This is a genomic window from Thermococcus sp. (assembly GCF_026988555.1).
GTDB lineage: Archaea > Methanobacteriota_B > Thermococci > Thermococcales > Thermococcaceae > Thermococcus.
Genome location: NZ_JALSLB010000030.1, coordinates 1 through 50,106 on the forward strand (window position 1 = coordinate 1; position 50,106 = coordinate 50,106).

The 50,106-nt window shown below is 53.7% G+C and carries 75 protein-coding genes and 4 tRNA genes (1 of these 79 only partly in view); 65 read left to right on the top strand and 14 right to left on the bottom strand.

The annotated features are described in order from the left end of the window. Together MVK60_RS04020 and MVK60_RS04025 are read right to left on the bottom strand one after the other, a co-directional pair. A partial coding sequence (locus MVK60_RS04020; RefSeq protein WP_297436725.1) for a minichromosome maintenance protein MCM occupies positions 1-1,430 on the bottom strand: 1,430 nt, incomplete at its 3' end. Continuing rightward, complete coding sequence (locus MVK60_RS04025; protein ID WP_297436727.1) at positions 1,430-1,924, bottom strand: hypothetical protein; 495 nt, start codon at positions 1,922-1,924, stop codon at positions 1,430-1,432. The genes MVK60_RS04020 and MVK60_RS04025, both read right to left, overlap by 1 nt. 115 nt (positions 1,925-2,039) lie before the next feature. Here MVK60_RS04025 and MVK60_RS04030 point away from each other — a divergent pair, with 115 nt between their 5' ends. Continuing rightward, a complete protein-coding gene (locus MVK60_RS04030) occupies positions 2,040-2,552 on the top strand; it encodes a metallophosphoesterase (protein ID WP_297436729.1) in 513 nt (170 codons plus the stop codon). Positions 2,553-2,599: 47 nt separating this feature from the next. Further along, positions 2,600-3,418, top strand: a complete 819-nt coding sequence (locus MVK60_RS04035) for a hypothetical protein (RefSeq protein WP_297436731.1) — start codon at positions 2,600-2,602, stop codon at positions 3,416-3,418. On the opposite strand, the gene MVK60_RS04040 is transcribed toward MVK60_RS04035, so the two are convergent. Next, positions 3,415-4,035: a hypothetical protein gene (locus tag MVK60_RS04040; protein WP_297436733.1), complete on the bottom strand. Its 621-nt coding sequence runs from the start codon at positions 4,033-4,035 to the stop codon at positions 3,415-3,417. The genes MVK60_RS04035 and MVK60_RS04040 overlap by 4 nt on opposite strands. Before the next feature lie 103 nt (positions 4,036-4,138). Here MVK60_RS04040 and rtcA point away from each other — a divergent pair, with 103 nt between their 5' ends. Then, complete coding sequence (gene rtcA, locus MVK60_RS04045; protein WP_297436860.1) at positions 4,139-5,167, top strand: RNA 3'-terminal phosphate cyclase; 1,029 nt, start codon at positions 4,139-4,141, stop codon at positions 5,165-5,167. Here rtcA and MVK60_RS04050 read toward each other — a convergent pair. The 6 genes from MVK60_RS04050 to MVK60_RS04075 form a co-directional block, all read right to left on the bottom strand. Further along, positions 5,164-6,012, bottom strand: coding sequence for a TatD family hydrolase (locus tag MVK60_RS04050; protein ID WP_297436735.1), 849 nt, complete (start codon positions 6,010-6,012; stop codon positions 5,164-5,166). The two genes, rtcA and MVK60_RS04050, sit on opposite strands and share 4 nt — an antisense overlap. Further along, positions 6,009-6,692 (bottom strand): DUF257 family protein, encoded by a 684-nt coding sequence (locus MVK60_RS04055; RefSeq protein ID WP_297436862.1) that lies wholly within the window; start codon positions 6,690-6,692, stop codon positions 6,009-6,011. Before MVK60_RS04055 ends, MVK60_RS04050 begins: the two co-directional genes overlap by 4 nt. 109 nt (positions 6,693-6,801) lie before the next feature. Further along, positions 6,802-8,049 (bottom strand): NAD(P)-dependent hydrogenase/sulfhydrogenase 2 subunit alpha, encoded by a 1,248-nt coding sequence (gene shyA, locus MVK60_RS04060; RefSeq protein WP_297436737.1) that lies wholly within the window; start codon positions 8,047-8,049, stop codon positions 6,802-6,804. Further along, positions 8,046-8,786 carry a hydrogenase gene (locus MVK60_RS04065; protein ID WP_297436739.1) on the bottom strand — a complete coding sequence of 247 codons (741 nt, stop codon included), beginning with the start codon at positions 8,784-8,786 and terminating at the stop codon, positions 8,046-8,048. The genes shyA and MVK60_RS04065 overlap by 4 nt, the downstream gene beginning before the upstream one ends. Then, positions 8,783-9,655: a hydrogenase subunit gamma gene (locus MVK60_RS04070; protein WP_297436864.1), complete on the bottom strand. Its 873-nt coding sequence runs from the start codon at positions 9,653-9,655 to the stop codon at positions 8,783-8,785. The genes MVK60_RS04065 and MVK60_RS04070 overlap by 4 nt, the downstream gene beginning before the upstream one ends. Continuing rightward, a complete protein-coding gene (locus MVK60_RS04075) occupies positions 9,655-10,659 on the bottom strand; it encodes a 4Fe-4S dicluster domain-containing protein (protein WP_297436866.1) in 1,005 nt (334 codons plus the stop codon). Before MVK60_RS04075 ends, MVK60_RS04070 begins: the two co-directional genes overlap by 1 nt. A gap of 146 nt (positions 10,660-10,805) precedes the next feature. Between MVK60_RS04075 and MVK60_RS04080 the strand changes: the two genes are divergently transcribed. Further along, positions 10,806-11,642, top strand: a complete 837-nt coding sequence (locus MVK60_RS04080; protein WP_297436868.1) for a sulfide/dihydroorotate dehydrogenase-like FAD/NAD-binding protein — start codon at positions 10,806-10,808, stop codon at positions 11,640-11,642. Then, positions 11,643-13,067, top strand: a complete 1,425-nt coding sequence (gene gltA / locus MVK60_RS04085) for an NADPH-dependent glutamate synthase (RefSeq protein WP_297436741.1) — start codon at positions 11,643-11,645, stop codon at positions 13,065-13,067. 15 nt (positions 13,068-13,082) lie between these two features. Here gltA and MVK60_RS04090 read toward each other — a convergent pair whose 3' ends face one another. Then, complete coding sequence (locus MVK60_RS04090) at positions 13,083-13,385, bottom strand: translation factor (protein WP_297436743.1); 303 nt, start codon at positions 13,383-13,385, stop codon at positions 13,083-13,085. 103 nt (positions 13,386-13,488) lie between these two features. On the opposite strand from MVK60_RS04090, the gene MVK60_RS04095 reads away from it, so the two are divergent. Next, positions 13,489-14,070, top strand: coding sequence for an ATPase (locus MVK60_RS04095; protein ID WP_297436745.1), 582 nt, complete (start codon positions 13,489-13,491; stop codon positions 14,068-14,070). Here MVK60_RS04095 and MVK60_RS04100 read toward each other — a convergent pair. Continuing rightward, positions 14,063-14,845 carry a hypothetical protein gene (locus MVK60_RS04100; RefSeq protein WP_297436747.1) on the bottom strand — a complete coding sequence of 261 codons (783 nt, stop codon included), beginning with the start codon at positions 14,843-14,845 and terminating at the stop codon, positions 14,063-14,065. The genes MVK60_RS04095 and MVK60_RS04100 overlap by 8 nt on opposite strands. Before the next feature lie 26 nt (positions 14,846-14,871). Continuing rightward, entirely contained in the window at positions 14,872-16,026 is a 1,155-nt protein-coding gene (locus MVK60_RS04105; protein ID WP_297436870.1) for an alanine--glyoxylate aminotransferase family protein, read from the bottom strand. Between the two features lie 163 nt (positions 16,027-16,189). On the opposite strand from MVK60_RS04105, the gene MVK60_RS04110 reads away from it, so the two are divergent. From MVK60_RS04110 to MVK60_RS04120, 3 genes are all read left to right on the top strand, one after another. After that, positions 16,190-17,353 carry an MFS transporter gene (locus tag MVK60_RS04110; protein ID WP_297436749.1) on the top strand — a complete coding sequence of 388 codons (1,164 nt, stop codon included), beginning with the start codon at positions 16,190-16,192 and terminating at the stop codon, positions 17,351-17,353. 107 nt (positions 17,354-17,460) lie between these two features. Beyond that, entirely contained in the window at positions 17,461-18,009 is a 549-nt protein-coding gene (locus MVK60_RS04115) for a 50S ribosomal protein L16 (protein ID WP_297436751.1), read from the top strand. Positions 18,010-18,300: 291 nt separating this feature from the next. After that, complete coding sequence (locus MVK60_RS04120) at positions 18,301-19,443, top strand: RNA ligase (RefSeq protein ID WP_297436753.1); 1,143 nt, start codon at positions 18,301-18,303, stop codon at positions 19,441-19,443. A 100-nt stretch (positions 19,444-19,543) separates the two neighbouring features. Here the strand turns inward: MVK60_RS04120 and MVK60_RS04125 are convergent, their stop codons facing one another. Then, positions 19,544-20,626 carry an ATP-binding protein gene (locus tag MVK60_RS04125; RefSeq protein ID WP_297436755.1) on the bottom strand — a complete coding sequence of 361 codons (1,083 nt, stop codon included), beginning with the start codon at positions 20,624-20,626 and terminating at the stop codon, positions 19,544-19,546. 793 nt (positions 20,627-21,419) lie between these two features. Here MVK60_RS04125 and MVK60_RS04130 point away from each other — a divergent pair. The 54 genes from MVK60_RS04130 to MVK60_RS04395 all read left to right on the top strand — a co-directional run bounded on the left by MVK60_RS04130 (position 21,420) and on the right by MVK60_RS04395 (position 48,503). Further along, on the top strand, positions 21,420-22,190 hold the full coding sequence (locus tag MVK60_RS04130) for a putative RNA uridine N3 methyltransferase (protein WP_297436872.1): 771 nt from the start codon (positions 21,420-21,422) through the stop codon (positions 22,188-22,190). Between the two features lies 1 nt (position 22,191). Next, positions 22,192-23,232, top strand: a complete 1,041-nt coding sequence (locus MVK60_RS04135; protein ID WP_297436757.1) for a 50S ribosomal protein L3 — start codon at positions 22,192-22,194, stop codon at positions 23,230-23,232. Between the two features lie 10 nt (positions 23,233-23,242). Further along, entirely contained in the window at positions 23,243-24,010 is a 768-nt protein-coding gene (gene rpl4p / locus MVK60_RS04140; protein WP_297436759.1) for a 50S ribosomal protein L4, read from the top strand. A gap of 6 nt (positions 24,011-24,016) precedes the next feature. Next, positions 24,017-24,277, top strand: a complete 261-nt coding sequence (locus tag MVK60_RS04145) for a 50S ribosomal protein L23 (protein WP_297436761.1) — start codon at positions 24,017-24,019, stop codon at positions 24,275-24,277. Positions 24,278-24,290: 13 nt separating this feature from the next. Continuing rightward, positions 24,291-25,010 carry a 50S ribosomal protein L2 gene (locus MVK60_RS04150; RefSeq protein ID WP_297436763.1) on the top strand — a complete coding sequence of 240 codons (720 nt, stop codon included), beginning with the start codon at positions 24,291-24,293 and terminating at the stop codon, positions 25,008-25,010. Positions 25,011-25,012: 2 nt separating this feature from the next. After that, positions 25,013-25,414, top strand: a complete 402-nt coding sequence (locus MVK60_RS04155) for a 30S ribosomal protein S19 (protein WP_297436765.1) — start codon at positions 25,013-25,015, stop codon at positions 25,412-25,414. 10 nt (positions 25,415-25,424) lie between these two features. Continuing rightward, the gene (gene rplV / locus MVK60_RS04160) at positions 25,425-25,895 is read left to right on the top strand and encodes a 50S ribosomal protein L22 (RefSeq protein ID WP_297436767.1); all 471 of its coding nucleotides are present in this window, start codon (positions 25,425-25,427) and stop codon (positions 25,893-25,895) included. A 5-nt stretch (positions 25,896-25,900) separates the two neighbouring features. Next, entirely contained in the window at positions 25,901-26,524 is a 624-nt protein-coding gene (locus tag MVK60_RS04165) for a 30S ribosomal protein S3 (RefSeq protein WP_297436769.1), read from the top strand. Beyond that, positions 26,521-26,721: a 50S ribosomal protein L29 gene (rpmC, locus tag MVK60_RS04170; protein WP_297436771.1), complete on the top strand. Its 201-nt coding sequence runs from the start codon at positions 26,521-26,523 to the stop codon at positions 26,719-26,721. The genes MVK60_RS04165 and rpmC overlap by 4 nt, the downstream gene beginning before the upstream one ends. 36 nt (positions 26,722-26,757) lie before the next feature. Next, positions 26,758-27,024, top strand: a complete 267-nt coding sequence (gene yciH, locus MVK60_RS04175) for a stress response translation initiation inhibitor YciH (protein ID WP_297067778.1) — start codon at positions 26,758-26,760, stop codon at positions 27,022-27,024. Next, positions 26,910-27,287, top strand: a complete 378-nt coding sequence (locus tag MVK60_RS04180) for a ribonuclease P protein component 1 (RefSeq protein ID WP_297436773.1) — start codon at positions 26,910-26,912, stop codon at positions 27,285-27,287. The genes yciH and MVK60_RS04180 overlap by 115 nt, the downstream gene beginning before the upstream one ends. Further along, the gene (locus tag MVK60_RS04185) at positions 27,284-27,619 is read left to right on the top strand and encodes a 30S ribosomal protein S17 (protein ID WP_297436775.1); all 336 of its coding nucleotides are present in this window, start codon (positions 27,284-27,286) and stop codon (positions 27,617-27,619) included. Before MVK60_RS04180 ends, MVK60_RS04185 begins: the two co-directional genes overlap by 4 nt. Positions 27,620-27,622: 3 nt before the next feature. Continuing rightward, on the top strand, positions 27,623-28,048 hold the full coding sequence (locus MVK60_RS04190) for a 50S ribosomal protein L14 (protein ID WP_297436777.1): 426 nt from the start codon (positions 27,623-27,625) through the stop codon (positions 28,046-28,048). A 10-nt stretch (positions 28,049-28,058) separates the two neighbouring features. Beyond that, the gene (rplX, locus tag MVK60_RS04195; RefSeq protein WP_297436779.1) at positions 28,059-28,421 is read left to right on the top strand and encodes a 50S ribosomal protein L24; all 363 of its coding nucleotides are present in this window, start codon (positions 28,059-28,061) and stop codon (positions 28,419-28,421) included. Between the two features lie 2 nt (positions 28,422-28,423). After that, positions 28,424-29,155, top strand: coding sequence for a 30S ribosomal protein S4e (locus tag MVK60_RS04200; RefSeq protein ID WP_297436781.1), 732 nt, complete (start codon positions 28,424-28,426; stop codon positions 29,153-29,155). 15 nt (positions 29,156-29,170) lie between these two features. Continuing rightward, positions 29,171-29,722: a 50S ribosomal protein L5 gene (locus MVK60_RS04205; protein WP_297436782.1), complete on the top strand. Its 552-nt coding sequence runs from the start codon at positions 29,171-29,173 to the stop codon at positions 29,720-29,722. Position 29,723: 1 nt separating this feature from the next. Then, a complete protein-coding gene (locus MVK60_RS04210; protein ID WP_167910185.1) occupies positions 29,724-29,894 on the top strand; it encodes a 30S ribosomal protein S14 in 171 nt (56 codons plus the stop codon). An 11-nt stretch (positions 29,895-29,905) separates the two neighbouring features. Next, positions 29,906-30,298 (top strand): 30S ribosomal protein S8, encoded by a 393-nt coding sequence (locus tag MVK60_RS04215; RefSeq protein ID WP_297436786.1) that lies wholly within the window; start codon positions 29,906-29,908, stop codon positions 30,296-30,298. 10 nt (positions 30,299-30,308) lie between these two features. Further along, positions 30,309-30,863, top strand: a complete 555-nt coding sequence (locus MVK60_RS04220; RefSeq protein WP_297436788.1) for a 50S ribosomal protein L6 — start codon at positions 30,309-30,311, stop codon at positions 30,861-30,863. Positions 30,864-30,873: 10 nt separating this feature from the next. Next, positions 30,874-31,254: a 50S ribosomal protein L32e gene (locus MVK60_RS04225; protein WP_297436790.1), complete on the top strand. Its 381-nt coding sequence runs from the start codon at positions 30,874-30,876 to the stop codon at positions 31,252-31,254. Positions 31,255-31,263: 9 nt separating this feature from the next. Then, positions 31,264-31,710 (top strand): 50S ribosomal protein L19e, encoded by a 447-nt coding sequence (locus tag MVK60_RS04230; protein ID WP_297436792.1) that lies wholly within the window; start codon positions 31,264-31,266, stop codon positions 31,708-31,710. A 10-nt stretch (positions 31,711-31,720) separates the two neighbouring features. Then, the gene (locus tag MVK60_RS04235; protein ID WP_297436794.1) at positions 31,721-32,326 is read left to right on the top strand and encodes a 50S ribosomal protein L18; all 606 of its coding nucleotides are present in this window, start codon (positions 31,721-31,723) and stop codon (positions 32,324-32,326) included. Then, positions 32,323-33,030: a 30S ribosomal protein S5 gene (rpsE, locus tag MVK60_RS04240; RefSeq protein ID WP_297436796.1), complete on the top strand. Its 708-nt coding sequence runs from the start codon at positions 32,323-32,325 to the stop codon at positions 33,028-33,030. The genes MVK60_RS04235 and rpsE overlap by 4 nt, the downstream gene beginning before the upstream one ends. A gap of 11 nt (positions 33,031-33,041) precedes the next feature. Beyond that, positions 33,042-33,509, top strand: coding sequence for a 50S ribosomal protein L30 (locus tag MVK60_RS04245; protein WP_297436798.1), 468 nt, complete (start codon positions 33,042-33,044; stop codon positions 33,507-33,509). Between the two features lie 11 nt (positions 33,510-33,520). Beyond that, positions 33,521-33,967 carry an uL15m family ribosomal protein gene (locus MVK60_RS04250; RefSeq protein ID WP_297436800.1) on the top strand — a complete coding sequence of 149 codons (447 nt, stop codon included), beginning with the start codon at positions 33,521-33,523 and terminating at the stop codon, positions 33,965-33,967. A gap of 37 nt (positions 33,968-34,004) precedes the next feature. Next, positions 34,005-35,453, top strand: coding sequence for a preprotein translocase subunit SecY (secY, locus tag MVK60_RS04255; protein WP_297436802.1), 1,449 nt, complete (start codon positions 34,005-34,007; stop codon positions 35,451-35,453). 72 nt (positions 35,454-35,525) lie between these two features. Further along, the gene (locus tag MVK60_RS04260; RefSeq protein ID WP_297436804.1) at positions 35,526-36,116 is read left to right on the top strand and encodes an adenylate kinase; all 591 of its coding nucleotides are present in this window, start codon (positions 35,526-35,528) and stop codon (positions 36,114-36,116) included. Further along, the gene (locus MVK60_RS04265; protein ID WP_297436806.1) at positions 36,109-36,636 is read left to right on the top strand and encodes a DUF106 domain-containing protein; all 528 of its coding nucleotides are present in this window, start codon (positions 36,109-36,111) and stop codon (positions 36,634-36,636) included. Before MVK60_RS04260 ends, MVK60_RS04265 begins: the two co-directional genes overlap by 8 nt. Positions 36,637-36,679: 43 nt before the next feature. Further along, positions 36,680-36,952: a 50S ribosomal protein L34e gene (locus tag MVK60_RS04270; RefSeq protein WP_297436808.1), complete on the top strand. Its 273-nt coding sequence runs from the start codon at positions 36,680-36,682 to the stop codon at positions 36,950-36,952. A gap of 22 nt (positions 36,953-36,974) precedes the next feature. After that, positions 36,975-37,556 (top strand): (d)CMP kinase, encoded by a 582-nt coding sequence (cmk, locus tag MVK60_RS04275; protein ID WP_297436810.1) that lies wholly within the window; start codon positions 36,975-36,977, stop codon positions 37,554-37,556. 13 nt (positions 37,557-37,569) lie between these two features. Next, positions 37,570-37,821 carry a 50S ribosomal protein L14e gene (locus MVK60_RS04280; protein ID WP_014012532.1) on the top strand — a complete coding sequence of 84 codons (252 nt, stop codon included), beginning with the start codon at positions 37,570-37,572 and terminating at the stop codon, positions 37,819-37,821. Between the two features lie 77 nt (positions 37,822-37,898). After that, positions 37,899-38,609: an SDR family oxidoreductase gene (locus tag MVK60_RS04285; RefSeq protein WP_297436813.1), complete on the top strand. Its 711-nt coding sequence runs from the start codon at positions 37,899-37,901 to the stop codon at positions 38,607-38,609. A 60-nt stretch (positions 38,610-38,669) separates the two neighbouring features. Continuing rightward, positions 38,670-39,674: an RNA-guided pseudouridylation complex pseudouridine synthase subunit Cbf5 gene (locus MVK60_RS04290; protein WP_297436874.1), complete on the top strand. Its 1,005-nt coding sequence runs from the start codon at positions 38,670-38,672 to the stop codon at positions 39,672-39,674. A 393-nt stretch (positions 39,675-40,067) separates the two neighbouring features. Then, positions 40,068-40,292 carry a hypothetical protein gene (locus tag MVK60_RS04295; protein ID WP_297436815.1) on the top strand — a complete coding sequence of 75 codons (225 nt, stop codon included), beginning with the start codon at positions 40,068-40,070 and terminating at the stop codon, positions 40,290-40,292. Further along, positions 40,273-40,395 carry a hypothetical protein gene (locus MVK60_RS04300; protein ID WP_297436817.1) on the top strand — a complete coding sequence of 41 codons (123 nt, stop codon included), beginning with the start codon at positions 40,273-40,275 and terminating at the stop codon, positions 40,393-40,395. Before MVK60_RS04295 ends, MVK60_RS04300 begins: the two co-directional genes overlap by 20 nt. 340 nt (positions 40,396-40,735) lie before the next feature. Continuing rightward, complete coding sequence (locus MVK60_RS04305; RefSeq protein ID WP_297436819.1) at positions 40,736-40,963, top strand: hypothetical protein; 228 nt, start codon at positions 40,736-40,738, stop codon at positions 40,961-40,963. Positions 40,964-40,973: 10 nt separating this feature from the next. Then, positions 40,974-41,642: a hypothetical protein gene (locus tag MVK60_RS04310; protein WP_297436820.1), complete on the top strand. Its 669-nt coding sequence runs from the start codon at positions 40,974-40,976 to the stop codon at positions 41,640-41,642. A 40-nt stretch (positions 41,643-41,682) separates the two neighbouring features. Continuing rightward, a complete protein-coding gene (locus tag MVK60_RS04315; RefSeq protein ID WP_297436822.1) occupies positions 41,683-42,270 on the top strand; it encodes a class I SAM-dependent methyltransferase in 588 nt (195 codons plus the stop codon). Further along, a tRNA-Ser gene (locus MVK60_RS04320) sits at positions 42,256-42,342 on the top strand. The genes MVK60_RS04315 and MVK60_RS04320 overlap by 15 nt, the downstream gene beginning before the upstream one ends. Positions 42,343-42,381: 39 nt before the next feature. Further along, a complete protein-coding gene (locus tag MVK60_RS04325) occupies positions 42,382-42,831 on the top strand; it encodes a 30S ribosomal protein S13 (RefSeq protein ID WP_297436825.1) in 450 nt (149 codons plus the stop codon). Between the two features lie 10 nt (positions 42,832-42,841). Next, positions 42,842-43,384 carry a 30S ribosomal protein S4 gene (locus MVK60_RS04330; protein WP_297436827.1) on the top strand — a complete coding sequence of 181 codons (543 nt, stop codon included), beginning with the start codon at positions 42,842-42,844 and terminating at the stop codon, positions 43,382-43,384. Then, a complete protein-coding gene (locus MVK60_RS04335; protein WP_297436829.1) occupies positions 43,381-43,800 on the top strand; it encodes a 30S ribosomal protein S11 in 420 nt (139 codons plus the stop codon). Before MVK60_RS04330 ends, MVK60_RS04335 begins: the two co-directional genes overlap by 4 nt. A gap of 28 nt (positions 43,801-43,828) precedes the next feature. Further along, on the top strand, positions 43,829-44,611 hold the full coding sequence (locus MVK60_RS04340) for a DNA-directed RNA polymerase subunit D (RefSeq protein ID WP_297436876.1): 783 nt from the start codon (positions 43,829-43,831) through the stop codon (positions 44,609-44,611). 1 nt (position 44,612) lies between these two features. Further along, positions 44,613-44,700: transfer RNA gene (locus MVK60_RS04345), tRNA-Leu, on the top strand. Between the two features lie 51 nt (positions 44,701-44,751). Then, positions 44,752-45,117 (top strand): 50S ribosomal protein L18e, encoded by a 366-nt coding sequence (locus tag MVK60_RS04350; RefSeq protein WP_297436877.1) that lies wholly within the window; start codon positions 44,752-44,754, stop codon positions 45,115-45,117. A 6-nt stretch (positions 45,118-45,123) separates the two neighbouring features. Then, entirely contained in the window at positions 45,124-45,552 is a 429-nt protein-coding gene (gene rplM / locus MVK60_RS04355) for a 50S ribosomal protein L13 (RefSeq protein WP_297436830.1), read from the top strand. Positions 45,553-45,563: 11 nt separating this feature from the next. Next, complete coding sequence (locus tag MVK60_RS04360; protein ID WP_297436832.1) at positions 45,564-45,971, top strand: 30S ribosomal protein S9; 408 nt, start codon at positions 45,564-45,566, stop codon at positions 45,969-45,971. Between the two features lie 38 nt (positions 45,972-46,009). Next, positions 46,010-46,207 (top strand): DNA-directed RNA polymerase subunit N, encoded by a 198-nt coding sequence (locus tag MVK60_RS04365; protein WP_167894589.1) that lies wholly within the window; start codon positions 46,010-46,012, stop codon positions 46,205-46,207. 16 nt (positions 46,208-46,223) lie between these two features. Continuing rightward, positions 46,224-46,301, top strand: a tRNA-Pro gene (locus MVK60_RS04370). Between the two features lie 22 nt (positions 46,302-46,323). Beyond that, positions 46,324-46,497 carry a DNA-directed RNA polymerase subunit K gene (locus tag MVK60_RS04375; protein ID WP_297436835.1) on the top strand — a complete coding sequence of 58 codons (174 nt, stop codon included), beginning with the start codon at positions 46,324-46,326 and terminating at the stop codon, positions 46,495-46,497. 6 nt (positions 46,498-46,503) lie between these two features. Continuing rightward, positions 46,504-47,529 carry a hypothetical protein gene (locus tag MVK60_RS04380; protein ID WP_297436837.1) on the top strand — a complete coding sequence of 342 codons (1,026 nt, stop codon included), beginning with the start codon at positions 46,504-46,506 and terminating at the stop codon, positions 47,527-47,529. 18 nt (positions 47,530-47,547) lie between these two features. Then, positions 47,548-48,153, top strand: a complete 606-nt coding sequence (gene rpsB, locus MVK60_RS04385; RefSeq protein ID WP_297436839.1) for a 30S ribosomal protein S2 — start codon at positions 47,548-47,550, stop codon at positions 48,151-48,153. Between the two features lie 44 nt (positions 48,154-48,197). Then, positions 48,198-48,285, top strand: a tRNA-Leu gene (locus MVK60_RS04390). A 59-nt stretch (positions 48,286-48,344) separates the two neighbouring features. Beyond that, a complete protein-coding gene (locus MVK60_RS04395; protein ID WP_297436841.1) occupies positions 48,345-48,503 on the top strand; it encodes a 50S ribosomal protein L40e in 159 nt (52 codons plus the stop codon). 45 nt (positions 48,504-48,548) lie between these two features. Here the strand turns inward: MVK60_RS04395 and MVK60_RS04400 are convergent, their stop codons facing one another. Then, positions 48,549-48,875: a PadR family transcriptional regulator gene (locus tag MVK60_RS04400; protein ID WP_297436879.1), complete on the bottom strand. Its 327-nt coding sequence runs from the start codon at positions 48,873-48,875 to the stop codon at positions 48,549-48,551. 109 nt (positions 48,876-48,984) lie between these two features. Between MVK60_RS04400 and MVK60_RS04405 the strand changes: the two genes are divergently transcribed. Beyond that, positions 48,985-49,284 carry an FUN14 domain-containing protein gene (locus tag MVK60_RS04405; protein ID WP_297436843.1) on the top strand — a complete coding sequence of 100 codons (300 nt, stop codon included), beginning with the start codon at positions 48,985-48,987 and terminating at the stop codon, positions 49,282-49,284. A 25-nt stretch (positions 49,285-49,309) separates the two neighbouring features. Further along, positions 49,310-50,106, top strand: partial view of a lipopolysaccharide biosynthesis protein gene (locus MVK60_RS04410; RefSeq protein WP_297436845.1) — the 5' portion only. It continues 526 nt past the right edge of the window; the window shows 797 of its 1,323 coding nt (coding positions 1-797); the start codon lies at positions 49,310-49,312; the stop codon falls past the right edge of the window.

Below are 50,106 nucleotides of genomic sequence, written 5' to 3' on the forward strand. Positions count from 1 at the left end.
GCCCTGACCCTGACGACCTTTCTCTCCTTGATGTCGTAAGCGAGAAGTTCTACATCTTCAACCGGCAGTATCTCTGTGTCTTTGCTCCGTATGACCCTTTCACGGTTCCTCTCGATGAGTGAATCAACCAGATCGCCTATCTTGACCTTCCCCCCGTCCGCCAGGAGGAGTTCGAAGTCGTGATGGTAGCTCTGCTGCTCTAGGGCCTCGTGTATGGCGCTTCTATCGCGGTCGCTCATCTTGTCGAACTCGTCGATCATGGCAAACCCTCCATCTGCCAGAACCAAAACGCCAGCCTCTAGAACCCAGGACCCCGTTAATTCGTCCCTAACAGCCGCTGCGGTGAGGCCGGCGGCGCTTGAGCTCTTCCCACTCGTGTAGATTGCCCTTGGTGCCAGGTTGGCAACGTAGCGGAGAATTTGGCTCTTCGCCACTCCGGGGTCCCCAACCAACAAAACGTGGCTCTCCCCTCTGAGCTTGGTTCCATCGGGCAGGGTGCGTTGAACCCCCCCAAAGAGTGCGAGCGCTATACCTTTCTTGACGTTCTTCATTCCCCATATGGCGGGGGCTATCGAGTCCACTATGGCGTCAACGACGTCCTTTCTTCTGGCCAGTTCCCTTATCTTCTGCTCGTCTTCGGGGGATATCTCAAGCTCCTCTATCTCCTTGCTGAGCTGTTCGATGTGGTTAACCTCAAGAACCTTCTTGAAAACCGGCCGTTTGTCCTTCTGTTCAAGTATCACACGGAGTATTCCTGTAACGAGGATCCTGTCGCCGGGCAGAGCCGTGTCAACGAGGTCATCCAGCAGGATCGCATCAATGAATCGGGGCATCTGACCACCCTTGAGGCTCTCCGGCCGGTCCTGGAGACGAAAGCTTTGGAAGTTTATAAAGCGGCTCTTCTCAACGTCTAAGTTGATGTTCCTGCTTCCACAGGCGTCGCACTTGGCCGGTTTCACGAGGTTGTCGTAGGGCCTCTGAAGGCGGACCATCTCGTTGCCACAGTCCTTGCACACGAACACCGCTTTCTCCACGAATGGTTTAACCTCGCTCACGCGCGTGATTATGCCCTCAACTTGGATCAGTCTGTTTATGTGCTCGCTTCCCAGTTCCTTCACGAGGAGGCTGTGGGGTAGGTTGTAGAAGCGGGCGTGGACCTTGAACTCCTCCCCCTTGAGCAACGGCGGCTCACGGAGAACTATCTGTACTGCATCCTCCGCTGCCAGTATGGCCTCTTCTGGATTGACAAGGAGCTCATCCGCCAGCTCTGGGTCGTAGGAGTTCAAATGGGACCAGTCTATGGGGAGGGAGCGCCTGGGGATTACTGTTAGGAGGTCTTTGAGTTTGTTGAGATAAACGGGGCTACCCTCATCATCGACGTACTCGCGAAGGAACCTCGCAAAACGTTCGATCATCTCTTCCCTATCCATCATCCATCACCAAGCCACTCGTCTCTTACCTTTGACAGCTGAAGGTACACACGTCTTTCCTCCGGGGAAAGGCGGGACAGTATTTCCAGGCTGTTTGGCCGGAGCATAACCGAGTTCAGAATCTTCTTAAAACGGATCACCTTGAGATACTCCATCTTTTTCTTGAGGTTGGCCAGCTTTGTGAGCTTGACGTTGATGGTCTCTATGCCATCCCCTGCGTTCAGACGGACGTAGTTCTCGAGGTAGTATATGTAAAACGCGGCTCTCTCATACAGTCCTGAGGGGAGGGGGGTAAGGGGCTCGCTGTTTCTCTCCTCGGCTATCATCCTGTCTATCTCCCCTATCACCTTGTCCGCCTCGTCAACGACTTCAACCACTCCGTTCTCCCACAGCTCCTTCGCCTTCCAGTCCTCGATAAGCACGATGTCTCCGACGCTCCAATCGCCGAAGGGCCTCAGTATCTTCACGGCTATGAGTGCTCTCCCTGTGAACATGCCACCACCCTCTCGAATAACTCACTCGGCTTATGGACTTAAAGACCTTTGGGCACCCGGATGCTGGATGGGTTAAGCCTATAAGCCCTTGCGCCCCATCCAGTGTGGTGGGAACATGAGGATAGGGATAATGAGCGATACCCATGATAACCTCCCCGCGATAAGGAAAGCGGTTGAGTTCCTGAACTCAAGGAACGTGGATCTGGTCATCCATGCGGGGGATTACGTCGCCCCCTTCGTTGCAAACGAACTCAGGAACCTAAACGCCCCGCTCAAAGGGGTGTTCGGCAACAACGACGGCGAGAGAAAGGGACTTTACGAGGCCCTCGGTATCTACGATGAGATCCTTGAGGTGGAGGCCGATGGGATGAGGATAGCCGTAACGCACGGAACTGACGAGCGTATAGTTAGGGCCCTCGCACGGAGTAGGCTCTACGATGTGGTGGTCGTGGGACACACGCACCGCTATGAGATAAGGGAGGAGGGCAGGACGATACTCATCAACCCTGGAGAGGTGTGCGGTTACGTGACGGGCGTCAAGAGCGTTGCACTCCTGGACAGCAGGCGGAGGGAGGTTCAGATATTCAACATCGATACTGGGGAGCTCCTTGGGGCCATGAGTCTCTAAAGAGCGCCTAGCGGGTCGTGGATGTCTCCAGGTTGAGGGCGGTGTGTATGGAGGACGTGCTTGCGCCCCGAGAACGGCACGATGCGGTTGTTTTCATAGGTGTTGACAGAAGGGAAAACGTAGAGTTCATTAAAGTCTACGCCATGGATGAGGTGCTGGCCGCCAAGACCCTTCAGGAATTCTTTGAAGCTAAGGGGATATTCCCTTCGGATTTCATCGTGGTTGAGAGAGGTTTTGAAAGTGTGGGGGACAAAGGAGCCATAACCACGCGGAGTGAGGGTGAACTCTCTGCGAAACTCTCCCGGCTGGGGCTGAAACTCCTTTCCAACGGCGTTCTCTTCACCTCGGGTGTTGAGGAGGTTTACTCAATGACCCTTGTCAGCCGGAGGCTCTTAGGGGAGTTCTCGGATGAATCCGGTCGTAGGTCGGGGGAAACCGCAAAATTGAAGCTTTTAGGGCTGGGTGAAAGCACTCTGGTTGAGAACCGCAGAGGCATTGACCTGGGTCCCTACCTTCACGGAAATGCCCTTCTGGTGAGGGAGCCTTCGGTTGAGAGGGCTGCAGAGCTCCTGGAATCCGGCAGACCGCTCGTCGTGGAGACGGCTGATGCCTCAAAATACTCCTCTCTGGAGTTCTCCGTTGTGATAAAGCTGTCCCCCCTATCCCCAAGGGAGTTTTCGGAGGAAGTTTCCCGGGAACTTGGATTTGAGGTGCCATACGAGATTTTCACGACTCTTCCCCCCGAGAAAAGAGGCGTTAGGAACGCCCGAACTGTGGCGAGGTTGGCTAGGAAACTCAGGGAAAAAACTGGAAAGGAGTGGGAGGAGGCTCTGGCTCTAGCCATTCGTCTCCATCTGGGCATTTAGGATGATAACCCCTGGAAGTACCTCACAACCTCCTCGTGGAACCTTTCGTTGTGCTTTCCGAGTGACGCCAGCAGGAACTCCTCCAGCTCTCCGTTTTCGCGAACCAGATACGCCAGCAGAAGCGCGTTTTCGACGTTGAGATTCTTCAAAACGTTGGCGGTTGCTCTCATAAACGCGTTTTTCCTTTCGCTTTTATCTGCTTTACTTCCCTCGGTTTTTCTGTACGACTCCAGGATGGTCTCATACCCCTCCGATACCCTGGACACCCTCTTCCCATACTCCACCCAGTCCACTGCCAGTCCCATCTCCACCTCTATGAAATCCCAGGGATTCTCCAGGACTTTTCGCGATTTTTCAGATAGTCTCAAGGGTGGAAACCTCTCCTTCCATTCCTCGATGTTTTCGATGTCCTCGGCGAGCCGTTCCTTCTCCTCCTCTGGAAGAGCCTCGTAGAGTCCGCGTGCGACCAGGTAACAGCGCGCCAGGAACTGAAACTCGGGAACCTGTAGGGTCTCGCTCACGACGAGTTTCTGTCCTCCCACCTTCACTGGAAGCTTCTCCAGGATTAGTCCGAGTGGATAGCTGAGGCTTTTAATACAGAACTCAATGGGATCCATGCCCTCACCTCCCATCTAGTTACATTCATCACCGGATAAAAGGCTTTGGTTCCAAGTGGAAATCCTTTTAGGGTTTTGGGTGAACGTTACGGGGGTGAGGAGCTTGATAACCTTGGACGGTTCCTACGGCGAGGGCGGGGGGCAGATACTGAGGACCGCCATAGCCCTCTCAGTCATCACCAAAAAGTCCGTTAAAATCGTCAAAATTCGCGCCAACAGACCAAACCCAGGTTTAAGGCCCCAGCACCTCCACGGGATTCTGGCTCTGAAAGAGCTAGGCAACGCGAGGGTTAGGGGTACGCAGGTTGGCTCGACTGTTCTTGAGTTCATACCCGGAAAGGCCGAGCCAAAGCACGTCCGCGTTCCCATAAAGACGGCCGGGAGCGTCACGCTGGTCCTTCAGGCTCTAATTCCGGCGATGGCCTTCACCGGCGGAAGCTTTGAGATAACCGGCGGAACCGACGTCCCCTGGAGCCCGCCTGTTGATTACCTGAAGAACGTAACGCTCCATGCCCTCGGGAAGATGGGGATTGAGGCCGAGCTCGAAATCAGGCGGAGGGGCCACTATCCCAAGGGAGGCGGGCTGGTAGTTGGAAGGGTCAAGCCCTGGGAGGAAATGAAGCCCCTGAAGGCCATCGGATGGAGTCGCATAGAACGCTTCGCCGGGATAAGCCACACCACCAACCTACCTGCCCCCGTCGCTGAGAGGCAGGCAAGGGCCGCTAAAGAGAGGCTTGAGGAGCTTTACAGCATCCCCGTGGAGATAGAGACCGAGGTATCGCGCTCCCTCGGGCCCGGGAGCGGCATCGTCGTCTGGGCCGAGACGGACTCGCTCAGGCTCGCTGGAGATGCACTCGGAAAGCGCGGAAAGCCGGCAGAGGTTGTCGGCAGGGAAGCGGCAGACGAGCTCCTCGACCAGCTGGAGCTTAAGGGGGCGGTTGACAGGTTCCTCGGCGACCAGCTGATACCTTTCTTGGCCTTTGCAGGCGGCGAGATAGGCGTTGTTGAGATCACCAGCCATCTCCTCACCAACGTCTGGGTCGTGGAGCAGTTCTTGGGCAGAATCTTTGAAGTCGAGGGAGAGGTTGGGGAGCCTGGAAGGGTGGGGGTTGTAAAGAGAGCGGAGGTTTAATCCTCCTCAATCTCCACCCCATAGACCTTCTCCGGATTTTCCACGTGGATTTTATAGATGTCCTCCTCTGTGAACAGGCCGTTCTGGAGGAAGGCCTTAGTTCTCTTAGGCACGGTCTTTGGGCCTAAGACGGCACCCGGCCTTTTCCTGTCGTCTATGTAGTCCGTCTCCATCATGAACCTGTTTCCCTGCTCTATTGCCTCTTTGATGTTCTTCTTGCTCGCGATGATGCTCGGGAAGACTCCGACCTCCTCGGCCACCTTCACGAGTGGCGGCGAGAAGTGCTTAACAACGCGATAGGGCTTTATACCGACCTCCCTGACGTACTCCCCAAGTTTGCGGAACTTCTCCTCGTCAAAGCTCTCCGTATGCAGTTGCACGGCGCAGTCGGCTTCCTTGGCAAGGGCCATGCCGTACTTCATCAGCTCTATGCTGGCGTTCCAGATTTCCTCGCTTACCTCGTAGTGGGGCCTGCCGATTTCTCCTATGGCAACGGCTTTCCCCTCGAGGCAGAGCTTTTGGGCATGCTCGAGGGCCTTCATCACCTCGTTCTTAGCGTATTCAAGGCCTTTTTGCTCCGCCAGGTAGACGAACTCTGCCGGATGCACACCGACGACGGCGTATGCTTTTACAGGTGTTTCTTTGTTGATTCTCTCGACCAGCCCGATGTGGAAGTCCATGGCTTTGACGAAGTCCTCCGCCTTCAGCCCGGGGAAGCCGTAGTCGTGGGCCGTCTTGTAGACCACCATCAGGTGCGTCCCGCCGGCACGGTGGAATTCCTTCACCGCTTCAAGAAAGAGCCCCCTGTACGGGTCAACATGGAAGTGGTCGTCGAGGATTATCATGATGTCCCCTCTTTCTGTATCACATCGTTAAGGGAGAACGAAAACCGCTCCTCTATGATGTCGACGTCGGGGGCCTTCAAGACCAGGACGTTGATTTTGTCGAGTTCGGGCTCCGCGTCTATGACGGTGGTGGCTATTCTCTCGAGTTCTGGCAGTGGGTTGATGGGAAGCTTCTCCGCTACGTCAATGTCCATAAAGTAGAACGCCTTCCGTTTGGTGTTGCCAAGGAAACCCTGGGCTCCCAGGATCATGATGTAAAAATCCCGCAGGTTGTTTATGAAGGCAAAGATCCTCTCAAGTCCCAGAACCACGTTCACCGACTTACCGGCTTGGGAGAACACCCCCTCCGTGGCATGGCTGTATTTGGGTAGGTACACCGAGGGCTCTCCCTCAACGTTTATTCTGCTCGCAACCCGCCCGACCTTTTGAAGGCCACCGGTCTTTACCACGATAGCGTCGTCAAAGGCTCCGCTTACCCCAAATGCCTTCAGATGCTCGTTTATCACGTGGAGTATGTCCAGGTTATCATCCACTATGAACATGTAACCTCTCTCCTCGGCGTATCTCTTGAGGAGTAATGAAAGCAGATCTGGTACGTAACTTGAGGATCGGTGCTCTATCAGGGCTATCTCACCGAATTTTACCCTGTCGAATAAGTTGAACATCTCTGCCACAGACATGTGTACCACCAGTTAATAACTAGGTGCTATTCAATAAATACGTTTCGTCATGGATGCCGTGCGCCGTTTGGCTGTGCCCGCTTCCTTTTGGTGGGGTAATTAACGGTACTCAATGTCTGACAACGTGCACGGAGCAGGAGATGCACGGGTCGAAGGCCCTAACCGTCTCCTCAAGTCTCTGCACCACCTTCCTTTCATCGGCCTTGTCGTAGAGTTTCTTGGCCTCCCCCAGCAGGCTTGCCTCAATCATTGCGTGGTTCATGGCCGTTGGGGTGATTACGTTTGAGTACTCAACCTTTCCCCCACGGTCTATCCTGTAGTGATGTACGAGGACCCCCCGCGGTGCCTCCACGTATCCTATGCCCTCCCCTCCTCCGTTTACCTCTACCGGGACGTTCTCTCCCTTAATCCCGCGATCCAGCAAGGTCCCAGTTATCTCACGCACCCGCTCCAGGCAGTAAACCAGCTCTATGGCCTGTGCCAGGTTGTTGTAGCTTACGTATCCCGTCTCAAGCTTTTCCCTGTACCGTTCAAAGAACCCTTTGGCTCCAGGTGTCAGCATGTCCGCTTTTAGGAGGAGCCTTGACAGTGCCCCGACCAGGAAAGGCTCTCCGTGGTGGAGACTCCGCTTTGCAAAACTGTAAACGAGCGAGCGCTCCTCTATCCCGTCAAAGTACTGGAACTCCTCCTCCCTCGAGATAAGGGAATCTCCCTGTAGATACTCGCTGGTTGCAAGGAAATGGCTCGCCACACACCCGTAGGGTTTAACCCCTGCGAAGAGTTCTATGGCCCGTTTTGCGCTCTTGAGGAGGACGTCACTTTCCCTTCCTATTGCCTCCAGTTCCCCGGCATCGGGATACCTACCGAACCCGCCGGGTTTGATGTTTATGCCGTGTATCTCCCTGCCCCCGATGAGTTCCCTTATCCTGTTGCCGAACGCTTTAATGGTTATTCCTTCCCTGACTATCTCCCCGTGTTTGGACACCATCCTGATGGCATCTGAATAACCGAAGAGGTCGGGAGCGACGAGGAGGTACAGGTGGAGGGCGTGGCTCTCCAGAAGTTCGCCGAGGAGCGCTAGCTCCCTGAGCAGGGATATTTCTTCTGGAACCTCAACCTCCAGGGCCCTCTCTATCGCCAGGACGGAGGCAACGCTGTGCGAAGAGTAGCATATCGCGCATATCCTCGCCTCAATGTCCGGGACATCGTAATAGTACCTCCCGCGCGTAAGGAGTTCAAAGAAGCGCGGTCCTTCGAGTATCTTAAGCCTTACTTCCTTAACCTCCCCATTTTCGATTACAACCTCCGCGGCCCCACTTCCTTCAACCCTGGTGAACTCCTTCAGTTTGATTATCATCGTCCCCACCTCGCGAAGGTTTTGAACTTCTTCCTGATGTACTCATCATTGTACCCCCTTTCCCGGAGGATGTCGTACTCGCTTGCGGGGTTTACGTCCCCCGGCAGAGGCCCTCTGCACCCTATGCAACCCAGATTGGAGCGTACGCAGGCCGCGTTGCAGCCCCCGAGTGTTATCGGTCCTAAACATGGGAGGCCCCTCTTTACCAGGACGCATTCGTACTCGTTTAGCTTGCACTCCACACAAACTGGATAGTCCGGCCTCACGGGGTTGATGCCCTTTGCAACATCTATAAGTGCCTGATACAGCTCCTCCCTGTTATACGGGCAGCCGGGCATCGCGAGGTCCACGGCCACGTACTCCACAACGGCCCTTGAGTCCAGAGCTCTCATGGGGTTGCCGTCATAGCCGTAGACCTCTTTCAGCTTCTCTTTGAGGGTCTCACTGAGCCCCCCCTGCACCCCACCATGGGTTGCGCAGGTTCCGAGCGCTATAAGGTAGTCCGAGCGGTTTCTTGCCTCCCTTAAAAGTTCCAGATCCGAATGGGTTGAGACGCTTCCCGAGACCAGCCCTACATCGTAGTGAGGCTCCCCTCTGTTGCTCGAGGCCATGCGGAACTCCCCGAGTTCGTAGAGCTCAAGCAGGTCGAAGAGCCTCTCGTAAAGAAAGAGGATGTTCAAGGAGCAGCCCCCGCATCCCGTAAGTTCAAAAACGCCGAGTTTAAGTTTCTCCATCATATCAACCCCCTCGTGGAGAGAGCGTCCCAGTACGTGAACACGGGCCCGTCCCTGCAGACGTACTTCATTGACGTGCTTGTCCCGACCACGCAGTGCCCGCACTTGCCCACACCGCAGCGCATCCTCCTCTCCAGCGTTATGTATATCCTTCCGGGAGAGAGTTTTCTGTTGAGAAGCTCCCTTATGACAAACCTGTACATGATAGGCGGGCCGCAGACCAGGGCATAGGTATCCTCCACGTCGAATTCTTCCCCCTTGAAGAGGTCCGTAACGACGCCCCTGCACACTTGAGTCGAGAAGCCCCTCTCAAGATACACACAGGAGGGTGTTTCGACCTCGTAGGCCAGTTTGACAGTGCAGTTCATTGAGGGTCCATGTTTGAGAAGGTGGAGCACTTCATCACGGAAGAGTATGTCTTCGTAGCTTTTCGTGCCATAGAAGAGCCACATGTGCTTGTAATTCCCAGTGTCGATGGCGTACCAGAGGACGGAGCGTAGGGGGGCCATCCCGAGACCTCCCGCGACGAGCACAAGGTTTGAACCCTCCATACCCCCCATGGGAAAGCCGTTGCCGTAGGGTCCCCTTATACCCACCACATCCCCCTCATTCATCCCGTGGATGAACTTCGTCACCCTTCCGACCCGGCGGATGCACAGCTGGAAGTAGCCCTTCCTCGTTGGCGGCGAACATAGGCTCACCGGGAACTCCCCAAAGCCCTTCAGGTTCACTATAACGAACTGGCCAGGTTTAAACTCAAAGTTACCCATCTCTCGGTCTGTGAATCGAAGCGTGTACAGTTTCTCCCTTGGGGTTAGTTCCTTGACCTCCAGTATCCTGGCGTTGTGGCTTCTGTACGGGTTTTCTCCCATCATCTCAGTGACCCCCTTATCTCCTCGAGTACCCGGACGTGCTCTATGCCTGCCGGGCAGAACTCATCGCACCTGCCGCACCCGACGCAGTTGAAGCCAGCCTCCGGATCAAAGTAGTTCTTGCAGTAGTACCTGTGTCTGAACCTGTCAAGTCGGGTCGGTCTGAAGTTATGACCACCGGCCACTAGCCCGTGACTCTCCATGAAACAGGAATCGTAGCGTCTCTCCCGAACTGCATCATAGGAGCTGGCCCAGCGGTCGCACACCTCATAGCACCTGCACGTCGGGCACACCAGTGTACAGTTTCCGCAGGCCAGGCACCTCTCCGCGTACTTACTCCAGAGGGGGTTGTCGTATGCCAAGTCAAGAATGTCTGCCAGGCCCTCCCTGTTGAGCTCCCGTTTGAAGGCCCTGGCCCTTTCCTCCTCAAAAGCCTTGAAGCTGGCGAGATCCTCCTCTGATACCTCGTCAAATAGTCCCTCGTTTATCCAGATTATCTCGTGTCCCCTGACGCTCCCGACCCTTACAAGCCATCCGTCGGGGAGTTCATGGAGGAAGAGATCGAAGCCGCTCATGGCGAAGTCGGTTCCGAGGCTCCTGCAGAAACAGTACTCGTCAGGGATGCAGCTCATACCTATGATGATGGACCGCTCTCGTCTGGCCTTGTAGTACGGATCGGCGGGCTCACTCAGGTATACCCTGTCGAGTATCTGGAGTCCGTGGATGTCACAGGAATGGAGACCGAACAGGATTAAGGTCCTTTCCTCAACCTCCCCGATCCACTTGCCCCCCTTGGGCCTGAAGAGCTCCTCCTTCGGTTTTATAAAGAACTTCTTGGGGGGGAGCATTGTTCTGGTGTAGTTGAAATCGGCCTCTCTGGAATTCAATACCCTCTGGAACGAGTGTACTCTGCCTTTTTTAACCGGTGCGTACACATCGCCAAGCCCAGTGAGGTAATTAAAAAGGTCATCAAAGTTCTCCGAATGCAGTTTCACATACTTCAATGTCATCACCATTCCTTTAATGTACTCACATGGTTACTTGGCTTAAGGGAATTTAAGGATTCTCAGAACCTTTGGTTGAAAACTAAGGGTTTAGAAAGTGCTAAAGGTTTTATACTCCCTTGACAAAACTTGGTTAGGTGGTACATGTGTTTATGATTCTGAAAAAGGAAAAGCTCGCTCCGGGGATAAACCTCTTTGAGATAAAGGCACCTAGGATAGCCGTGCATGCGAGACCGGGCCAATTTGTCGTGATAAGGCTCCACGAGTGTGGTGAAAGAATCCCGCTAACTATAGCGGACAAGGATGAAAAATCAGGCACGATAACCTTGGTCGTTCAAGAGGTTGGCAAGACGACCCATGAGCTCGGCACCTATGGAGAGGGTGACGCGATCCTCGATGTTCTCGGCCCCCTGGGTGAGCCTGCTCACATTGACCTCTTTGGCACCGTTGTGATGGTCGGTGGAGGCGTCGGTGTGGCGGAGATATACCCCGTTGCGCGGGCCATGAAAGATGCGGGCAACGAGGTTATCTCCATCATCGGTTTTCGGACGGTGGAGCTCGTTTTCTGGGAGGAAAGGCTGGCGGAGGTTAGTGATGAAGTCATCGTGACGACCAACGACGGGAGTTATGGGATGAGGGGCTTCACCACCAACGCACTCCAAAGGCTCCTTGACACCGGAAGAAGGATTGACTTGGTACATGCGGTTGGGCCTGCCGTAATGATGAAGGCCATAGCGGAGCTAACGAGCCCCTACAGGATAAGAACGGTGGCAAGCCTGAACCCCATAATGGTGGACGGAAGTGGTATGTGTGGTGCCTGCAGGGTCACGGTAGGGAAAAAGATGCTCTTCGCATGTGTTGATGGACCGGAATTTGATGCACATCTAGTTGACTGGGACGAGCTGCTGAGCAGGCTCACATACTACAAGGATGTTGAAAGGATCAGTTTTGAGAGATGGAAGCGCGAGAGGGGGATGGTTTGAATGCCGAGGCTTATCAGGGAGAGGGTCCCTACGCGGGAAAGGGCACCCGAAGAGCGTGCGAAGGACTTCAACGAGGTTAATCTTGGGTACACGTTCGAGTTGGCCAAACAGGAGGCGGAGAGATGTCTCCAGTGCCCGCCCGAGTACGCGCCGTGCATAAAAGGCTGCCCCGTGCGTATAAATATCCCCGGCTTCATACGGGAGCTCAGAGAGCACAAGGATAACCCTGATAAAGCGGTTAAAAATGCGTTGACTGTCATCTGGGCATGCAACTCTCTGCCGGCACTAACGGGGCGCGTTTGTCCGCAGGAGGATCAGTGTGAGGGTGTTTGTGTTGTTGGTAAGGTTGGGACCGCGGTTAACATTGGAAAACTCGAACGCTTCGTGGCCGACTACGCCCGCGAAAAAGGCATAGAGATAGAACTGTTACGGGAAACCTCCAGAGCCATCGGAAGGAGGGGGAAAAGGGTTGCAGTGGTGGGGAGCGGTCCTGCAGGTTTGACGTGTGCGGCAGAACTCGCTAAGATGGGTTACGATGTCACGGTTTTTGAGGCCCTGCACAAGCCCGGAGGAGTACTCATCTACGGAATCCCCGAATTCAGACTCCCCAAAGAGGTCGTCAGGAGGGAGATCCAGAACGTTGAGGAGCTGGGGGTGAGGATAGAGACCGACGTCGTGGTGGGCAGAACCGTAACCTTCGGGGAACTGCTTGAGGAGTACGATGCGGTCTTCATCGGAACCGGGGCCGGGACTCCGCGCATCTACCCCTGGCCCGGCGTGAACCTCAACGGTATTTACTCGGCTAACGAGTTCCTGACGAGGGTCAACCTCATGAAGGCTTACAAGTTCCCAGAATACGACACACCAGTCAAAGTCGGGAAAAAGGTGGCCATAATAGGTGGTGGTAACGTCGCTATGGACGCCGCGCGCTCAGCCCTCAGGCTGGGAGCTGAGGTGTGGGTGCTCTATCGCAGAACCCGTGGAGAGATGACGGCTAGGGAGGAAGAGATATGCCACGCGGAGGAGGAGGGCGTTAATTTCATGTTTCTCGTCTCACCAAAACGCTTCGTTGGGGATGAGAGCGGCAACCTCAAGGCCATAGAGCTTGAGAAGATGGAACTTGGGGCGCCGGATGAAAGCGGGAGGAGAAGACCGGTTCCAACTGGGGAGACCTTCGTGATGGAGTTCGACAACGTGGTGATAGCCATTGGTCAGACTCCCAACAGAATATTCTACCGGAGTGTCGAGGGACTCAACGTCGATAGGAAGGGCAGGATATTGGTTGATGGGAATCTGATGACGAGTATTCCGGGTGTTTTCGCCGGCGGAGACGCGATAAGGGGTGAGGCTACCGTTATCCTAGCCATGGGCGACGGGAGGAGGGCCGCAAAATCCATTCACAATTATTTAAGCGGGGCACAGTGACCTCTTCATTTACACCTAAACGATGTACACCTTCAGGGTGTCTCCGGCTTTCGCATCGAGCTCTCCGTCCAATATCACGTCCACGATGTCACCCTCAACAGCGAAGTCCACCTCCCGGCCCTTCATCATGAGCCGTCTTATTGGCATCCTCCCTTTCTTTGAAACCCGGTACCCTGGGTACACAAGTCCATCAAGAACCCTGACCCTGAGATGGTTTTTTCCGCCTTCACACTGTTCCAGAACCTCGATTTGTCCTGTGGGCCTGCCCGGTTCCAGACCTCCCCTTTTCCCTCCGAAGATTCGTCTCAGCAAGCCCATGGTTATCCTCCGGATTTTATTGTGGGGTACTTGGTTATAGTCTTTATCCCGGTCTGCGATATAATTATAACCTTTCCTGAGAACCCTGGTGGGGTGATAAAACATGGGTGTCTACATATTCACACCGGAGGACCTTCTACGGTACGGAACCGTTACGGAGGCGGAGCTTGACGTACTGAGGAACGCCGTCCTGGATGGGAAGGATATTCTCGTCGTTGGTTCCAGCCGCTCTGGGAAGACGAAGCTGGTTGAGGCATTGGTGCACTTCATACTCGACGACAGGAAAGTGACCGTAGTTACGGCTTACGGGGAGTTTAAGCCCTTCAGACCCAATATAGTAGTCATCGACACCCAGTTCGACAACCGACCCCTAGAAAAGCGCACCTCTGAGGTGATCTCCAGGATACGGGAGATAGACCCTGACTATATCGTCATCGACACCATCCACACGGTTGATGTTTCAAGAATCTTCCGTGAGCTCATAGACGACTACGCGTTCATAGTGACCTCCCTTGCCCTCACGAACGACATAAAGGACGAGGTCAGACACTGGCTCAGGATAAGCGGGGAGACCTTCAACAAGTTCGACATCGTCGTGGAGCTCAGGAGGGACTGGAGGACGGGAATGAAGAAGATAAACCGCATTTATGAGGTAAAGGACGGAGAGCTGAGGGCCGTCATTTAGACCCTCTCACCTTTTCCTTCAGCTTTCTCCATCCACCCATTATCGCGTCTCTGACCTTTCTCTGTTCTTCCCTCGTGAGGTAGCCCTTCCGCCACGCGACGTACATGAGGCCGTTGAACGCGAGCGTGGCTACCATCGCCAGGAGCAGGGAGTTGACGGCGACGCCTGCTATCGTTTTCTGCGTCCTCCTGAACATTCCGAGGGCAACGTAGTCGTTGGGCGTCATGTGCCTCATAGGTAGAACCGCCCTCTCCGTCCCGTTCTGTGGGAGCAGTGAGAGCATGTGGTTCCAGGTTACGGTATAAACGTTGATGTGCGTTCCGTTGACGGTGCAGTTTGGTATTACCCTGTTCTCCTCTTCCCAGAGGCAGCTTCCATTACTGAGGAACCTCCCGTGGACGTTGGTGTGGTCATAGGTCTGGAAATAGAAGGTGCCGTTGTCCGGGCTCACCTTAACGACCTCTATGTCCTGAGTCGCCCCACCGTAGACGAGACCCCGGAAGAGGCGGTAGAGTTCGTCTATCAGGGAGTTGCTGAAGTACTCGTCCTCCCAGACGATGTAGTAGTAGAGGTTCCCGCCATAGTCTACCATGTAGAGGATTCCAATGGGCCTGTCATCCGGAGCTGTGTGGACTATGGGTGTATACTGGTAGACCTTCTCGCTCTCTCCGGGCATGTATCCCTCAAGGGAGTACCCGCTTGAGGTGAGACCGACGAGCCAGAATATGAAAAAGTTGAGAAGGAGCCATACGGCGAGCCACTTCTTTGGTACCATAACTCCACGGGATAAAGGGGAAGAATTCAAGCCTTAAGTTTTTCTATGACCTCGCGGAGGTTGGCGAGCATGTCCTCGATGTCCTCGAAGGTCATGTAACCCATGTTGCCTATGCGGAAGGTCTTCTCTGCCACGCTTCCGTAGCCCTTGGCCAGCTCGAAGCCGCGCTCGCGCATTGCGTTGTAGACGTCGACGCCCTTCATTCCCTCAGGGACGACGACTGCTGTGATGGTCGGGCTCTCGTAGCCCTCCTCAGCCAGAATTCCAAGGCCCATCTCCTTGACGCCTTCGCGGATGGTCTCGCTCCTCTTCCTGTACATGTCGAGCCATTCCTTCTTTCCGCCAATCTTCTCGATTATTCTAAGAACAACGTTGAGGCCGAATATCTGCGGGAGCGGTGGGGTTGAGGGCGTTCCCTTCTTCTTTTCGTTGAACCTTTTGTAGAGCGGCAGGTCAAAGTACCAGCCGCGCTCCGGCATCTTTTCGGCTATCTCAAAGACACGCTCGCTGACCGCCGCAACTGCCAGCCCAGGCGGGACGCCGAAGGCTTTCTGACTGCTCGCGAAGACTATGTCAATCCCCCACTTGTCAAATTTGATGTCGGCACCACCCATGGCCGAGACAGCATCGACGAAGAGGAGCTTGTCGTGTTCGTGGACGACCTTCGCCAGCTCCGGGAGCGGGTTGAGAACGCCGGTCGAGGTCTCGTTGTAGGTTATCGTAACCGCAGCGACGTCGGGGTTCTTTCTCAGGGCCTCGTCGAGTTCCTCCGGCTTGATTGCGTATCCAGGCTCCTTACTCAAGATGACGGCTTCTCTGCCGTTGGCCTCGACAACCTCGGCGAAGCGCTTTCCAAATGCTCCAATGACGGTGACCAGAACCTTTTCTCCCCTCGGCGCGGTGTTTCTAACCGCAGCCTCCATGAAGCCGGTTCCGGAGCTCGGGAAGAGGATTATTTCCCCGTTGTCAGCCTCAAGAAAAGCCTTGAGCCTGTTAAGGGTGTCAACGTGAACTTCCTTCGCTTCGGCCGAGCGGTGGCTGAACATCTGCACCGACATTATAGCTAGAACCTCCGGGAAACAGGCGACCGGACCGGCAGTGAAGAGCCTGTACTTCGGCTTGACGAGCTCGTAAACCTCCCTGTATGCCTCTTCATGCGTCATGTTGAACTTTAATTCCATCGCAACCACCTCGACGGGAGTTCAGGGAAAATCTATAAAAGGCTTCTCCTGGGGCCATCCGACGTTTTCTGAAACTTTTTTCTAGTTTTTATGGATTTCACGAAAAGCTTTCAACACCACCAAGACTTTTAAAGCATGGGGTTAACGTTAAGAGGGTGGTCTGATGGAATTCAAACGCCTCGCTGGAATCCTGCTCCTGATCCTCTCTGCCTTCACCGGAACGATGGCCTTCCGCCTCGCCACACCCGCGGTGGCATTCTACACGCGTGACATCCTGAAGGCGTCGATGTTCTCGGTCTCGATAGTTTCCACCTCATTCGTCCTTGCCAGGGCGTTCTCATCTGTCTCCGGGGGCTTGATGCTTGAGCGAGGAAAGCGGCTTCTCTACCTGGGGGCGCTGGCCATGATGTTCAACGCCCTCGCCGTTCAGCTTTATCCCCTAACATCAAACTGGCTTCAGGTTGCCGGAATAAAACTCCTCAACGGCTTTCTGAACGGTCTTAGCTGGCCGATGGCACAGTTTGTCATAGCGGTTACGACGCCGAAGGGAATCAGAGCCAGGGTCACTGCGGTTTACTTCTTCTTTGGAAGCGTTGCAGCCCTGCTGGGCAACTACGTCTACGCATACACGGTGAACCTTGGCCTATCCGGTCAGATGTGGATCTCCTCAGCGTTCTTCATGCTCACAGGTTTGATAATGCTGGCCGCCTACTACCTGCTTCGTGCCTGGGTAACACCGAGGAGGAAAAAGGACTCGGACACTGAGAAACTGGTCCTTGATCCCAAGGGCGTTCTGCTCATAGCTGCCCTCATGGCGGTCATCGTTGCATTCACCTCCGGAGAGATAACCTACGTCTACGTATCCGAGGCTCTGGGGATTGGTAGGGCCGCCACCGCAAGGCTCATAGGTTGGGCGGGATTTTTGGCCTCTCTGATGAGCTACGGTGTCTCTTGGCTGGCTGACGTTGGCAGTGAGAGACGGACAGTTATGCTCACGTCAATTCTTGCGGCGATTTCTCCCCTTCTGGCCGCGGTTAAAAGTGCTCCCACGGTTTTTCTTGGCATATTCCTTGCCCTCTTCGCCTTCCAGAGCTTCCGCCCGATTTCTAGGAAGATCCTGGCCGGCTACCACCGCTCTTCCCTTGCCATAGGGGGGGTAAACGGGGTTCAGAACATTTCAACCTTCTTTGGAGGTATTCTCTTTGGCCTCTCTTATTCCCTTGGGGAGGTTCATTGGCTGTTTACCGTCAATTTGGCTTTTCTGACCTTCATGCCGGTCTCCATCATCCTCCTGTGGAAGGGTATTGGACTTAGAATGCGTGGTTAGCGGTCCATCTGAATCATCGAGTTTCGGACGCCACTTTCCAAAACTTTTATAAGTCGCTCCACTCGCCTAAGTTTAGGTTTAGCTTATGCTCATTTGGAGGTGAGAGGATGGGACTTAGACCAGCCAAGATCGATAGGGACGTTGATAAACCCGCTTACACGAGAAGGAAATATATAAGGGGTGCCCCTGGCCCGAAGATAACCATATTCGACATGGGGAACCTTTCAGCCGAGTTTGAGTATGAGGTCAGCCTTCATGCCGAGCAGGCAATGCAGATAAGGCAGAACGCGCTTGAGGCTGTTCGTGTACAGGTTAACAGGTACCTCCAGAAGAACGTTGGAAGGAGCAACTACCACTACAAGATAAGGGTTTACCCCTTCCAGGTTCTCCGTGAGAATCCAATGGCCACTGGGAGAAAGGCTGATCGTTACGGAAACGGTATGAGGAGGCCCTTTGGAAAGCCGATAGGTCTCGCCGCCCGCGTCAAGAAGGACCAGAAGATACTCACGGTGTGGGTCAACGAACCGCACCTCAAGTTTGCCATCGACGCGATGCGCAGGGCGGGCATGAAGTTCTCGTACTCCAGCTACTACCGCATCTACGATAAGGACGGCAACGACGTAACCAGTAAGATTCTCTCCACGATGAAGCGCTGAAATGCAACGCTGAGTCACACGCTGTTATGCGGCGGTGGGAGTTCCGTTACCTCTCCTCTTTTCAGCGCTGGATCCTGGACGTACGTTTGTGTTCCTGGTTCGTTGCTGGCTGTGGTGGCATTTCTACCTCAGTAGGGGGTTTCTTTCTGCTTCACGGTGGGGGAGTAACTTATCCCAGCTAGTTACCCCCGTCTACGGTAGTTCAACACTCTCGACGTAATTACGGTCAGCGGTTGATCCAGCATTCATAATAATTATTAAAGATGTCGCCCAACATTGGTCGGTGGGAAGATGGTTGGCTCTCGCTTCAGGTCACTGCTCCTCAAGCTCGGCGTTCCTGAGGACAGGCTGGCCGTTCTTGATGGTAAGGGTGGGATTGTGGAGGGCGAATTCGAAGGTATCAGATACGTTCGCTTTCGAGATTCCGCCAAGGGTTTTCGGCGCGGAACGGTTGTCTTTGAGAACGGCGATGTCGTCCTTGGATTCCCTCACATTAAACGCATAGTCCAGCTTGAGAACGTAATAAGGAGAGTCTTTAAGAACAGGGCATTCTACGTTGAGGAGAAGGTGGACGGCTACAACGTCCGCGTCGTGAGTGTGAGGGACAGGGTTCTTGCCCTCACAAGGGGCGGCTTTATCTGTCCCTTCACGACGGAGAGGATACTGGACTTCATAAACGAGGAGTTCTTCAGGGACTACCCCAACCTCGTCCTGGCGGGGGAGATGGCCGGGCCTGAAAGCCCGTACATCGTTGAAGGGCCGCCCTACGTGAAAGAAGACATAGGGTTCTTCCTCTTTGACATCCAGGAGAAGGGAACGGGAAGGAGCCTCCCTGTGGAGGAGAGGCTTAAGCTTGCCGAGGAGTACGGCATTCGTCACGTTGAAACTTTTGGCCTCTACGACCGCTCGAAGATTGGGGGGCTGCATGAGTTAATCGAAAGGCTGGGCAGGGAGAGGAGAGAGGGCATCGTCATGAAAACGCCAGACATGAGGAGAATCGCGAAATACGTAACGCCCTACGCCAACATCAACGACGTCAGGATAGGCTCGCACGTATTCTTCGACCTGCCCCACGGCTACTTCATGGGGCGGATTAAGCGCCTCGCGTTCTATCTGGCCGAAAAGCACATCAAGGGCAAGGAGTTCGACGAGTACGCGAAGGCCCTCGGAAAGGCCCTCCTCCGGCCGTTCGTTGAGAGCATCCACGAGGTTGCTAACGGCGGCGAGGTCGAGGAGGTATTCACGGTCAGGGTGAAGAGCATAAGCACTGCCCACAGGATGATGACCCACTTCGAGAGGCTCGGCGTGAAGATCCACATCGAGGACATCGAGGATTTGAGAAACGGCTACTGGAGGATAACCTTCAAGAGGGTCTATCCGGACGCCACACGCGAGATGAGAGAGCTTTGGAACGGCAGGGCGTTCGTGGATTGAAGCGGTAGGTTTCATGAAAATTATCCTGCTAATTTGGGTGGATAAGTAAAATAGAGAAGCTCTAACTTGCACACCCACAAGTTACTCGCACCCCTGCAAGTTAAAGCTCCCTGAAGACCTTCGCCAACACGGGGTCGGGGATGTGGTAGCTTCCCTTCTTCTTTTCCACGTAGCCTGCTTTGACGAGGTTCTCAAGCAAAGCTGAAAAGTTCGAGTCGTTTACGGGGCCGAGCTTTAAGGAAAGGTAGTCTCTAATGTCCTTCCAGCGGGAATAGTTCAACGCTATCGCCTTCAGTATGAAGCGGTAGCGGGGACTGTAGTTGAAGAGCTTCGACAGCTCGTTTCCGGCTATGGCTTTAGCCTCCCTGAGAACTTCCTCAATAGCTTTATGATGTCTGAGTTTCCTCGTAACGCGGATGTACCCGTAGAGGGAGAGCCAGCCGGGGATACCGTCGAGCTCTTCAACGGCCCCTTCGATTTCCCGTTCCATAACTTTAAACTCTGTCTCTTCGAAGCCCGTTCTCAGGAATTCTCTGCTCAGCTTCGGATTAAAACGCTCAAGGGATATGTCGTGGTGGTATCTGCCGAAGAGCGGCGCTTCAGGATCGTTAAACTTCAAGAAGTCGAAGAGAAGACCCACCTCTGAGCCGGTGAGAATGAATGTCAGGTTTTTGAGGTTGTCAATGGCGTAAGCCAAAATCCCGTCGTACCTCGTGGCCCCCCCAAAGCGCAGGTACTGAGCCTCGTCGAAGGCAATAATTACTCTTCCGGCTTTTCCGCCGTATTCATTGAGCGCCTCCAAGAGCTCCGTTATCGAGAAGTCCTTTGAGGTTATCTCCAGTCTGAGCCCGGAAACGCTTACCCCCCTGACCCTCTCAAGGAAGAGCTTTGCCTCCTCGACCAGCTTTTTCCTTCCGCTCATTCCTGAGAGGAGCATTTTCCCGATTACGTACCTGTTGACGGATGAGAACTCGGAGTAGGTTTTTCTCACGTCGACTTTTATTGAAGGGTAGGTGAGCTCGTTGAGTGCAACGTTGAGGAGTGAGCTCTTTCCGAGCCTCCTGAGGCCGAGAAGGAGGATTAGCCTTTCTCCTCTCCCCACTGCCTCCTTAAGCTCCCTGAGTTCCCTTTCCCTATCAAAGAGTTCTTCCCTCTTCGTCTTTGGGTACGGTGAAAACAGCATTAACTTGCACCCCCACAAGTTACTTGCACCCCTGCAAGTTAAAAGGCTTTCCCCGAAACTTTTCTAGCGAAAAGTTTCATCAAAGTTTGTGATTCCTTTATGAGTGCTCTTTTGAAGTGTTTGCGTTTCTGAAATTCCTTTTGGAGCTTTAGAATTCTCTAATTGGGGAACGTTTGTTTTTGGGTTTACGTTTTTTTCGCGCTCCGGAGAAGCGCTTTTCGGGGGATAACCCTGTTTTGTGGGCTTTTAGAAGTAAATTTCAACAGGGGAGAGGGTCTTTTACTGTGCAAACGCTCTCAAACAAAATCGCACTTAGGAAAAGAATCACGAGTCTTGGTCAAACTCAACGGGACTATCATCCCGTGCGTTGAAGCTCCACTTCAACGTCGCAAAGGCGAACAAGCTTTTAGAAAAAGCTTGATCAAAAGAGCTCCTTTCTTCTAAATTGACAGGGAATAAAAGTGTGCACTACTAAAGCAGCACCTTTAAACTAGGGTTTAATCCCTAAAACGAGTCATTGAAGAGGTTTCACATCTTTTTTGGCGTCTTTTGGACGCCTTGTAGGGGTGAAACACTGAAAAACTGCCAACTTAAGAGTAAACACTTGAAAAACAAGCAATTTTAGAATTGCACGTGATTTTTCCGCCAGCGCTTTGCGAAGCAAAGGGCTGATTGCAAAAAATTTGTACACCTTCAAACCCAAAAAAGGGTGGAAGGGTTCGAAAGCCTTTTAAATAGTCTCCATAGACCTTCCTCCAGCGTTGGAGTATTCAGAGCGAAGGATGACAGGAAAATGGGCTGGCACATCTTTATTCCGGATTCGCTCCTTGAAGAGAGTGATGATCCGAAAATTCGGACGTACAAGGTTGGTCAGGTAGCAAGAGCAGCGGCGATCTTCGGCGTCGAGCACATCTGGATTTACGGGGCCGGCGGCAGGGACGGCAGGTTCATAAAAACCATCCTCGAATACGCTGAAACACCCCAGTACCTCAGGAAGAGGCTATTTCCGCTGATACCGGAGTTGAGGTACGTTGGCGTCATCCCGCCCTTGAGGACCCCCCACCATAAGCTCAAGCGAAAGCCCAGAGTTGGGGAGATCCGTGAGGGCTTCGCCTTCAGGAAGGGACGAAGGATTTACGCCGACATTGGACTTGATGACCTTGCGATGGTTGAAGGAGTCATTGAAGGGCGTGCAACGTTCGAGATCATCTCAACAAGGCCCCTCAAAGTGATACCGACAAAACCAGAGGAGTACTGGGGGTACCGGGTTCACCTCACCGGTAGCCCTCTAGCAAAAACACTTAAAAAGGCAAGGCTTGACCTGGCAGTTGCAACCTCCAGGAAGGGGCAAGACATTCGGGAGGTGAGGCTTCCCTCACTTAAGAGGGAGGTCGGATTGGTCTTTGGCTCGCCGAGGAGGGGCGTGATGGAGCTCCTCGGTGGGGAGGATTATAACTTTGATCTAATCCTCAACACAGTTCCAAATCAGCGGACAGCCACCGTCCGCACCGAGGAGGCCATCTTGGCCACACTCGCGGTGTTTAATTTCATAGGGAGGGATTGAGATGGGAAAGATACACAGACCAAGGAGAGGTTCACTGGCTTACTCGCCCAGAAAGCGGGCTAGGAGTGTAGTCCCAAGAATCAAAACATGGCCGGAGGAGAGTGAGGTTAGACTGCTTGGCTTCGCAGGATACAAGGCGGGGATGACCCACATCCTCATGATAGACGACAGGCCGGGGCTTACCAGGGGCAAGGAAATCGTTATGCCTGTTACTATCGTGGAAGTCCCGCCGCTCTTCGTCTACGGTATCAGGGCATACAGACAGGGGTACCTTGGACTGGAGACCGTCACTGAGGTATGGGCACTCAACCTCAGCGATGACCTGAAGAGAAGGATAAAAACACTCCCTAAGAACTACAACGAGGAAACGTTCCGTGCAAAGCTTGGGGAGCTTGAGGATCTCGTTAGGAATGGAGAGATCGTTGAGGTCAGGGCCCTCGTCCACACCCAGCCGAGACTCATCAAACTCAAGAAGAAGCCCGAGGTCATGGAATACGCGGTTGGCGGAGACGATGTTGCCGCCAAGTTTGACTACCTCAAGGGGATCGTTGGCAGGGAGGTCCGTGCGGGGGATGTCCTTCACGAGGGCGAGCTCCTCGACGTCATCGCGGTAACCAAGGGCAAGGGAACTCAGGGCCCGGTCAAGAGATGGGGAGTTAAGATACAGTTTCACAAGGCCCAGCGTGCAGGTAAGGCTAGGCATATAGGCAACCTCGGTCCGTGGCATCCGACCAGGGTCATGTGGACGGTTCCGCTTGCGGGACAGATGGGTTTCCACCACAGAACCGAGTTCAACAAGAGACTCATAGCGATAGGCGAGAACGGAACCCTTGAGCTCAACGGCAACAAAGTTGAGGTGACTCCAAAGGGAGGCTTCCCTCACTACGGTCTCATAAGAAGCGACTTCCTGATGATCCAGGGCACGGTCCCGGGTGCTTTTAAGAGAATCGTCCGGGTCAGACCGGCCATCAGGGCTCCGAAGAAGAGACCTCCCCTTGAGAGACCACAGATAACGTACATCAGTAGAGAATCCAAGCAGTGAGGTGAGATAGATGAAAGTTAAGGTATTTTCACTTGAAGGCGAGCCCGTTGAGGAGATAGAGCTTCCAAAGGTCTTTGCCACCCCCTTCAGGCCCGACCTCATCAGGAGGGCTGTCATTGCCTCATGGACGCACAGGATACAGCCGCAGGGCAGGGACCCGCAGGCCGGTAAGAGACGCGTCACCGAGAACATTGGAAAGGGCCATGGGATGGCGAGGGTTGAGAGGATAAAGACCTCTCCGAGGTTCGCTGCGTTCGTCCCCTTTGCGGTTGGTGGAAGAAGGACCCACCCACCAAAGGTCGAGAAGGTTATCTGGGAGGGCATTAACAAGAAGGAGAAGAGACTCGCTGTAATGAGCGCGATAGCCGCCACCGCAAACTATGACCTCGTCAGGGCTAGGGGGCACATGGTCGACAACGTCCCGCAGGTTCCGCTAGTCGTCACCGACGACCTCGAGAAGGTCTTCAAGACCGCCCAAACTAGGGAGATATTCAAGAAGCTCGGCGTCTGGGACGACATTGAGAGGGCCAAAAAGAACACCAAGATAAGGGCAGGTAAGGGCAAGATGCGCGGAAGGCGCTACAAGAAGGCCAAGGGGCCGCTCGTCGTCGTTGCCAAAAACGAGGGAATCGTCCAGGGAGCTAGGAACCACCCGGGCGTTGACGTTATCACAGTGGAGAACCTCGGCGTTGAACTGCTCGCTCCGGGTACCCACCCCGGAAGGCTTACCATATGGACAAAGGGTGCGATAGAAAAGCTTAGGGAGATTTACGGGTGATGAGAGATGGATCCGTACAGGGTTATCGTTAGGCCGCTCGTCACGGAGAAGGCCGTTTCAATGATAGAACGAGAGAACAAGCTCACCTTCATAGTGAACAGGAGGGCCACAAGGGCCGACATCAAGAGGGCCGTGGAAGAGATGTTCGAGGTTAAAGTGGAGAAGGTCAACGTCCTCCTCACCATGAAGGGCGAAAAGAAGGCTTACGTGAAACTCAAGCCGGAATACGACGCTAGTGAGATAGCCGCAAGGATAGGATTGTTCTGATGGGGTGAGTGAGATGGGAAAGAGTCTGATTCAACAGAGGAGAGGTAAGGGAACGAGCACCTTTAGGGCGCCCTCCCACAGGTACAGGGGAGCGGTTAAGTACGTTCCGCTTAACCTGACGAAGGAGCAGACCCTTGTTGGTGAAGTCGTAGAGATACTCCACGACCCCGGAAGGACCGCACCGGTTGCCAGGGTGAAGTTTACGAACGGCATGGAGAAGCTCATCATAGCTCCAGAAGGGCTCCTCGTTGGTGAGGAGATAGCGGCCGGGCCGAACGCTCCGATAAAAATGGGCAACTCCCTTCCGCTCGCAATGATACCTGAGGGAAGCTACGTTTACGACATAGAGGGGAGCCCCGGTGATGGTGGCAAGTACGTCCGTGCGGGTGGAACTTACGCACTCATCGTCAGCAGGGAGAAGGACAAGGTCATAGTCCAGCTTCCGAGTGGTGAGCTCAGGCAGTTCAACCCTGCCTGCAGGGCAACCATAGGTGTGGTCGCTGGCGGTGGAAGACTTGAGAAGCCCATAGTTAAGGCAGGAAAGGCTTACTACATCATGAAGGCGAGGAACAGGTTCTGGCCAAAGCCGAGGGGCGTCAAGATGAACGCAGTTAACCACCCACACGGTGGTAAGGAGCATCACATTGGCAGGCCAAGCACCATCGCCAGAAGGGCCGCCCCAGGTCAGAAGGTTGGTCATATCGCCGCGAGAAGAACCGGTAGGAGGAAGTGAAGATGGCGAGGAAGAAAGAGTTTAAGTACAGGGGTTACAGTTTCAATGAACTGCTTAACATGTCACTTGAGGATTTTGCCAAGCTTCTTCCTGCCAGGCAGAGGAGAAGCCTCAAGCGTGGACTTTCACCTGAGCAGAAGAAACTCCTGAGGAAGATACGGCTTGCTAGAAAAGGGAAGTACAAGAAGCCGATAAAAACCCACAGCAGGGACATGGTTATCCTCCCAGAGATGGTCGGCATGACCATACACGTCCACAACGGGAAGGAGTTCGTCGCTCTGGACATCAAAGAGGAAATGATAGGACACTACCTCGGTGAGTTTGCCCTGACCCGGAAGATAGTGCAGCACGGTTCGCCGGGTGTTGGAGCTACAAGGTCCTCAATGTTCGTGGCTATCAAGTGAGGTGGTCTAGATGTCCAAGGGAAGGTTTTCCTATTCATTCCAGAACTTTGATCCTGAGAGAATGGCGCGCGCCAGTGGAAGGGATCTCAGGATGTCCCCAAAGCACACTGTGGAGCTCCTCAGGGAGATCAGGGGCATGATGGTCAACGATGCACTCCGCTACCTCGACGACGTTATAGCGCTCAAGAGACCGGTTCCAATGAAGCGGTTCAACGACAGCCAGGGGCACAAGCCGGGCAGGGGTTTCGGTCCAGGTCGCTATCCGGTCAAGGTCGCCAAAGCCGTCAAGAGGATCCTCCTCAACGCCAAGAACAACGCCGAACAGAAGGGGCTTGATGTTGACAGGCTTAAGGTGATCCACGCAGCAGCCCAGAGGGGCCCAGTGCTCCGCGGCTACATTCCCAAGGCCTATGGAAGGGCCACACCGTTCAACGAACAGACCACCCACGTGGAGATAGTTGTTGAGGAGATTAGGAGGTGAGCCTTTTGGCGATCGAGAGATACTTCATCAGGGAGAACGTTAAGGAGATGCTCATTGACGAGTACCTCGAAAAGGAGCTCAGAAGGGCTGGCTACGGTGGAATCGACATAAAGAAAACTCCCCTTGGTACAAAGGTGACGATATTCGCGGCCAGTCCCGGATATGTTATCGGCAGGGGTGGAAGGAAGATACGGGAGCTTACCCGGCTACTCGAGAGGAAGTTCAACCTTGAGAACCCACAGATCGAGGTCGAGGAGATCAAAAATCCCTACCTCAACGCCAAGGTTCAGGCTGTCAGGCTTGCCCAGGCCCTTGAGAGGGGTATTCACTTCAGGAGGGCTGCCTACTCGGCCATAAGAGCGATCATGAGGAACGGTGCCAGGGGTGTCGAAATCCGTCTGAGCGGAAAACTCACCGGTGAGAGGGCCAAAAGTGTCCGCTTTTATCAGGGTTACCTCGCTAAGGTCGGCAACCCCGCCGAGACCCTCGTCAGTAAGGGCTACGCACAGGCGCGCCTTAAACTCGGCGTCATTGGTGTTAAGGTCTCAATCATGCCGCCCGATGCTAAACTCCCGGACGAAATTGAGGTCATAGAAAAGCCCGTTGAGGAAGAGGTGAGCGGAGAATGAAGCCAAGTGAGATCCGTGAGATGGGCATGGATGAGATCAACGAGAGGCTCAGGGAGCTCCGCCTTGAGCTCGCCAAGGAGAGGGGTGTGCTCACCATGGGGGCATCGACCGAAAACCCCATGGTCATCCGAAACCTCAGGCGCGATATAGCGCGCCTGCTTACCATACGAAAGGAGAAGCTTAAGGAGAAAAGGTGAGGTTCGGTGCCTAGGATTGTTAACCCTCTGGATGAGATGCTCTTTAAGGAGGTCCTGAAGGAACAGCAGAGGATTAGGGTGTACATAGAGAAAGCCCGCTACGGGAAGCTCAAGACCATAATCGAGGGGATCGATGAGAAGGAGTTCGATCTCGATGAGATCGCAAAGAAACTGAAGGCGAAGTTGGCATGCGGTGGAACCGTGAAAAAAGGAAGAATAGAGCTCCAGGGCGATCACAGGGACAGGGTCAGGAAGTTGCTTGGAGAACTTGGATTTTCAGAGGACTTGGTAGAGGTGGAGTGAACCATAAAAGGCTCATCTGGAGCGAGCTCATTGGACTGAAAGCAAAGATTATAAGGGCATCCCATCCAGAGCTGGTTGGCATCGAGGGCTACGTCCTTGATGAGACGAGGAATACCCTCACCCTCGGCGGTGAGCGGGTCTGGGTAATCCCAAAGGACGTGGTGGAACTTGAGTTTGAAGCTGGCAATAAAAGAATCCGGATTGAAGGGAAGAACCTAATAGGAAGGCCTGAGATGAGATTGAAGAAGAGGTGGAGACGATGAGAGAGATTGGATTGAAGATTCAGCCTCCCGCTGAGAAATGTGATGATCCAAACTGCCCGTGGCATGGATATCTAAAGCTCCACGGCAGATACTTTGAGGGAGTTATCGTCAGCGATAAGGGCAAAAAGACCGTCGTGGTTGAAAGGCAGCACTACCACTATCTCAAGAAGTACGAGAGATATGAACTTAGGAGAAGCAGGATACACGCTCACAACCCCGAATGCATAGATGCTAAGGTCGGTGACAGAGTCCTAATAGCTGAGAGCAGACCGATAAGTAAAACCAAGAGTTTCGTGGTAGTTGCCGTGACCAAAAGGGCTGAGGAGGTGTGAAGGATGGCCAAGAAGGGTGCTGGAGCCACAAGGGGAATTAGTCCAGTCAGGCCGACCCGTGCCCTCCCAATAGGCGCTTATCTCAGGGTCGCAGACAACAGCGGCGCCAAGGTCGTTCAGATCATAGGCGTCGTCGGTTACAAAGGTACCAGGAGGAGGCTGGCCAGCGCGGGTGTTGGGGACATGGTTATCGCGGCTGTCAAGAAGGGGCGGCCGGATATCAGGCATCAGGTGGTCAGAGCCGTCGTTGTGAGGCAGAGAAAGGAATACAGAAGGCTCGACGGCATGCGTGTCAAGTTCGAGGACAACGCGGCAGCGATAGTCACCCCTGAGGGTGTCCCCAGAGGAACCGAGATAAGGGGCGCCATAGCGAGGGAGGCCGCCGAGCGCTGGGTCAGGCTCGGCAGCATAGCGAGCATCGTGTTGTGAGGTGAGAATTATGAAGCTTAATACAAAGCAACCGAGAAAGCAGAGGAAGTTCCTTTACAACGCCCCACTGCATCTTAGGGGCAAGTTCATGAGTGCGGCCCTCAGCAGGGATCTGAGGGAAAGGTACAACGTCAGGAACCTCCCTATTAGGTCGGGGGACAAGGTCAGGATCGTCCGGGGCGACTTCAAGGGCAAGGAAGGCAAGGTCATGGATATTGACCTCAAAAGGTACAGGATACACGTTGAGGGGGTTACCCAGAAGAAGGTTGATGGAACCGAGGTGTTCTACCCGGTTCACCCGTCCAACGTCGTTATAATAGACCTCAACCTTGAGGACGAGAAGAGGGAGAAGATAATTAATAGGAGGGCTTGAAAATGGCGAGAAAGGGTGCAAAGAGACACCTTAAGAGGCTTGCTGCCCCAACCCAGTGGTACCTCTCAAGAAAGACCTACAAATGGGCCATCCGTCCGAGGCCGGGTCCCCACAGTATGAAGACCTCGATTCCGCTGCTCTATATAATCAGGGACTATCTCGGCTACGCCAAGACTGCAAGGGAGGCACGGAGGATACTTAACGAAGGCAGGGTCCTGGTTGATGGTATACCAAGGAAGGACTACAAGTTCCCCGTCGGTATAATGGACGTTGTTTCTATCCCTGAGACCGGCGAGCACTACAGAATCCTACCGAACAGAATTGGGAAGCTGATACTTCATCCTATAGCTGATAAGGAAGCCAACGTGAAGCCACTCAGGATAAACAACAAGCGCATGGTTAAGGGGGCCAAGGTTCAGCTAAACCTCCACGATGGAAGCAATCACTTGGTCACCATGAACGATAAGGATAAGTACAGGACGGCCTATACCGTTCTCATGAGGGTTCCCGACAGAGAGGTCATCGAGGTCATCCCGTTCGAGGTAGGGGTCTACGTCTTCGTTACCCAGGGTAAGAACGTCGCCAGGAGAGGCAAGGTCACTGAGGTTAGGAGGTTCCCGATGGGCTGGCCGGACGTTGTCACAATTGAGGACGAGAACGGCGAACTCTTCGACACACTTAAGGAGTACGCCTTCGTCGTTGGAAAAGAGAAGCCGGAGATTTCCCTTCCGTGAGAGAGGTGAGATGAGATGGAAATCAACAGAGAGGCTATCCTTGCAGACTGGGAAGCTCACCCGATGAGGAAGCCCAGGATTGCAAAGGTCACCATAAACATTGGAGTCGGCGAGAGCGGTGAGAGGCTCACCAAGGCTGAGAAGATGCTTGAGGGACTCGTCGGTCAGAAGCCGATAAGGAGACGTGCTAAGCAGACCAACAAAGACTTCGGAATCCGGCGTGGTGAGCCTATAGCGGTCAAGGTCACACTCAGAAAGGAGAAAGCAGAGAAAATGCTCGATAGGCTCCTTGAGGCTGTTGACAGGAAGCTCAAGGCCGGCAACTTCGACGAGCACGGGAACTTCTGCTTTGGGATACAGGAGCACATAAACATACCCGGCGTCGAATACGATCCGGAAATAGGCATCTTCGGTATGGACGTCTGCGTTACCCTCGAGAGGCCAGGATACCGTGTTGCCAAAAGGAAGCGGGGAAGGAAGAAACTTCCGACCAAGCACAAGCTGACTAAGGAGGAGGGTATCGTCTTCGCTGTGGAAGAGCTGAATGCTAAGGTGGAGGGATTGTGAGATGGCGAAGGCTGACTACAACAAGAAGAAGCCGCGCAAGTTCGGTAAGGGTGCGAGAAGGTGCATGCGTTGCGGCCAGTACGGCCCGGTTATCAGGATACACGGCCTTATGCTCTGCAGGCACTGCTTTAGAGAGATAGCCCCCAAGCTGGGCTTTAAGAAGTACGAGTGAGGTGAGAGAAGATGACTTTACTTGATCCACTGGCTAATGCCCTTTCACACATAACGAACAGCGAGAGGGTCGGAAAGAATGAGGTCTACCTCAAGCCAGCCTCCAAACTCATGGGGGAGGTCCTCAGGGTTATGCAGGAGAACGGCTACATAGGCGAATTCGAGTTCATAGACGATGGAAGAGCCGGAATCTACAGGGTACAGCTCATAGGAAAGATCAATAAGACAGGTGCTATAAAACCGCGCTTCCCGGTCAAGGCTACGGAGTACGAGACCTGGGAAAAGAGGTTCCTCCCGGCATTCGAGTTCGGTATCCTCATAGTCTCGACCTCCCAGGGAGTTATGGCCCACAAAGAAGCCATCGAGAAGGGAATCGGCGGTAGGTTGATAGCGTACGTCTACTGAGGTGAGAGGGATGCCGATAGATGCATGGGTAAGAGAAGAGGTTGAGATTCCTGAGGGTGTTGATGTCACCGTTGAGGGAAACGTTGTTAATATCAAGGGGCCAAAGGGTGAACTTCAGAGGGAGTTCAAGTACCCCGGTGTAAAGGTATTCACAGAGGACGGTAAGGTCGTGGTCTTCAAAGAGTTCCCCAGGAGAAAGGACATAGCCATAGCGAGAACCTTTAAGGCCCATATAGCGAACATGCTCAGGGGCGTCACCGAGGGCTTTACTTACAGGCTCAAGGTAGTCTACAGCCACTTCCCGATGACCGTTAAGGTTCAGGGTGACGAGGTCGTCATCGAGAACTTCCTCGGTGAGAAGAACCCCCGGAGGGCCAAGATCCTCCCTGGAGTTTCGGTTAAGGTAACGGGTAGTGAGGTCATCGTTGAGGGCATCGACAGGGAGGCCGTTGGTCAGACCGCTGCAAACATTGAACAGGCAACTAGGATAACCAAATGGGACAGGCGCGTCTTTCAGGATGGTATTTACATCGTTGACAAGGCGGGTAAACCTATAAAGTTCTGAGGTGTGAGAAATGAACGAGAAAGCGAGACTCCTTAGGATAAGGGCCAGGATCAAGAGGAAGAAACCGCGCTTCCTCAGGCAGGAGTGGTGGAGGTTCCCGAAGTTCAAGAACAATCCCAAGTGGCGCAGGCCGAAGGGAATTGACAGCAAACTCAGGCTTAAGAAGAAAGGCAAAGCTCGCTCCCCCAGCATTGGATGGAGATCTCCAAGGGCCGTTCGTGGACTACATCCGAGCGGGTATGAAGAGATCCTCGTCCACAACGTTAGGGAGCTTGAGGCCATAGACTCGACCAAGCAGGCCGCCAGGATAGCCGGAACCGTTGGAGCCAGGAGGAGGGAGACCATACTCGCCAGGGCAAAAGAGCTTGGCGTTAAGGTACTCAACCCGTGAGGTGAGATTATGCTCAAGATGCAGAGGAGAATTGCCGCTGATTTGTTGAAGTGCGGTGAGAACAGGGTATGGATCGATCCTGAGAAGATGGAGGATGTCGCTGCCGCAATAACCCGTGAGGATATAAAGAGACTCATCCATGATGGCGTAATCAAGAAGAAGCCTGTTAGAGGACAGAGTACATACAGAGCTAAACTCCGGGCAGAGGCCAGGAAGAAGGGCCGTCACAGGGGGCCGGGAAGCAGGAAAGGCAAGAAGACAGCCAGGATGGGCAAGAAGGAACGCTGGATGATGACCATCAGGGCCCTCAGGAGGGAGCTTAGGAAACTCAAGGCGGATGGCAAGCTCGACGAGCACGCATACAGAAGACTCTACATCAGAGCCAAGGGCGGCCAGTTCAAGAACAAGCGACAGCTCTACCTGTTCATGCAGGAGCACGATATACTGAAGGAGTGAGGTGAGAGAGATGGCACACGGACCAAGGTATAGGGTTCCATTCAGAAGGAGGAGAGGGGGTAAGACTAACTATCACAAGAGGCTCGCCCTCCTCAAGTCCGGAAAGCCCAGGCTTGTTGTGAGGAAGACCCTCAACCACCACGTAGCCCAGATAGTGGTTTACGACCCGAAGGGGGACAGAACGATAGTCTCAGCACACACCAAGGAGCTCATGAGGGACTTCGGCTGGAAGAGCCACGGAGGCAACACACCTTCAGCCTACCTGCTCGGTCTCCTCATAGGCTACAAGGCCAAGAAGGCCGGAATCGAGGAGGCCATCCTTGACATAGGCCTCCACCCTCCGACCAGGGGTTCGAGCATCTTCGCCGTGCTGAAGGGCGCCGTTGACGCTGGACTCAACATCCCGCACAGCGAGGAGATATACCCCGAGGACTACAGGATAACCGGTGAACATGTTGCCAACTACGCCAGGGCCCTTAAGGAGAAGGATGAAAGCCTCTACCAGAAACAGTTCTCAGGTTATCTCACCAGAGGATTAGAGCCTGAGAAGCTCCCTGAGCACTTTGAGGATGTTAAAGGTAGGATAATCGAGAAGTTTGAGGGGGCGAGAGAATGAGCGACCCGAGAGAGATGACCCAGCGCGTTCTTGAGGAGTGGCAGCCGAGGACCAAGCTCGGCAGGCTCGTCAAGGAGGGCCAGATAACTGACATTCACGAGATATTCCGTAAGGGCTACCAGATCAAGGAGCCTGAGATAGTGGATGTCCTCCTCCCGGAGGTCAACCTCAGGGAGAACCAGGAGGTTCTCGACATAGCTCTCACCGTCAGGATGACCGACAGCGGCAGGCGCATAAGGTTCCGTGTTCTCGCCGCTGTGGGCAACAGGGACGGTTACGTCGGCCTCGGAATCGGCCATGGGAAGGAGGTTGGAATAGCCATCAGGAAGGCCATCAACTACGCCAAAATGAACATCATCGAGATCAAGCGCGGCTGTGGAAGCTGGGAGTGCAGGTGCAGGAGGCCGCACTCGATTCCCTTCGCCGTCGAGGGCAAGGAAGGCAGCGTCCGCGTCAAGCTCATGCCGGGACCGCGTGGACTTGGACTGGTCATCGGTGACGTCGGCAAGAAGATACTCAGCCTCGCCGGCGTCCAGGACGTCTGGTCCCAGACTCTCGGTGAGACGAGAACCACCGTGAACTTCGCCAAGGCGGTCTTCACCGCGCTCTACAACACCAATAGCGTTGCCATTAAGCCGGAGGACATCGAGCGCTATGGCATAATCGTCGGAAGAGAGATGTCAGCAAACTTCCAGATTGAGTGAGGTGAGAGAAGATGGCAAAGTTCGCACTCATCAGGCTTAGGAGCGGGATAAGGGCGAAGGGTGAGGTCAGGGACACCCTCGCCATGCTCCGTCTCCACAGGATAAACCACCTCGTCCTCGTCGACGACAACCCGAGCTACAATGGAATGGTCCAGAAGGTCAAGGACTACATCACCTGGGGTGAGATTGACAAGGAAACCCTCGCCGCCCTCATCAGGAAGAGGGGCAGGCTCATCGGCAACAAGCCGGTTACCGATGAGTACGTCAAGGAGAAGCTTGGTATGAGCATAGATGAGTTCGCCCAAAAGATCGTGGACGGTGAGATGAAGCTTGGGGACCTCCCCAGTGTGAAACCGGTCTTCAGGCTTCACCCACCAAGGGGCGGCCTAAAAGGAAGCAAGAAGCGCTCGTTCAAGGAGGGCGGGGCACTTGGTTATCGCGGCGAGAAGATAAACGAGCTCATTGAGAGAATGCTCTGAGGTGGCGAGAGATGATAAGGAGAAAGAAGAAGGTTAGGAAGTTCCGCGGGAGTCACACTCATGGATGGGGATGCAAGAAGAAGCACCGCGGCGGTGGCAGCAAGGGCGGCAAAGGAATGGCAGGAACCGGAAAAAGGAAAGACCAGAAATGGACCTGGGTTATCAAATACGCCCCCGACAGGTTGGGCAAAAGGGGATTCCACCGGCCAAAGGCCGTTCAGTACCTCCCCCAAGTAATGAATCTCAACGACATAGAAGAGAACCTTCAGCTCTTCCTCGACAGCGGCATTGCGTACGAGGAGGAGGGAAAACTCATTGTGGACACCACTCAGATGGGGATCGACAAGGTCCTTGGAAGCGGAAGGATCAGCAGGCCCCTTGTGGTGAAGGCTTACTACGTAACTCCCAAAGCTGAGGAGAAGATTAAGGCCGCTGGTGGCGAGGTTCTCCTCGCCTGATTCCCTTTAATTTTCAAAAAAATCTCGGGTGTTGCCAATGGGAAGACTAAGGGACCTGACGTTTGCTTTAGAACGGTATTTCCCTGAAGTTGAGCGGCCAAAACGGCGCGTTCCGCTTAAGGAGAAGTTTATGTGGACGGGCATTGTCCTGCTGTTGTACTTCATACTGGCTGAAATGCCCCTGTATGGGATGCCCAAGAACATCCAGGACTATTTCGCAACGCTTCGTTTTGTTCTCGCAGGTAGAAGTGGATCCCTGCTGACGTTGGGTATCGGTCCAATAGTCACCGCGAGTATTATAATGCAACTTCTCGTGGGCTCTGAGATAGTCCACCTCGACTTGTCGAATCATGAGGACAGGAGGTTTTACCAGGCCGCCCAGAAGCTGTTTGCCGTGTTTATGAGCTTCTTCGAGGCCGGAGTTTACGTCTTCGCCGGTGCGTTCGGGAGGGTGGATAGCAACCTCAGTGCGTTCCAGACGGTAACCACCCCACAGGGGGCTGCGTTCATAGGTCTAGGACTGGCGATACTGTTGTTGTTACAACTTGGATTTGCATCAACGATGCTGATTCTCCTCGATGAACTCGTCAGCAAGTGGGGCATCGGAAGTGGTATCAGCCTCTTCATCGCTGCTGGGGTCTCTCAGCAGGTTATAGTTAAATCACTCAGCCCTATGACGACATCAAGCTACATCGACCCAGTTACGGGGGGACCTGCCATAATCGGCGCCATTCCAGCGTTCATCCAGCACCTTATACACGGTGATGTGAGCGGGGCCATATACAGGGGGGCCTTGCCGGATATGCTGGATCTCACGGCGACCATAATAGTGTTCCTTGTGGTGGTGTACCTGGAGAGCATGCGCGTTGAGATACCCCTCAGCTACGGCCGTGTCACCGTTCGTGGAAGGTACCCAATAAGATTCATGTACGTCAGCAACATCCCGATCATCTTGACCTTTGCACTCTACGCCAACGTCCAGTTATGGGCAAGGCTTCTTTACAGCAGGGGCATAACCTGGCTGGGTACGTTCGATTCCAGGGGTAATCCTGCCAGCGGAATCGTCACCTACCTCTACCCTACTAGGGATATCTACCACGTCATAGCACAGCCGGGTCATGCCCTGATATACGCGGTTAGCACTATAATCTGGGCCCTTATCTTCGGCTTCCTGTGGGTGGAACTCACAGGACTTGATGCCAAGAGCATCGCCAGACAGCTTCAGCAGGCAGGACTCCAGATACCTGGCTTCAGAAGGGATCCGAGAATCCTGGAGAGGGTGCTCAACAGATACATCCCCTACGTTACCTTCTGGGGATCGTTCACCCTGGCCATAGTAGCGGTGCTGGCGGATTTCCTTGGAGCACTTGGTACAGGAACGGGAATACTGCTTACGGTGGGTATACTCTACAGGTTCTACGAGGAGATCGCCAGGGAGCAGGCAACTGAGATGTTCCCGATGCTAAGGAAGTTCTTCACCAAGTGAGCCTTTCTTTCTTTACAAAACCTTTTAAACCCGCTTTTATTAATTCCTCCAGAGCCTCCTTGGGTGAGTGTAATGCCGTTTGTGGTCATGATAACTGGCATCCCGGGTGTAGGGAAGAGCACAATAACAAAGCTTGCCCTCAAACAGGTGCGGGTCAAGTTTAGGCTCCTCAACTTCGGGGATTTGATGTTTGAGGAGGCCGTGAAAGCGGGTCTGGTATCCCACAGGGACGAGATGAGGAAGCTGAACCCGGACCTGCAGAGACGTCTTCAGATGAAAGTCGCGGAGAAGATCGTGGAGATATCACAGAAGGAACCCGTGCTCATCGACACTCACGCCACGATAAGAACACCCGTTGGTTACCTGCTTGGATTCCCCAGGGAGGTTATAGAGGTTATAAACCCGAACTTCATAGTTATAATTGAGGCGACCCCAAGTGAGATACTTGGAAGGCGCCTCCGCGACCTGAAGCGCGACAGGGACGTGGAGACCGAGGAGCAGATACAGCGGCACCAGGATCTCAACAGGGCTGCCGCGGTGAGTTATGCCATGCATTCAAATGCACTGATTAAGGTGATCGAGAACCATGAGGACAAGGGCCTTGAGGAGGCCGTTTATGAACTTGTTGAGGTACTGAATTTGGCGGTGGGGGAATATGCTTGAGGGAATATACGTCTTCCTTGATAAGGTCTTCGGACCAATGATACTTCACTATCAGCCCATATGGGTTGTTACGGTAGCAGGAGCAATACTGGGAGCATTTTTTACTCTGTTGAACTACATCCTTGTGGATCAGGAGAAGGTCAAGCTCCTTCAGAAGAAGAGCAAGGAGTTCCAGCAGAAGTATCGTAAAGCACAGCTTGAAAAAGATGAGAAAAAACTCAGAAAAATGCAGCAGGAGCAGATGGAACTCATGAAGCTTCAGAGTGAGGTCATGAAGGATACTATGCTTAAGGTTAGCCTCCTTACCCTACCCATATTCTGGGTGTTCTTTGGCTGGTTGAGAAGGTGGTACGTCGAGACCAGCGTGGTGAAGTCACCGTTTAACTTCTTCCTCTTCGACTGGTTCCACAGGCTCTACCACTCTGCCCTACCGGCCAGTGAGCTTGGATATGTGGGATGGTACATAATGACCTCAATGGTGGTTGGATACATCCTGAGGAAGCTCCTGGACATGGGTTAAATTTAAAAACACTCCACGAAAAGGCATTGCGAGGTGAGAGAAAATGAAACCCATGTACAAGTCAAGATCATGGAAACGGAAGTACGTTAGGACACCCGGTGGGAGAACCGTCATACACTTCGAGCGCAAGAAGCCGAAGGTTGCACACTGTGCGATGTGCGGCAGACCCCTTAACGGTTATCCACGTGGCAGACCCGGGGACATTAGGAAGCTTCCAAAGACTGCAAAGAGACCTGAGCGCCCATATCCGAACCTCTGTCCCAGCTGCATGAGGAAAGTTCTGAAGGCCCAGGTCAGAGCAGGCATTGTCCTTTGAGTTTCCCGCAGAAGTGATCGGCATGCCAAAGAACTGCTTGGTAATAACCGTCAGTGGATTGGCGGGTTCTGGGACAACCACCCTCTGTCGGAACCTCGCCAGGCACTATGGATTCAAGCATATCTACGCCGGCTTAATCTTCCGGCAGATGGCCCGGGAGATGGGCATGACCCTGAGGGAGTTCCAGGAGTATGCCGAACTTCATCCCGAGATCGATCGTGAGGTTGACAGGAGGCAGGTGGAGGCAGCCAAGGAGTGCAACGTTGTCATCGAGGGCAGGTTGGCCGGTTGGATGGTTAAGGATGCTGACCTCAAGATATGGCTCGATGCCCCGATGCGTGTTCGTGCAGAGCGCGTTGCTAGAAGGGAGGGCACTACGGTAGAGGAAGCCTTTATGTCCATCGCCGAGAGGGAGAAGGGCAACAGGAAAAGGTATTTAAACCTCTACGGGATTGATGTTGAGGATCTCTCGATATATGATCTGATAATTGATACTTCAAAATGGGGACCCGGTGGCGTCTTCGCGATTGTGAAGGCCGCCATCGACCACCTAAGCCCCGATGGCGACACGGGGTCGGGAAGGGACCCGCGCAAGAAAAAATGAGGAGGTGGGATGAATGCCAGCCATGGAAGTTGGAAGGCTTGCCGTTATAATTGCCGGAAGAAGGGCCGGGGAGAAGGTCGTCGTCGTTGACGTCATCGACAGGAACTTCGTCCTCGTTACCGGCGCTGGCCTCAACAAGGTCAAGCGCAGGAGGATGAACGTCAAGCACCTCGAGCCCCTTCCGGAGAAGGTCAGCATCGAGCGCGGCGCAGACGACGAGGCCGTCAAGGCCGCCCTTGAGCAGGCTGGAATCAGCCTTGAGTGAATTGCAGAGGCCTCTCGGCCTCTTCTTACTTCCCAACGCTTTTAAGTATAATCCCTGAAACCCTTACTGGTGATTCAATGAAAACCGCCTTACTTACCGGTGCCACAGGCGGCATTGGAGAGCTTCTCGTTGAGGGACTCGTCGAGAGGAACTACCGTGTTGTTGGAGTGGCGAGGAACAGGGAAAAACTCCGTGAACTTCAGGAAAAACTGCCGGCTTTTGAGTACATAGTTACAGACTTGACCGGGGAGGACTTTCCAAGCACGATTCTGAAGGGGCTTGAGAGGCTCGGTGCGCAAAAGATTGACCTTCTCATAAACAACGCCGGCCTTGCGGTGAGAAAGCCACTTCTTGAGCATTCAGGCGGGGAGCTGGAGAACCTGTTTCGGGTGAACGCACTCGCCCCGGTGGAACTTACAAATGCGGTTCTCCCGATGCTTCCGAAGGGTTCGACTGTGGTGTTCATAATCAGCGGCGTTGCTTTTATCAACGTGCCGGAGATTCCCTCCTACTGTGCCTCTAAGGGTGCACTCCACTACTTGGCAGTGAACCTCGAAAAGGAGCTCCTGGATAGGGGAATCCATATTATGAGGGTGTATCCCAAGCAGGTCAAGACCGGATTCTGGAACGGAAAGGTTCCGAAGGGCTCGATAGAGCCGGAAGATGTTGCACGGGCAGTGTTCAAGGGGCTCGAAAAGGGTAAGAGGGAAGTTTTTGTGCCGGGCTACCTGAAACTCGTCAAATATCTCCCCAACTGGCCGGTCTTTACCTATCGGTTTAAATACTAAGCTCAGGTTTATAAGGCACTATCCCGAACTTAGGGCGATAACGCTCACCGGGTGATGCTCATGGCGAGGGATGAAGTGAGGAGAATCCTTCCGGCTGACATAAAGCGAGAAGTCCTTGTCAAGGACGAGAAGGCCGAGACCAATCCGAAGTGGGGCTTTCCGCCCGAGAAGAGACCGATGGAGATGCACATGCGGTTTGGCATAATAAACCTCGACAAGCCGCCGGGGCCGACGAGCCACGAGGTCGTTGCCTGGATCAAGAGGCTCTTCGACCTGAACAAGGCCGGCCACGGCGGAACCCTCGACCCCAAGGTCAGCGGTGTTCTGCCGGTTGCCCTCGAGAGGGCCACGAGGGTCGTCCAGGCTCTCCTGCCGGCAGGTAAGGAGTACGTGGCCCTGATGCACCTCCACGGCGACGTTCCGGAGGGAAGAATTAGGGCGGTTATGAAGGAGTTTGAAGGGGAGATAATCCAGAGGCCCCCGCTCAGGAGCGCGGTCAAGAGAAGGCTCAGGACGAGAAAGGTTTACTACATCGAGATACTCGAGATAGACGGCAAGGACGTGCTCTTCCGCGTTGGAGTTGAGGCCGGAACCTACATAAGGTCGCTTATCCACCACATTGGTCTCGCCCTCGGAGTCGGTGCCCACATGGCCGAGCTGAGGAGAACGAGGAGCGGCCCCTTCAAAGAGGATGAAACTTTGGTGACGCTCCACGACCTCATCGACTACTACCACTTCTGGAAGGACGACGGGATAGAGGAATACTTCAGGAAGGCTATCCAGCCCATGGAAAAAGCGGTGGAGCACCTCCCCAAGGTTTGGATTAGAGATTCGGCCGTTGCGGCGGTAACCTACGGCGCCGACCTTGCCGTTCCGGGAATAGTGAAGCTCAACAAGGGCATCAAGAAGGGTGACCTGGTTGCCGTCATGACACTCAAGGATGAACTCGTTGCCCTCGGTAAGGCCACCATTACGAGCGGCGAGATGCTCCAGAGGAGCAAGGGAATAGCGGTTGGTGTTGACAAGGTCTTCATGCCGAGGGATTGGTACCCGAAGCTGTGGTAGCGGCCCTTGCTGACGCATGTTGAGGCAAAGCCTCAACACCTCAGGAAGCTTTGCTTCTCAAGGAGTGCCGGCTGAGGATTTAATGCTTTTTTGGCTTGATTTTCTGTCTTTGGTGAGTTTAGTACACGGTTTCCTAAGAACAGTTTTGGCTGGAACGTCGATATTGAGTGCAGGTTTTTGTTGGTATCAAACTCTCGTTGGAGTTGTCATCAATCAGTGCATGATTTCTTCTGCCTGAATAGTAAGGCACTCTTTGATCAGTTCTCTAAAAATTGTGTTTATTCTGTCCCCCTGTATCTGCTTAGATCTGTTCTGGAAGGTCAATGCTCTGTGTGAGTATTTTATAACTTATTTATAGAAAAATTTTTAAGTAATTGATTTTTATATCTATTAATGATCTCCGAAGGTGTCCACATGAGGGGCCGGAGTAGAAAGGCTGGTGCAGTATTTTTGCTTGCCATAGTCCTGAGTCTGGGCTTCAACGTTACCTATGGGGCAAGAAATACAGCCTCATTGAAGCCCGAAGAAGCATACTGGGCAGAGGAACTTCGGAGAGACCCTCCTCCGGTGAAGGTCAATGAAACCGTGATGGCAATGGTTGAGGAGCGAGATACTTGAGGAGTTCAACGGGGAACTGTGTACCATGAGTGATGAAGAAATGCTTCGCGAGGGTCTCACAAAGGACGATATCAAAAGCCAGAGCGTTCTGCAGATTGCCTGATGAGGAGAAGTTAAAAGTCATCAGAAACAGACTCTTGCTTAGCGTGTACCTCACCAACGCACGTTGCTCGGCCCTTAAGCAAACGGAAATGAGGCCTATACTAACCGCTTCTTCGGGGGGTACATACTCATGCAGAGATGGATTGGTCTACGCATGGGGCATTCCCACCAAAGAAAAGCTCGGAATCTCTCACTGTTCATGGAGAAAGTAGGGGTCTCCTTCATCTTGCAGTAAAGAAAAGGGTGTAGCGTGCCTCTGGGGATGCACGAACGTTGATCCAAAACTTGGATGGCCAGGTAACTATAAGAGCTTTCCTGACTTGGACAGCTTTGTTCAGGAGGTGACAAGCAAAGGTTACCACAAGACCGACAGGTATGCTGCCTATGGCATATACGGCAGGGACTTCACAAGGGGAATTGGATACGGATACCTCTACGAGGCTAGATACAGTCCAAAAACTCGCATGGGTTATGTCGAGGGCCCCGAGTCCAACCCTGAAAAGAACTGGTACGGTTTCCTGCACAATTTCTGGCCGACACTTGTGAAACGCTGGCACGATAAATGCTGAGGTGATTCGCGTGAAGCGCTCCAAGACTCTCTACTCTGTCTTTCCCCTTGTTTTTCTGTTGGTTGCAGGTGGGGCTTATTACCTCCACGCACAGGGCTCCAGCAGTATCGCAGAACCTCAGATAAAGTTCAACGCAACGAGTCTTGACTTTACAGGTCCAAACATGACCCTTGTATACAAAGCCGTGGAATACTCTGGGAAGACGCTGATTCAGAACTCAACGAGAACTTTCATCATAACCAGGGAGGGGAACACTACTACAATCCTCGAGAGGTTTAAAATCGAGTGGCAGACGCCCGATTACTCTATCTCCAAAGGAGAAAACCGAGCCGAGATAGTCGGCTCAAACCCCATTGTATATCAATCTGATGGTTCAATCTTTGTTGAGGGGGAACGGGCTGAAGTCGAACTGTTTAGGGTTGGATGTCCCTACTCTCCAGTATTCGAGCGACTAAAGGCTGAAAAGGGCTACACTCTAAGGCTGTGCTGTGCCAATCTCACTGTGGAGGATGTGAGGACTATAAATGGGAGGGAATGTATTATAGTGAAAGCGGAAACTAAGGATGCCACCCTCAAACTTGCCATCGACTCTAAGACGCGCCTGCTCCTTTGGGATTACGGGGTTTCCAAAGACGTGACGAGGTCATGGTGGGAAGACTGGCTGGCCTCTTCCAAGTAAACTCCCCCATCTTTATAAACCCCTCAACGAACCACCGCACATGAGCCACTACTACTCCGAAGAGCCGGACGTCCCGCTGAGGACGAAGACGATAGAGGTCTGCATTAGAGGTCAGTGTTTCAAGTTCATCACCGCCAGCGGGGTCTTTTCCTTCGGCAAGCTCGACCGGGGAACGGAGTTGCTCATAGAGAGCATGATACTCGATGATAAATGGCGTGTCCTTGACCTTGGCTGCGGCTACGGGGCGATTGGGATAGTGGCTTCTCGCTTCGTGAGCCATGTCGTCATGGCCGATGTGAACAGGAGAGCGGTAAGCATAGCGAGGAAAAACTTAAAAATCAACGGCGTTAGAAACGCCGAGGTCAAGTGGGGAAATCTCTATGAACCCGTTAGGGGCGAGAAGTTCGACGCGATTATCACTAACCCCCCGGTGCACGCGGGAAAGAAAGTGCTGAGGGAAATAGTTATAAACGCTCCCCGGCATCTCAACGATGGAGGCCTGCTTCAATTGGTCATTAAGACGAAGCAGGGGGCAAAGTATATTAAGGCTCTAATGGAGGACCACTTCACCGAAGTGAGAGAACTGGCGAAGGGGAGCGGCTATCGCGTGTATGCCGGGATCGCCTAGCCTGGGATGGCGCGGGCCTTGAGAGCCCGTGTCCTCTTGGACACCGGGGTTCAAATCCCCGTCCCGGCGCCAAAATCCTCTACAAAGGATTGAGATGGAGGTGTATTCATAATGACGGACAACTTCAGACACATCGTCCGTGTGGCAGGTGTCGACCTGAAAGGAGATAGGCAGTTAAGATGGGCCCTTACGGGGATTAAGGGGATAGGAATAAACTTTGCTACGATGGTTCTGCGGGTCGCGGGCATAGACCCCTACATGAAGGCAGGTTACCTCAATGAGGAGCAGGTCAGGAAGATTGAGGAAGTCCTTGAAGACCCTGTTTCCCATGGTATTCCTGGATGGGCGGTCAACAGGCCAAAGGACTATGGGACCGGCAAGGATATGCACTTACTCACCGCCAAGCTCGTAATGGCCTGGCGTGAGGACGTCAACAGGCTCAGGAGAATCAGGGCTTACCGCGGCATCAGACTTGAGCGCGGTCTGCCTGTGAGGGGTCAGAGAACAAGGTCAAACTTCAGGCACGGTGCAACGCTCGGTGTCAGCAGAAGGAAGAAGTGAGGTGGTGTAAATGGGAGACCCTAAGAGGCAGAGGAAGAGATACGAAACTCCCTCTCACCCTTGGATTAAAGAGAGGCTTGACAGTGAGCGCGTACTCATGAGGAAGTACGCCCTTAAAAACAAGAAGGAACTGTGGAGGCACGAGACCCAGCTTAAGGAGTTCAGGAGGAGAGCTAGGCGCCTCCTTGCCGCCCGCGGCAGGCAGGCAGAGGTTGAGAAGGTTCAGCTCCTCCAGAGACTCAACAGGCTGGGCCTTTTGCCGGCGGATGCCGTCCTGGACGATGTCCTCTCCCTTGGACTTGAGGACATCCTCGACAGGCGCCTCCAGACAGTTGTCTTCAAGAAGGGTCTTGCAAGGACGATCAGACAGGCCAGACAGCTCATAGTTCATGGGCATATAGAAGTCAACGGACAGGTAATCCGTTCTCCAGGATACCTTATCCTCAAGGAGGAGGAGAGCACAATAACCTATTCGAGGAACTCCCCCTTTGCTAAGGAGAGCCATCCTGAGAGGGTCGTCATTGAACAGGCTAAGCAGGGTGAGGCCTCATGAGTGAGGAAGTTCAGCAGGTTAACCTTAAGAAGAAAGAGAAGTGGGGAGTTGCCCACATCTACTCCTCCTACAACAACACCATTATCCACATCACTGACCTCACGGGGGCCGAGACCATCAGCAGGTGGAGCGGTGGTATGGTCGTCAAGGCCGACAGGGACGAGCCATCACCGTATGCGGCCATGATTGCCGCCAGAAGGGCCGCGGAGGAGGTCATGGAGAAAGGGTTCACCGGTGTTCACATAAAGGTCCGCGCCCCCGGTGGGAGCAGGAGTAAAAGCCCGGGTCCGGGTGCCCAGGCTGCCATCCGTGCCCTTGCTAGGGCCGGCCTCAGGATAGGAAGGGTTGAGGACGCTACTCCCATCCCGCACGATGGAACCAGGCCCAAGGGCGGGAGAAGGGGCAGGCGCGTCTGACCCCACAACTTCTTTTTTGGTGATGCCTATGGAGCCAAAATTCCAGGTTCTTGAAAAAAGGGAGGATTCAATTAAGTTCCTCGTTGAGGGGATTGACGTTCCCTTTGCCAACGCCATGAGAAGGACCATACTATCGGAGGTTCCTACCTTCGCCATCGATGAAGTGGAGTTCTTTGAGAACGATTCGGCACTCTTCGACGAGATAATCGCACACAGACTTGCCATGATCCCTCTGACGACTCCCCTCGACAGGTTCTCCCTGGACTCCCTTGAGCTGGATGACTATACGGTTACCCTCTCCCTCGAGGCTGAGGGGTCGGGGATAGTGTACTCCGGTGACATCAAAAGCGACGATGAGGGTGTTAAACCTGCCAACCCAGATATCCCCATAGTCAAGCTCGCCAATGGGCAGAGGGTTTCGTTCAACGCATACGCAAAGCTTGGCCGCGGGAAGGACCACGCTAAGTGGCAGCCGGGTTTTGTGTATTACAAATATCTGACCAAGGTTCACGTCAGTAAAGAAGTCCCGGACTGGGAGGAGCTTAAGACTTTAGCTGAAAAACGTGGTCTGATCGTTGAGGAAACCGAAGAGGAGCTCATTATAACAACCACCCGGCCGTTCTACCTCCCCCGCAAGTTTGACGGATTTAAGAAGGATAAGATTACAGAAGAGGTAGTGCCGGATACATTCGTCTTCACAGTGGAAACCAATGGAGAACTCCCCGTTGAGGAAATTGTGGCTACAGCGCTCAAGATTCTTATGCGGAAGAGCGATAGATTTATAAACGAACTCCATAAATTAGCCGAGTGACGCGGGGGTTGCCGAGCCTGGTCAAAGGCGCGGGATTCAGGGTCCCGTCCCGCAGGGGTTCCGGGGTTCAAATCCCCGCCCCCGCACCAGATTCACGTTCACCCGTCCCTCGGTGCGAGAATTGTGAAGGAGGAATGTTCATGGTTAAGAGGACTGGTCCAACTGACATAAACTTGAGGAGAGTCATCCGCTACCTCAGGAAGAAATCCAACGAGGAAGGCGTGAGGGTATGGAAGGACATCGCCTGGCGCCTTGAGAGGCCAAGGAGGCAAAGGGCTGAAGTGAACATCAGCAGGATCAACCGCTACACCAAGGAGGGGGACACTATTATCGTCCCGGGAAGCGTAATTGGTGCAGGAAAGCTCGAGCACAAGGTCACCGTCGCTGCCTGGAAGTTCAGTGAGGGGGCAAGGCAGAAGATAACGGAGGCCGGTGGGGAGGCTATAACCATTGAGGAACTCCTTGAGAGAAACCCGAAGGGTAGTGGAGTAATCATAATGGAGTGATGGGCCATGAGGATAATTAACGCTGAAGGACTCATACTCGGAAGGCTCGCCTCAAAGGTTGCCAAGATGCTCCTCGAGGGCGAGGAAATTGTCATAGTTAACGCCGACAAGGCCATCATCACCGGTAACAGGAAGGATGTCTTTGCCAAGTACAAACGGAAAACCGGACTGAGGACCAGGACCAACCCGAGGAAGGGTCCGTTCTACCCGAAGAGGAGCGACGAGATAGTCAGGAGAACCGTCAGGGGCATGCTCCCCTGGAAGACCGACCGCGGAAGGAAGGCTTTCAAGAGGCTCAAGGTCTATGTCGGCGTTCCGAAGGAGTTCGAGGGAAAAGAGCTTGAGACCATAATCGAGGCCCACATGTCGAGGCTCGCAACTCCGAAGTACGTTACCGTTGGCGAGGTTGCCAAGTTCCTCGGTGGAAAGTTCTGAGGTGAGAGGAAATGAAGGTCATCCAGACTGCTGGTAAGAGGAAGACGGCCATCGCGAGGGCCACCATCCGGGAAGGAAAGGGTCGCGTCAGGATCAACCACAAGCCAGTTGAGATCATCGAGCCGGAAATCGCGCGCTTCACCATCATGGAGCCCCTCGTAATTGCCGGTGAGGAGGTAGTGAGCAAGGTTGACATTGACGTCAAGGTCGAGGGAGGGGGTTTCATGGGACAGGCCGAGGCTGCACGCGTCGCCATAGCTAGGGCCCTCGTGGAGTGGACCAACGACATGAACCTCAAGGAAAAGTTTATGAAGTACGACAGGACTATGCTCGTTGGTGACAGCAGGAGAACCGAGCCCCACAAGCCCAACCGCTCAACCAAGGGTCCGAGGGCCAAGAGGCAGAAGTCCTACCGCTGAGGGCTTTCCTTTAATATTCATTGGAGAAGGTGATACGGGTGATAGTCCCCGTCAGGTGCTTCACGTGTGGAAAGGTCATCGGAGACAAATACTACGAGTTCAAGGCCCGCGTCGAGAAGGGTGAGGACCCCGAGAAGGTGCTCGACGACCTTGGGATCGAGAGGTACTGCTGCAGGAGGATGCTCCTCAGCCACGTTGAGCTCATAGACCAGGTAATGGTCTACAGGGTGTATTAAAAACCACATTTCTCGGGGGGCCGTGGGGTAGCTTGGTCTATCCTCCCGGCTTGGGGTGCCGGAGACCCGGGTTCAAATCCCGGCGGCCCCACCAAAATTTGCAAAGGGTGGTTGGGATGTTCAGGTACACGAGGTTTGAAAGGGCAAGGATTGTGGGGGCGAGGGCCCTTCAGATAGCGATGGGTGCTCCGATACTCATCGACGTTCCCGAGGGAGTGACCCCGCTCGACGCCGCGCTGCTTGAGTTTGAGAAGGGCATAATACCGCTCACCGTAATAAGGCCGAGCTGATGGGCCATGACGATCATAGAAAACGTAGTTGGCAGAGTAACAGTGCTCAAGGGGGGCAGGTATTCCGTCGAGGTAGACGTCATAACGAGCTCGGGCTTTGGAAGATTTGCATCCCCAATAGACGAGAACCCGAGCCTGTACATAGCCGAGGCTCACCGCGCCGTGAGCGAAGTTGACGAGATAATCGGGCCTGAACTGATAGGCTTCGATGCCAGCGAGCAGGAACTCATAGACAGCTACCTCTGGGAGATAGACGGCACCGAGGACTTCAGCCATATCGGGGCCAACACGGCTTTGGCCGTCTCGATAGCGGTCGCCAAAGCCGCAGCGAGCGTCAAGAGGATGCCCCTGTACAGCTACATCGGCGGAACCTTCACCACCGAGTTGCCCGTCCCCATACTGGAAATGGCGAGTGGTGAGGCCTTCGATTACTATATCATGGTCAGGGATTTGATGGAGATAACTGACGTGGTTGATGCGGTCTCCGGTGTGCTCGAAACTGCGAGGGAGCTCTCGTTGAAAGGCCTCTCAGAGGCAACTGAGGGAACTGGGGACAAACTTGGTCTGGAGGTCTCACTTGGCCTAGTTCAAAAGAAGCCCATTGAGATGGAGGAGCTCCTCTCCATGGTTGAGGACAACAACGTGTCCTACATAAAGCCCATGGGTGAGGAGGATCTGTTCCTCGAACTCATAGCCGGGACCCACGGTGTGTTCGTGGATGGGGAGCGCCTGTTCCGTGAGAAAGATATACTGGATAGGCGCTACTACAACGCACTGTCAATAAAACCCATAAACCTCGGCACGCTCACCGACCTATATAACCTGGTGAACGATGCCAAGTCGGAGAGAATCACACCCATCTTGGCGGAAGCCAGGTATGAGTCCTCCGACGAGGCACTGCCGCATCTTGCGGTTGGTCTTAGCTGCCCGGCGATGGTCCTGAGAAGGGATTCCATCGCCAAGCTGAATGAGTTGATCCGCATCGCCGAAGATCTGGGCGAAAGGGGACGGATAATAACGTTTGAAGGATAAGAAAGGAGGTTGAGAAAAATGGAGGAATATCTCGTTCCACTTGACCAGTACCTTGCTGCGGGTGTCCATATAGGGACCCAGCAGAAGACTCAGGACATGAAGAAGTTCATCTACCGCGTTAGGCAGGATGGTCTCTATGTCCTCGACGTCAGGAAGACCGACGAGAGGCTCCGCGTTGCGGGTAAGTTCCTCGCCAAATTTGATCCAGAGGGCATCCTCGCCGTGAGCGTCAGGCTCTACGGCCAGAAGCCGGTTAAGAAGTTCGGAGAGGTCACGGGTGCAAGGACCGTGCCCGGCCGCTTCCTTCCTGGGACCATGACCAATCCCCAGGTCAAGGACTTCCTGGAACCGGACGTCCTCATAGTCACCGATCCCCGGGCGGACCACCAAGCCATGAAGGAGGCCATAGAGATAGGCATACCCATAGTGGCCTTTGTGGACACCGAGAACTTCCTCAGCTACGTTGACCTCGCCATACCGACCAACAACAAGGGTAGGAAAGCCCTGGCTCTCCTGTACTGGATCCTTGCCAGAGATGTCCTGTACAACCGGAAGGAGATTGAGGGCAGGGAGGACTTCAAGGTTCCCATAGAGGACTTTGAGATGAGGATCATCAGGGGTTAAGGGAAACCTTTTTATCTTATCCCCGCTCCCCTATTCTGGGGCATGCGGGGGTGCCCGAGCCTGGCCAAAGGGGGCGGACTTAAGATCCGCTGCCGAAGGGCTACGCGGGTTCGAATCCCGTCCCCCGCACCAAAGCTTTAAAAATACAGGGTCTGATGTGTGTCTGAGTTCAGGATCATGAGGTGATTCAGATGGCGAGATTTCCGGAAGCAGAGGCTAGAATATTTAGGAAGTACGTTTGCATGCGCTGCGGTGCCACTAACCCGTGGAAAGCAAAGAAATGCCGGAGGTGCGGTTATAAGGGACTTCGCCCGAAGGCAAGAGAACCGCGTGGTGGAATGGGACGCTGAAGTCTCCCTTTTTTATATTAAGTTTTGATCAGAATTTGATGCCGATCATCCTTTCAGTTTTTTGAGGGTTTCTTCAAGGAAGCCGAGGCCATCCTCTAGTAGCCGTTCCCCCGCGGGTGTCAGTTTGTAGTACTTCCTGGAAGGTTTCCCGGTTCCGCTTTCCTGCCACTCCGTCGTCACGTACCCATCCTTTTCAAGTTTGTAGAGGACAACGTAGGAGCTTACTGTGGCAGGTTCAAAGTCAAAAGCTTCTTTGATGCGCTGTTTCAGTTCGTACGCGTACATGGGGCGCTCTTTGAGCAGGCGGAGGATGTAAACCCAGAGCACCTCCTTCGTGATTTTACTCTTTAGCCTGTCCATCGGGCTCGTCATCTCACTCACTCCTCATTTTATTTGTTCTAAATATTTTAACCCAATATAATTTAAAAGTTTTGGGAAAATGTTTTATCCTCTTAAATCCAAAGTACTATCGGGTGGTCGAATGAACTTTGACATGAGCGGCATGGCGGGAGATATCGGGATTGGAGGTGTTGCTGGATTCCTCACAGGGTTTGCACTCAAGAAGTTCATAAAACTCGCTACGGCACTGATAGGTGCCTACCTCCTCAGCCTCTTCTGGCTCCAGCAAAAGGGCGTCATAACCATCAACACGGACAAGCTCTTCAACTTGGCGGGCGGTCTGAGCAATCAGATAATCAGTCTTGGGCAGAAGATCATAGGAATACTTCCGGGCACTGGAGCGTTCCTCGGAGGTTTCTATCTGGGATTCCACAAAGGTTAAATTCTTCCCTTCCTTTTCCTAATCCATGGGCTATGAGCGACGTGTTTTACTGAGGCATTCATTGGCTTCTATGGTGGCCCTAGGTTTAACGGGCCTCAGCAGGTTTGTGTACAGCGTCGTTGTGTCGAGGCGTTTTGGTGTTGAAGAACTCGGCCGTGCAAATTCCCTCCTATCACAGGCGTTTCTCCTGGCAATACCCCTAAGCTTCTTCGCAGTGGCCCTTGGGAAGTACTCCTCTGAATTCCTTGGTAGGGGAAGATGGCAATCCATCCGGGCCATAACGGGGCCTTCATTCATCCTTCCACTCCTGGGGTTGCTTCTTATCCCCGTAAACCTGTATCTTGCGTTGATCGCGGTGTTCAGGGCCCTCCAACTAACGTTTCGATCCTTTCTCTATGGGGTGCACAGGGGGGAGCATTATGCATACATTATCCTAATAGCTTTTTCGGGCTTTTTAGCGGGCTTCCTTGTTCACAGCCTCTACGCCCCATACCTGCTTTTCTTGGGGTTGATATCTCTCATCGCCTTCTCGTATCTTGCTGTGTTCAACCTGCTTGGAACACCACATCGTGAAGAACTGCGTCTCCTTGTGTCCTACTCCTTCTTTGCGTTCCTAGGCACACTATCTGGGGTGTTCTTGATTCAGGGACCGTACTTCTTGGGTGAACGCCTTGGGGGCGCTGAAGTGGGGGGGGAAGTGTCTGCGGCTCTTTCCGCGGCGTTTCTATTGAGTTACCTGCCCCAGGTTCTCCAGTCCGCCATAATGCCGCTGTTTTCTTACAAATACGGACGCGATGAGAAGGACTACGTAAAACGACTTTC

Excerpts from the sequence above, each read along its gene's own strand:
- MVK60_RS04025 (WP_297436727.1), bottom strand. The coding sequence starts at position 1,924 with ATGTTCACAGGGAGAGCACTCATAGCCGTGAAGATACTGAGGCCCTTC.
- MVK60_RS04030 (WP_297436729.1), top strand. The coding sequence starts at position 2,040 with ATGAGGATAGGGATAATGAGCGATACCCATGATAACCTCCCCGCGATA.
- MVK60_RS04035 (WP_297436731.1), top strand. The coding sequence starts at position 2,600 with ATGGAGGACGTGCTTGCGCCCCGAGAACGGCACGATGCGGTTGTTTTC.
- MVK60_RS04040 (WP_297436733.1), bottom strand. The coding sequence starts at position 4,035 with ATGGATCCCATTGAGTTCTGTATTAAAAGCCTCAGCTATCCACTCGGA.
- MVK60_RS04050 (WP_297436735.1), bottom strand. The coding sequence starts at position 6,012 with ATGATAATCCTCGACGACCACTTCCATGTTGACCCGTACAGGGGGCTC.
- MVK60_RS04055 (WP_297436862.1), bottom strand. The coding sequence starts at position 6,692 with ATGTCTGTGGCAGAGATGTTCAACTTATTCGACAGGGTAAAATTCGGT.
- shyA (WP_297436737.1), bottom strand. The coding sequence starts at position 8,049 with ATGATAATCAAACTGAAGGAGTTCACCAGGGTTGAAGGAAGTGGGGCC.
- MVK60_RS04065 (WP_297436739.1), bottom strand. The coding sequence starts at position 8,786 with ATGATGGAGAAACTTAAACTCGGCGTTTTTGAACTTACGGGATGCGGG.
- MVK60_RS04070 (WP_297436864.1), bottom strand. The coding sequence starts at position 9,655 with ATGGGAGAAAACCCGTACAGAAGCCACAACGCCAGGATACTGGAGGTC.
- gltA (WP_297436741.1), top strand. The coding sequence starts at position 11,643 with ATGCCGAGGCTTATCAGGGAGAGGGTCCCTACGCGGGAAAGGGCACCC.
- MVK60_RS04090 (WP_297436743.1), bottom strand. The coding sequence starts at position 13,385 with ATGGGCTTGCTGAGACGAATCTTCGGAGGGAAAAGGGGAGGTCTGGAA.
- MVK60_RS04095 (WP_297436745.1), top strand. The coding sequence starts at position 13,489 with ATGGGTGTCTACATATTCACACCGGAGGACCTTCTACGGTACGGAACC.
- MVK60_RS04100 (WP_297436747.1), bottom strand. The coding sequence starts at position 14,845 with ATGGTACCAAAGAAGTGGCTCGCCGTATGGCTCCTTCTCAACTTTTTC.
- MVK60_RS04105 (WP_297436870.1), bottom strand. The coding sequence starts at position 16,026 with ATGGAATTAAAGTTCAACATGACGCATGAAGAGGCATACAGGGAGGTT.
- MVK60_RS04110 (WP_297436749.1), top strand. The coding sequence starts at position 16,190 with ATGGAATTCAAACGCCTCGCTGGAATCCTGCTCCTGATCCTCTCTGCC.
- MVK60_RS04115 (WP_297436751.1), top strand. The coding sequence starts at position 17,461 with ATGGGACTTAGACCAGCCAAGATCGATAGGGACGTTGATAAACCCGCT.
- MVK60_RS04120 (WP_297436753.1), top strand. The coding sequence starts at position 18,301 with ATGGTTGGCTCTCGCTTCAGGTCACTGCTCCTCAAGCTCGGCGTTCCT.
- MVK60_RS04125 (WP_297436755.1), bottom strand. The coding sequence starts at position 20,626 with ATGCTGTTTTCACCGTACCCAAAGACGAAGAGGGAAGAACTCTTTGAT.
- MVK60_RS04130 (WP_297436872.1), top strand. The coding sequence starts at position 21,420 with ATGGGCTGGCACATCTTTATTCCGGATTCGCTCCTTGAAGAGAGTGAT.
- MVK60_RS04135 (WP_297436757.1), top strand. The coding sequence starts at position 22,192 with ATGGGAAAGATACACAGACCAAGGAGAGGTTCACTGGCTTACTCGCCC.
- rpl4p (WP_297436759.1), top strand. The coding sequence starts at position 23,243 with ATGAAAGTTAAGGTATTTTCACTTGAAGGCGAGCCCGTTGAGGAGATA.
- MVK60_RS04145 (WP_297436761.1), top strand. The coding sequence starts at position 24,017 with ATGGATCCGTACAGGGTTATCGTTAGGCCGCTCGTCACGGAGAAGGCC.
- MVK60_RS04150 (WP_297436763.1), top strand. The coding sequence starts at position 24,291 with ATGGGAAAGAGTCTGATTCAACAGAGGAGAGGTAAGGGAACGAGCACC.
- MVK60_RS04155 (WP_297436765.1), top strand. The coding sequence starts at position 25,013 with ATGGCGAGGAAGAAAGAGTTTAAGTACAGGGGTTACAGTTTCAATGAA.
- rplV (WP_297436767.1), top strand. The coding sequence starts at position 25,425 with ATGTCCAAGGGAAGGTTTTCCTATTCATTCCAGAACTTTGATCCTGAG.
- rpmC (WP_297436771.1), top strand. The coding sequence starts at position 26,521 with ATGAAGCCAAGTGAGATCCGTGAGATGGGCATGGATGAGATCAACGAG.
- yciH (WP_297067778.1), top strand. The coding sequence starts at position 26,758 with ATGCTCTTTAAGGAGGTCCTGAAGGAACAGCAGAGGATTAGGGTGTAC.
- MVK60_RS04180 (WP_297436773.1), top strand. The coding sequence starts at position 26,910 with ATGCGGTGGAACCGTGAAAAAAGGAAGAATAGAGCTCCAGGGCGATCA.
- MVK60_RS04185 (WP_297436775.1), top strand. The coding sequence starts at position 27,284 with ATGAGAGAGATTGGATTGAAGATTCAGCCTCCCGCTGAGAAATGTGAT.
- MVK60_RS04190 (WP_297436777.1), top strand. The coding sequence starts at position 27,623 with ATGGCCAAGAAGGGTGCTGGAGCCACAAGGGGAATTAGTCCAGTCAGG.
- rplX (WP_297436779.1), top strand. The coding sequence starts at position 28,059 with ATGAAGCTTAATACAAAGCAACCGAGAAAGCAGAGGAAGTTCCTTTAC.
- MVK60_RS04200 (WP_297436781.1), top strand. The coding sequence starts at position 28,424 with ATGGCGAGAAAGGGTGCAAAGAGACACCTTAAGAGGCTTGCTGCCCCA.
- MVK60_RS04205 (WP_297436782.1), top strand. The coding sequence starts at position 29,171 with ATGGAAATCAACAGAGAGGCTATCCTTGCAGACTGGGAAGCTCACCCG.
- MVK60_RS04210 (WP_167910185.1), top strand. The coding sequence starts at position 29,724 with ATGGCGAAGGCTGACTACAACAAGAAGAAGCCGCGCAAGTTCGGTAAG.
- MVK60_RS04215 (WP_297436786.1), top strand. The coding sequence starts at position 29,906 with ATGACTTTACTTGATCCACTGGCTAATGCCCTTTCACACATAACGAAC.
- MVK60_RS04220 (WP_297436788.1), top strand. The coding sequence starts at position 30,309 with ATGCCGATAGATGCATGGGTAAGAGAAGAGGTTGAGATTCCTGAGGGT.
- MVK60_RS04225 (WP_297436790.1), top strand. The coding sequence starts at position 30,874 with ATGAACGAGAAAGCGAGACTCCTTAGGATAAGGGCCAGGATCAAGAGG.
- MVK60_RS04230 (WP_297436792.1), top strand. The coding sequence starts at position 31,264 with ATGCTCAAGATGCAGAGGAGAATTGCCGCTGATTTGTTGAAGTGCGGT.
- MVK60_RS04235 (WP_297436794.1), top strand. The coding sequence starts at position 31,721 with ATGGCACACGGACCAAGGTATAGGGTTCCATTCAGAAGGAGGAGAGGG.
- rpsE (WP_297436796.1), top strand. The coding sequence starts at position 32,323 with ATGAGCGACCCGAGAGAGATGACCCAGCGCGTTCTTGAGGAGTGGCAG.
- MVK60_RS04245 (WP_297436798.1), top strand. The coding sequence starts at position 33,042 with ATGGCAAAGTTCGCACTCATCAGGCTTAGGAGCGGGATAAGGGCGAAG.
- MVK60_RS04250 (WP_297436800.1), top strand. The coding sequence starts at position 33,521 with ATGATAAGGAGAAAGAAGAAGGTTAGGAAGTTCCGCGGGAGTCACACT.
- secY (WP_297436802.1), top strand. The coding sequence starts at position 34,005 with ATGGGAAGACTAAGGGACCTGACGTTTGCTTTAGAACGGTATTTCCCT.
- MVK60_RS04260 (WP_297436804.1), top strand. The coding sequence starts at position 35,526 with ATGCCGTTTGTGGTCATGATAACTGGCATCCCGGGTGTAGGGAAGAGC.
- MVK60_RS04265 (WP_297436806.1), top strand. The coding sequence starts at position 36,109 with ATGCTTGAGGGAATATACGTCTTCCTTGATAAGGTCTTCGGACCAATG.
- MVK60_RS04270 (WP_297436808.1), top strand. The coding sequence starts at position 36,680 with ATGAAACCCATGTACAAGTCAAGATCATGGAAACGGAAGTACGTTAGG.
- cmk (WP_297436810.1), top strand. The coding sequence starts at position 36,975 with ATGCCAAAGAACTGCTTGGTAATAACCGTCAGTGGATTGGCGGGTTCT.
- MVK60_RS04280 (WP_014012532.1), top strand. The coding sequence starts at position 37,570 with ATGCCAGCCATGGAAGTTGGAAGGCTTGCCGTTATAATTGCCGGAAGA.
- MVK60_RS04285 (WP_297436813.1), top strand. The coding sequence starts at position 37,899 with ATGAAAACCGCCTTACTTACCGGTGCCACAGGCGGCATTGGAGAGCTT.
- MVK60_RS04290 (WP_297436874.1), top strand. The coding sequence starts at position 38,670 with ATGGCGAGGGATGAAGTGAGGAGAATCCTTCCGGCTGACATAAAGCGA.
- MVK60_RS04295 (WP_297436815.1), top strand. The coding sequence starts at position 40,068 with ATGATCTCCGAAGGTGTCCACATGAGGGGCCGGAGTAGAAAGGCTGGT.
- MVK60_RS04315 (WP_297436822.1), top strand. The coding sequence starts at position 41,683 with ATGAGCCACTACTACTCCGAAGAGCCGGACGTCCCGCTGAGGACGAAG.
- MVK60_RS04325 (WP_297436825.1), top strand. The coding sequence starts at position 42,382 with ATGACGGACAACTTCAGACACATCGTCCGTGTGGCAGGTGTCGACCTG.
- MVK60_RS04330 (WP_297436827.1), top strand. The coding sequence starts at position 42,842 with ATGGGAGACCCTAAGAGGCAGAGGAAGAGATACGAAACTCCCTCTCAC.
- MVK60_RS04335 (WP_297436829.1), top strand. The coding sequence starts at position 43,381 with ATGAGTGAGGAAGTTCAGCAGGTTAACCTTAAGAAGAAAGAGAAGTGG.
- MVK60_RS04340 (WP_297436876.1), top strand. The coding sequence starts at position 43,829 with ATGGAGCCAAAATTCCAGGTTCTTGAAAAAAGGGAGGATTCAATTAAG.
- MVK60_RS04350 (WP_297436877.1), top strand. The coding sequence starts at position 44,752 with ATGGTTAAGAGGACTGGTCCAACTGACATAAACTTGAGGAGAGTCATC.
- rplM (WP_297436830.1), top strand. The coding sequence starts at position 45,124 with ATGAGGATAATTAACGCTGAAGGACTCATACTCGGAAGGCTCGCCTCA.
- MVK60_RS04360 (WP_297436832.1), top strand. The coding sequence starts at position 45,564 with ATGAAGGTCATCCAGACTGCTGGTAAGAGGAAGACGGCCATCGCGAGG.
- MVK60_RS04375 (WP_297436835.1), top strand. The coding sequence starts at position 46,324 with ATGTTCAGGTACACGAGGTTTGAAAGGGCAAGGATTGTGGGGGCGAGG.
- MVK60_RS04380 (WP_297436837.1), top strand. The coding sequence starts at position 46,504 with ATGACGATCATAGAAAACGTAGTTGGCAGAGTAACAGTGCTCAAGGGG.
- rpsB (WP_297436839.1), top strand. The coding sequence starts at position 47,548 with ATGGAGGAATATCTCGTTCCACTTGACCAGTACCTTGCTGCGGGTGTC.
- MVK60_RS04395 (WP_297436841.1), top strand. The coding sequence starts at position 48,345 with ATGGCGAGATTTCCGGAAGCAGAGGCTAGAATATTTAGGAAGTACGTT.
- MVK60_RS04400 (WP_297436879.1), bottom strand. The coding sequence starts at position 48,875 with ATGACGAGCCCGATGGACAGGCTAAAGAGTAAAATCACGAAGGAGGTG.
- MVK60_RS04405 (WP_297436843.1), top strand. The coding sequence starts at position 48,985 with ATGAACTTTGACATGAGCGGCATGGCGGGAGATATCGGGATTGGAGGT.